Origin of the sequence: Paraburkholderia nodosa DSM 21604, assembly GCF_000519185.1 — a bacterium.
Taxonomy (GTDB): Bacteria; Pseudomonadota; Gammaproteobacteria; order Burkholderiales; family Burkholderiaceae; genus Paraburkholderia; species Paraburkholderia nodosa.
The window spans coordinates 1-56,748 of the sequence record NZ_JAFA01000041.1; the positions used below are offsets into that span (position 1 = coordinate 1).

At 64.3% G+C, this 56,748-nt stretch carries 54 protein-coding genes (1 of these 54 only partly in view); 30 read left to right on the top strand and 24 right to left on the bottom strand.

Annotated features, from left to right (window positions below):
- A partial coding sequence (locus tag A3CW_RS0136510; protein ID WP_028207954.1) for a transposase occupies window positions 1-228 on the bottom strand: 228 nt, incomplete at its 3' end.
- Between the two features lie 267 nt (window positions 229-495).
- Here A3CW_RS0136510 and A3CW_RS0136515 point away from each other — a divergent pair.
- The 6 genes from A3CW_RS0136515 to A3CW_RS0136540 all read left to right on the top strand — a co-directional run bounded on the left by A3CW_RS0136515 (window position 496) and on the right by A3CW_RS0136540 (window position 5,747).
- Complete coding sequence (locus A3CW_RS0136515; RefSeq protein ID WP_028207955.1) at window positions 496-1,770, top strand: tyrosine-type recombinase/integrase; 1,275 nt, start codon at window positions 496-498, stop codon at window positions 1,768-1,770.
- Between the two features lie 163 nt (window positions 1,771-1,933).
- Window positions 1,934-2,254: a hypothetical protein gene (locus A3CW_RS48765; RefSeq protein WP_035515026.1), complete on the top strand. Its 321-nt coding sequence runs from the start codon at window positions 1,934-1,936 to the stop codon at window positions 2,252-2,254.
- Window positions 2,255-2,382: 128 nt separating this feature from the next.
- Window positions 2,383-3,585 (top strand): AAA family ATPase, encoded by a 1,203-nt coding sequence (locus A3CW_RS0136525; protein ID WP_028207957.1) that lies wholly within the window; start codon window positions 2,383-2,385, stop codon window positions 3,583-3,585.
- Between the two features lie 186 nt (window positions 3,586-3,771).
- Window positions 3,772-4,152 (top strand): hypothetical protein, encoded by a 381-nt coding sequence (locus tag A3CW_RS0136530; RefSeq protein ID WP_028207958.1) that lies wholly within the window; start codon window positions 3,772-3,774, stop codon window positions 4,150-4,152.
- 64 nt (window positions 4,153-4,216) lie between these two features.
- Entirely contained in the window at window positions 4,217-4,519 is a 303-nt protein-coding gene (locus A3CW_RS0136535; RefSeq protein WP_028207959.1) for a hypothetical protein, read from the top strand.
- Between the two features lie 118 nt (window positions 4,520-4,637).
- Complete coding sequence (locus A3CW_RS0136540; protein ID WP_028207960.1) at window positions 4,638-5,747, top strand: phage major capsid protein; 1,110 nt, start codon at window positions 4,638-4,640, stop codon at window positions 5,745-5,747.
- Window positions 5,748-6,065: 318 nt separating this feature from the next.
- On the opposite strand, the gene mauJ is transcribed toward A3CW_RS0136540, so the two are convergent.
- From mauJ to A3CW_RS0136560, 4 genes are all read right to left on the bottom strand, one after another.
- Window positions 6,066-7,391, bottom strand: coding sequence for a methylamine utilization protein MauJ (gene mauJ, locus A3CW_RS0136545; protein WP_028207961.1), 1,326 nt, complete (start codon window positions 7,389-7,391; stop codon window positions 6,066-6,068).
- 250 nt (window positions 7,392-7,641) lie between these two features.
- Window positions 7,642-8,100 (bottom strand): hypothetical protein, encoded by a 459-nt coding sequence (locus A3CW_RS52730; protein WP_154678145.1) that lies wholly within the window; start codon window positions 8,098-8,100, stop codon window positions 7,642-7,644.
- Between the two features lie 1,340 nt (window positions 8,101-9,440).
- Complete coding sequence (gene dctA, locus A3CW_RS48770) at window positions 9,441-10,805, bottom strand: C4-dicarboxylate transporter DctA (protein WP_081771985.1); 1,365 nt, start codon at window positions 10,803-10,805, stop codon at window positions 9,441-9,443.
- A gap of 105 nt (window positions 10,806-10,910) precedes the next feature.
- Window positions 10,911-12,077, bottom strand: coding sequence for a mandelate racemase/muconate lactonizing enzyme family protein (locus tag A3CW_RS0136560; protein ID WP_028207962.1), 1,167 nt, complete (start codon window positions 12,075-12,077; stop codon window positions 10,911-10,913).
- 138 nt (window positions 12,078-12,215) lie between these two features.
- On the opposite strand from A3CW_RS0136560, the gene A3CW_RS48775 reads away from it, so the two are divergent.
- Entirely contained in the window at window positions 12,216-13,145 is a 930-nt protein-coding gene (locus A3CW_RS48775; protein WP_051481955.1) for a LysR substrate-binding domain-containing protein, read from the top strand.
- A 138-nt stretch (window positions 13,146-13,283) separates the two neighbouring features.
- Window positions 13,284-14,186, top strand: a complete 903-nt coding sequence (locus A3CW_RS0136570; protein ID WP_028207963.1) for an NAD-dependent epimerase/dehydratase family protein — start codon at window positions 13,284-13,286, stop codon at window positions 14,184-14,186.
- A 62-nt stretch (window positions 14,187-14,248) separates the two neighbouring features.
- Here A3CW_RS0136570 and A3CW_RS0136575 read toward each other — a convergent pair whose 3' ends face one another.
- The 4 genes from A3CW_RS0136575 to A3CW_RS0136590 all read right to left on the bottom strand — a co-directional run bounded on the left by A3CW_RS0136575 (window position 14,249) and on the right by A3CW_RS0136590 (window position 18,457).
- Complete coding sequence (locus A3CW_RS0136575; RefSeq protein ID WP_028207964.1) at window positions 14,249-15,490, bottom strand: cystathionine gamma-synthase family protein; 1,242 nt, start codon at window positions 15,488-15,490, stop codon at window positions 14,249-14,251.
- Between the two features lie 95 nt (window positions 15,491-15,585).
- Window positions 15,586-16,587, bottom strand: a complete 1,002-nt coding sequence (locus A3CW_RS0136580; RefSeq protein WP_081771986.1) for a GNAT family N-acetyltransferase — start codon at window positions 16,585-16,587, stop codon at window positions 15,586-15,588.
- Window positions 16,588-16,683: 96 nt separating this feature from the next.
- Window positions 16,684-17,955 carry a cardiolipin synthase gene (gene cls, locus A3CW_RS0136585; RefSeq protein WP_028207966.1) on the bottom strand — a complete coding sequence of 424 codons (1,272 nt, stop codon included), beginning with the start codon at window positions 17,953-17,955 and terminating at the stop codon, window positions 16,684-16,686.
- A gap of 73 nt (window positions 17,956-18,028) precedes the next feature.
- Entirely contained in the window at window positions 18,029-18,457 is a 429-nt protein-coding gene (locus tag A3CW_RS0136590; RefSeq protein ID WP_407669802.1) for a MarR family winged helix-turn-helix transcriptional regulator, read from the bottom strand.
- Window positions 18,458-18,600: 143 nt separating this feature from the next.
- Between A3CW_RS0136590 and A3CW_RS0136595 the strand changes: the two genes are divergently transcribed.
- Complete coding sequence (locus A3CW_RS0136595) at window positions 18,601-18,969, top strand: antibiotic biosynthesis monooxygenase family protein (RefSeq protein ID WP_028207968.1); 369 nt, start codon at window positions 18,601-18,603, stop codon at window positions 18,967-18,969.
- 105 nt (window positions 18,970-19,074) lie between these two features.
- Here A3CW_RS0136595 and A3CW_RS0136600 read toward each other — a convergent pair whose 3' ends face one another.
- The 4 genes from A3CW_RS0136600 to A3CW_RS0136615 all read right to left on the bottom strand — a co-directional run bounded on the left by A3CW_RS0136600 (window position 19,075) and on the right by A3CW_RS0136615 (window position 22,162).
- Complete coding sequence (locus A3CW_RS0136600) at window positions 19,075-19,416, bottom strand: RcnB family protein (protein WP_028207969.1); 342 nt, start codon at window positions 19,414-19,416, stop codon at window positions 19,075-19,077.
- A gap of 65 nt (window positions 19,417-19,481) precedes the next feature.
- Complete coding sequence (locus tag A3CW_RS52735; protein WP_154678146.1) at window positions 19,482-19,688, bottom strand: hypothetical protein; 207 nt, start codon at window positions 19,686-19,688, stop codon at window positions 19,482-19,484.
- 292 nt (window positions 19,689-19,980) lie between these two features.
- Window positions 19,981-20,475: a molybdopterin-dependent oxidoreductase gene (locus A3CW_RS0136610; protein ID WP_051481956.1), complete on the bottom strand. Its 495-nt coding sequence runs from the start codon at window positions 20,473-20,475 to the stop codon at window positions 19,981-19,983.
- Window positions 20,476-20,620: 145 nt separating this feature from the next.
- Window positions 20,621-22,162, bottom strand: a complete 1,542-nt coding sequence (locus A3CW_RS0136615) for a methyl-accepting chemotaxis protein (RefSeq protein WP_028207971.1) — start codon at window positions 22,160-22,162, stop codon at window positions 20,621-20,623.
- A 555-nt stretch (window positions 22,163-22,717) separates the two neighbouring features.
- On the opposite strand from A3CW_RS0136615, the gene A3CW_RS0136620 reads away from it, so the two are divergent.
- Entirely contained in the window at window positions 22,718-23,173 is a 456-nt protein-coding gene (locus tag A3CW_RS0136620; protein WP_028207972.1) for an MEKHLA domain-containing protein, read from the top strand.
- A 27-nt stretch (window positions 23,174-23,200) separates the two neighbouring features.
- On the opposite strand, the gene A3CW_RS0136625 is transcribed toward A3CW_RS0136620, so the two are convergent.
- Entirely contained in the window at window positions 23,201-23,965 is a 765-nt protein-coding gene (locus A3CW_RS0136625; protein ID WP_407669803.1) for a TetR/AcrR family transcriptional regulator, read from the bottom strand.
- Window positions 23,966-24,151: 186 nt separating this feature from the next.
- Between A3CW_RS0136625 and A3CW_RS0136630 the strand changes: the two genes are divergently transcribed.
- The 5 genes from A3CW_RS0136630 (at window position 24,152) to A3CW_RS48785 (ending at window position 32,683) form a co-directional block, all read left to right on the top strand.
- Window positions 24,152-25,360: an efflux RND transporter periplasmic adaptor subunit gene (locus A3CW_RS0136630; RefSeq protein ID WP_028207974.1), complete on the top strand. Its 1,209-nt coding sequence runs from the start codon at window positions 24,152-24,154 to the stop codon at window positions 25,358-25,360.
- 9 nt (window positions 25,361-25,369) lie between these two features.
- Complete coding sequence (locus tag A3CW_RS0136635; RefSeq protein WP_028207975.1) at window positions 25,370-28,603, top strand: efflux RND transporter permease subunit; 3,234 nt, start codon at window positions 25,370-25,372, stop codon at window positions 28,601-28,603.
- Complete coding sequence (locus A3CW_RS48780) at window positions 28,600-30,051, top strand: efflux transporter outer membrane subunit (RefSeq protein ID WP_035515029.1); 1,452 nt, start codon at window positions 28,600-28,602, stop codon at window positions 30,049-30,051. The genes A3CW_RS0136635 and A3CW_RS48780 overlap by 4 nt, the downstream gene beginning before the upstream one ends.
- A 127-nt stretch (window positions 30,052-30,178) precedes the next feature.
- A complete protein-coding gene (locus tag A3CW_RS0136645) occupies window positions 30,179-31,501 on the top strand; it encodes a leucine-rich repeat-containing protein kinase family protein (protein ID WP_035515031.1) in 1,323 nt (440 codons plus the stop codon).
- Window positions 31,502-31,693: 192 nt separating this feature from the next.
- Window positions 31,694-32,683 (top strand): serine hydrolase, encoded by a 990-nt coding sequence (locus A3CW_RS48785; RefSeq protein WP_081771988.1) that lies wholly within the window; start codon window positions 31,694-31,696, stop codon window positions 32,681-32,683.
- Here A3CW_RS48785 and A3CW_RS0136655 read toward each other — a convergent pair.
- Window positions 32,680-33,468, bottom strand: coding sequence for a helix-turn-helix transcriptional regulator (locus A3CW_RS0136655; RefSeq protein WP_028207977.1), 789 nt, complete (start codon window positions 33,466-33,468; stop codon window positions 32,680-32,682). The two genes, A3CW_RS48785 and A3CW_RS0136655, sit on opposite strands and share 4 nt — an antisense overlap.
- 108 nt (window positions 33,469-33,576) lie before the next feature.
- Here A3CW_RS0136655 and A3CW_RS0136660 point away from each other — a divergent pair, with 108 nt between their 5' ends.
- Window positions 33,577-34,656 (top strand): zinc-binding dehydrogenase, encoded by a 1,080-nt coding sequence (locus tag A3CW_RS0136660; RefSeq protein ID WP_028207978.1) that lies wholly within the window; start codon window positions 33,577-33,579, stop codon window positions 34,654-34,656.
- Window positions 34,657-34,663: 7 nt separating this feature from the next.
- On the opposite strand, the gene A3CW_RS48790 is transcribed toward A3CW_RS0136660, so the two are convergent.
- On the bottom strand, window positions 34,664-35,830 hold the full coding sequence (locus A3CW_RS48790) for a radical SAM protein (RefSeq protein ID WP_028207979.1): 1,167 nt from the start codon (window positions 35,828-35,830) through the stop codon (window positions 34,664-34,666).
- A 221-nt stretch (window positions 35,831-36,051) separates the two neighbouring features.
- Here A3CW_RS48790 and A3CW_RS0136670 point away from each other — a divergent pair, with 221 nt between their 5' ends.
- Window positions 36,052-36,510: a VOC family protein gene (locus A3CW_RS0136670; RefSeq protein WP_028207980.1), complete on the top strand. Its 459-nt coding sequence runs from the start codon at window positions 36,052-36,054 to the stop codon at window positions 36,508-36,510.
- Window positions 36,511-36,555: 45 nt separating this feature from the next.
- Here the strand turns inward: A3CW_RS0136670 and A3CW_RS48795 are convergent, their stop codons facing one another.
- Window positions 36,556-37,779, bottom strand: a complete 1,224-nt coding sequence (locus A3CW_RS48795) for a substrate-binding domain-containing protein (protein WP_245623841.1) — start codon at window positions 37,777-37,779, stop codon at window positions 36,556-36,558.
- Between A3CW_RS48795 and A3CW_RS0136680 the strand changes: the two genes are divergently transcribed.
- Together A3CW_RS0136680 and A3CW_RS53490 are read left to right on the top strand one after the other, a co-directional pair.
- The gene (locus A3CW_RS0136680) at window positions 37,761-38,036 is read left to right on the top strand and encodes a hypothetical protein (protein ID WP_028207981.1); all 276 of its coding nucleotides are present in this window, start codon (window positions 37,761-37,763) and stop codon (window positions 38,034-38,036) included. The genes A3CW_RS48795 and A3CW_RS0136680 overlap by 19 nt on opposite strands.
- A 264-nt stretch (window positions 38,037-38,300) precedes the next feature.
- The gene (locus A3CW_RS53490) at window positions 38,301-38,477 is read left to right on the top strand and encodes a hypothetical protein (RefSeq protein WP_169739133.1); all 177 of its coding nucleotides are present in this window, start codon (window positions 38,301-38,303) and stop codon (window positions 38,475-38,477) included.
- A 168-nt stretch (window positions 38,478-38,645) separates the two neighbouring features.
- Here A3CW_RS53490 and A3CW_RS0136690 read toward each other — a convergent pair whose 3' ends face one another.
- Together A3CW_RS0136690 and A3CW_RS0136695 are read right to left on the bottom strand one after the other, a co-directional pair.
- Entirely contained in the window at window positions 38,646-38,954 is a 309-nt protein-coding gene (locus tag A3CW_RS0136690; protein ID WP_028207982.1) for a hypothetical protein, read from the bottom strand.
- A gap of 87 nt (window positions 38,955-39,041) precedes the next feature.
- On the bottom strand, window positions 39,042-39,914 hold the full coding sequence (locus A3CW_RS0136695; RefSeq protein ID WP_028207983.1) for a GNAT family N-acetyltransferase: 873 nt from the start codon (window positions 39,912-39,914) through the stop codon (window positions 39,042-39,044).
- Between the two features lie 239 nt (window positions 39,915-40,153).
- On the opposite strand from A3CW_RS0136695, the gene A3CW_RS0136700 reads away from it, so the two are divergent.
- From A3CW_RS0136700 to A3CW_RS0136750, 11 genes are all read left to right on the top strand, one after another.
- Window positions 40,154-41,644: an aldehyde dehydrogenase family protein gene (locus A3CW_RS0136700; RefSeq protein ID WP_028207984.1), complete on the top strand. Its 1,491-nt coding sequence runs from the start codon at window positions 40,154-40,156 to the stop codon at window positions 41,642-41,644.
- Window positions 41,645-41,894: 250 nt separating this feature from the next.
- Window positions 41,895-42,563, top strand: a complete 669-nt coding sequence (locus A3CW_RS0136705; protein ID WP_028207985.1) for a haloacid dehalogenase type II — start codon at window positions 41,895-41,897, stop codon at window positions 42,561-42,563.
- Window positions 42,564-42,588: 25 nt separating this feature from the next.
- The gene (locus tag A3CW_RS0136710; RefSeq protein ID WP_028207986.1) at window positions 42,589-43,863 is read left to right on the top strand and encodes an NAD(P)/FAD-dependent oxidoreductase; all 1,275 of its coding nucleotides are present in this window, start codon (window positions 42,589-42,591) and stop codon (window positions 43,861-43,863) included.
- A 72-nt stretch (window positions 43,864-43,935) separates the two neighbouring features.
- The gene (locus A3CW_RS0136715; protein ID WP_028207987.1) at window positions 43,936-45,552 is read left to right on the top strand and encodes an ABC transporter substrate-binding protein; all 1,617 of its coding nucleotides are present in this window, start codon (window positions 43,936-43,938) and stop codon (window positions 45,550-45,552) included.
- Window positions 45,553-45,643: 91 nt separating this feature from the next.
- The gene (locus tag A3CW_RS0136720) at window positions 45,644-46,600 is read left to right on the top strand and encodes an ABC transporter permease (RefSeq protein ID WP_028207988.1); all 957 of its coding nucleotides are present in this window, start codon (window positions 45,644-45,646) and stop codon (window positions 46,598-46,600) included.
- Window positions 46,597-47,553, top strand: a complete 957-nt coding sequence (locus A3CW_RS0136725) for an ABC transporter permease (RefSeq protein WP_028207989.1) — start codon at window positions 46,597-46,599, stop codon at window positions 47,551-47,553. The genes A3CW_RS0136720 and A3CW_RS0136725 overlap by 4 nt, the downstream gene beginning before the upstream one ends.
- A complete protein-coding gene (locus A3CW_RS48800; RefSeq protein WP_081771990.1) occupies window positions 47,550-49,433 on the top strand; it encodes an ABC transporter ATP-binding protein in 1,884 nt (627 codons plus the stop codon). Before A3CW_RS0136725 ends, A3CW_RS48800 begins: the two co-directional genes overlap by 4 nt.
- Window positions 49,430-49,750: a (2Fe-2S)-binding protein gene (locus A3CW_RS0136735; protein WP_028207990.1), complete on the top strand. Its 321-nt coding sequence runs from the start codon at window positions 49,430-49,432 to the stop codon at window positions 49,748-49,750. Before A3CW_RS48800 ends, A3CW_RS0136735 begins: the two co-directional genes overlap by 4 nt.
- On the top strand, window positions 49,729-51,204 hold the full coding sequence (locus A3CW_RS48805; RefSeq protein WP_081771991.1) for an FAD/NAD(P)-dependent oxidoreductase: 1,476 nt from the start codon (window positions 49,729-49,731) through the stop codon (window positions 51,202-51,204). The genes A3CW_RS0136735 and A3CW_RS48805 overlap by 22 nt, the downstream gene beginning before the upstream one ends.
- Window positions 51,201-52,370 carry an NAD(P)/FAD-dependent oxidoreductase gene (locus A3CW_RS48810; protein WP_035515034.1) on the top strand — a complete coding sequence of 390 codons (1,170 nt, stop codon included), beginning with the start codon at window positions 51,201-51,203 and terminating at the stop codon, window positions 52,368-52,370. The genes A3CW_RS48805 and A3CW_RS48810 overlap by 4 nt, the downstream gene beginning before the upstream one ends.
- A gap of 2 nt (window positions 52,371-52,372) precedes the next feature.
- Complete coding sequence (locus A3CW_RS0136750; RefSeq protein ID WP_035515036.1) at window positions 52,373-52,735, top strand: helix-turn-helix domain-containing protein; 363 nt, start codon at window positions 52,373-52,375, stop codon at window positions 52,733-52,735.
- Between the two features lie 24 nt (window positions 52,736-52,759).
- Here A3CW_RS0136750 and A3CW_RS0136755 read toward each other — a convergent pair whose 3' ends face one another.
- The 5 genes from A3CW_RS0136755 to A3CW_RS0136775 form a co-directional block, all read right to left on the bottom strand.
- Window positions 52,760-53,104 carry a cupin domain-containing protein gene (locus A3CW_RS0136755; protein ID WP_028207992.1) on the bottom strand — a complete coding sequence of 115 codons (345 nt, stop codon included), beginning with the start codon at window positions 53,102-53,104 and terminating at the stop codon, window positions 52,760-52,762.
- Window positions 53,105-53,141: 37 nt separating this feature from the next.
- Window positions 53,142-54,107 carry a M14 family metallopeptidase gene (locus A3CW_RS0136760; RefSeq protein WP_028207993.1) on the bottom strand — a complete coding sequence of 322 codons (966 nt, stop codon included), beginning with the start codon at window positions 54,105-54,107 and terminating at the stop codon, window positions 53,142-53,144.
- A complete protein-coding gene (locus A3CW_RS0136765) occupies window positions 54,104-55,576 on the bottom strand; it encodes an NAD-dependent succinate-semialdehyde dehydrogenase (RefSeq protein ID WP_028207994.1) in 1,473 nt (490 codons plus the stop codon). The genes A3CW_RS0136760 and A3CW_RS0136765 overlap by 4 nt, the downstream gene beginning before the upstream one ends.
- A 166-nt stretch (window positions 55,577-55,742) precedes the next feature.
- Window positions 55,743-56,243 carry an Lrp/AsnC family transcriptional regulator gene (locus tag A3CW_RS0136770; RefSeq protein WP_028207995.1) on the bottom strand — a complete coding sequence of 167 codons (501 nt, stop codon included), beginning with the start codon at window positions 56,241-56,243 and terminating at the stop codon, window positions 55,743-55,745.
- Window positions 56,244-56,287: 44 nt separating this feature from the next.
- Window positions 56,288-56,748: the 3' portion of an aspartate aminotransferase family protein gene (locus tag A3CW_RS0136775; RefSeq protein WP_028207996.1), read on the bottom strand. Its footprint extends 958 nt past the window's final position; 461 of the gene's 1,419 nt are visible here — the last part of the coding sequence; its start codon lies off the right edge, out of view; it ends in the stop codon at window positions 56,288-56,290.

Consider the following 56,748-nt stretch of genomic DNA (forward strand, 5'->3'; position numbering starts at 1 on the left):
CTCCACGACACGGGCCTCCAGCTCACGGATGCGCCGCTGGTCGCTCTGGATTTGCGCCTCGCTGCGGGGCGGTTCAACCTGCTGGGCGCGCCATTGCGCCACCCAGCGTCGCAGCGCGGTATCGCCAACGCCTAGTGCCTCGCAGGCCTTGGCAAATGAATAGCCCTGCGCAACCACCAGTTGTACCGCCTCAGCCTTGAATTCGTCAGTCAGGTTCCGTCTGCTCATCTCTCACCTCAGTTGGGGCAATTATCCCCTTTAGAGGTGTCCACGACTATTGGACCACTACAACCTACTTTTCTTTGCCAGCGGAAAGCGAAACGCGGTATTTTCTGGTCTATGTTGAGTCGGCCTGAATCGCTAAAAAATATTGCGAATCAACGACTTGATATAATATTCGCGGTCCAAACCCCGTTTTCTCCAGACCAACGCCGCGCATCTTGCGGTGGGGGTACAGGTGGAGGTACGGGCGAACCCGAACCGGAGAATCCAAAGATGCCCAATCTCAATCGCCTGACGGTCGCCCGCGTCAAGGCGCTCATCGCTCATCCGCCCCTCAAGAAGGCCGTCTACCACCACGACGGCGGCGGGGTCTATCTGCAAATCACGCCGACCGGCGCTGCATCGTGGCTGTATCGCTATTCGTACCTTGTGCTGCCCACGCCGCCCGGCGCGAAGAAGAAAAAGAAGGAGCACTCTGTCGGCCTGGGCTCGGCGCGGGTCGTCACGCTCGCCGAGGCGCGCGCGAAGGCCGTCGAGCACCGCAAGCTCCGGGCGGGCGGCATTGATCCGAAGGCACAGAAGGTCGGCGCGCGTGCGCGTACCCAGCGCGAGGCCGAACATCGCATCACGTTCGCCGATGCCGCGGAGCGCTATATCGGGCTGCGTGAGTCCGAGTGGTCGAAGAGCAACCACGATGCGTGGGAGAGTTCGATCCGGCTGCACGCGAAGCCGCTGCACTCGATGATCGTGCGCGATGTCGAGACATCGGACGTGCTGAAGGTGATCGAGCCGCTGTGGCACGAGAAGCACGCAACGGGTGTAGCGCTGCGCCAGCGCATCGAGGCGATCCTCGACTGGGCGAGGATTCACGGCTTTCGATCGGGTGAGAATCCCGCGCGCTTCGAGGACCATCTCGAACAGGTGCTCACGAAGCAGAAGGAGCGCACGAGCCATCGCGCGTCAATCGACTGGCGCGAGATGCCGGAGTTCGCCGCGAAACTTCGGGCCGCAGAGGGCAGCGTGGCGCGCCTGGTCGAATGGTTGATGTTGACCGGCGCGCGATCCAACGAGGGCAGCGGCGCGACGTGGCAAGAGATCGACCTTCAGGCGAAGGTCTGGCGCGTTCCGGCCGAACGCATGAAAGCGAAAATCGAACACTGGGTGCCATTGTCCGACGCTGCGATCAGGCTGCTCGAAGCGCTTCCCGGCGAGCGCGACCCCGACGACCGGCTGTTCGATAGTGCCAAGGGCAAGGAAATCAGCAACACGGTCCAGCGCGACCTGTTGCGCGAGATCGGGTATCCGAAAGAGGCAGCATCGATCCACGGCCTGCGCTCCAGCCTGCGCACGTGGGCGAGCGAGTGCGCGAAGGCGACCGAGCGTGTGAGCGAAAGCCTGATTGCGCACGACTCGCGAAGCGACGTGCAGAAGGCCTACGAGCGTACGCGCTTCTTCGAGGAACGCGCGCCGCTGATGCAGAAATGGGCTGACCATCTCGCGAAGCCGTACGACGCGATGACGAAGGTCGTGCGGATGCGCGCAGCATAACATCTCGTTACAAAAAAATAAGGCGTATTAGGATGTATTAGGATGTCTTACGATGTCCTTTGATGTCCTTTGATGTCTTTGGGTGTCTTTTGGAACCACAGAGGACATTTGAATTTTGAGAAAGGATGGCTCATTCTGGTTTTTCTTCCAGGAGACGTGAGCCATGAACGAACAAGCCATCGAAACACCGGTCAGGCGCGGCCCGGGTCGTCCACGCAAGATCCGTACTGAACCGGTAGCACTAGAGTTGCAGCGGCAACCGCAGCCTTCGGGCGTGGTTCCGCTCGTCACGGATCGCAGGGGCGTGGCGCGCATGATCGGCAAGTCGATCAGTTCCATAAAACGTCTCGAACGCAACGATCCGGAATGGCCGAAGCCGTTCGCTATTGGCGGTCACGAGCACAACTACCTGATTGCCGATATCGAGATGTACCTGACGATCAAGGCCCGCGGCGCACAGGATTCGCGCACTTCCGCATCGTGAGGTGCCGTCATGTCCAGCCCAGAAGAAAAGGCCCGCGGCGCGAGCGCAGCGGGCGAAATGGACTATGACGAAAAACGCGCCAATGGTAGTCCGCGCTTCGCAATGTCGCAAGCCATGCGGAGGCCGTCGTGAGCGAGCCGACTGCAAGGGAAATCGAGGCTGCGCGCGCGCGGTTCTTCAAGCATGTCCAGCCCGACGACAGCCCACTGCCGACGAAGAACGGCAATCTGGACCCGCAGCCTGCGCCGCTGCGCGTGATCCACGCCGACGATCTGGATAAGGATGTGCAGGGTCCGCCGCAGGTGATCGAGGATCTGATCTGCATGGGCGAGGTGTGCGACTTCTATGGGCCGTCGCACTCGGGCAAGACCACGGTGGCCGTGCATATGGCGGTGTGCGCCGCACTCGGGCTGCCGTTCCTCGGCAGGCGTACGCGCCTCGGCGGCTCGGTCGTCTATATCGCTTCTGAAGCATGGGCCAACGTCGCGATGCACGTACAGGGCGCGAAGCTCGCGCTCGGAGTGGATCACGTGCCGCTCGCAATCGTGCGCGAGCCGGTCGACCTGTTCGACGGGCTGGCCGATGTGGCGCGCGTGGTCGATGCCGTCAAGACATTCGGCGCGCGCGCCGGGACAGTGAAGATGGTCATGGTTGATACGCTCGCGCGCTCGTGCGGCGACGGCGACGAGAATTCGACGCGCGACATGGGCATCGTGATGCGCAACCTCACGACCATTGCGGAGGCAACCAACGCGGCGGTGGTGGTCGTGCATCACACGGGCAAGGACAGCACGCGCGGCGCGCGCGGCTCGTCGGTCATCTACTCGAACGCTGACGCCGAGATCGTCTGCGAGCACGACGAACGGCTCGACATTCGCACGCTGACCGTGAACAAGCAGCGCAACCTCGGCACGAGCGGCATGAAGCTCGCCGCGCGCTTCCAGCGTGTCGAACTTGGTGTCGACGAGTGGGGCAAGCCGCAGACCGTGAGCGTGGCGGTCGATGCCGAGGTGCCGGAGGAACCCGAGCCAGAGCGTGGGCCGCGCCTGACATCGAGCGCGACCAATGCGCTCGCGGTGTTCGACGAGCTGCTCACGGAACGCGGCGAGCCGCTGGCCATCACGAGTATCACGCCACCCGGCCGGAAAGGTGTGCGGGTCGATGACTGGCGACAACGCTACTTCTACAAGTTCCGGCCCGAGCCGTCCGACGACGCCAGGCAGGTCGCGCGCAATCACGACGCCAAGCGCAAGGAGTTCAGCCGTGCGCGCGACCTGCTGGTGGCCGCAAGGCTCATCGGCACAAGCGGGGAATGGGCATGGCGTACATGACTGTTCTCTTCGAATGTCCACCCACCCCGGACGGACCGGACAGACAGGACACTCCTTAAGGAGTGTGTCCTGTCCTGTCCGGTGTCCGGTGTCTGGAATGGGTCGCGGACATATCGGACGGACACGGACATTTGTCCAGTTCTGTCCGGTTTGTCCAATTTCTTTTTAAACGAAAGGAGAGCCGTTATGACCGGCCATCTCGTCGACTTCACACAGGTGCAGCGTGACGCGCTAGACCTGCTCGCGCAGACGTTCCGGGAGCACTGGCGCACGCCGCTGGAGCAGGTGCATCTGGCGGACTGCGCACGAGTCTCGCTCGCCTTGTTTGACGCGACGTCCATGGTCATCCACGACGACGCGCTGCGTCTGGAACTCGCGCGACGCACCTATACGGTGCTGATGCACGACGGCGGCGGCATCAGGCCGGCCAGCGAGGAACCGGTCGCGCTGCGCGCGTATCACGATCCCGGCGCGCAGAAGCGCTGGTCGCACGAGGTCATCCTGTGGCTGGGCGACCTGATCGGTCACCTGCAGGACGAGGCGACGCGCTCCGGCGCCGTGCAGTGATTGACCTTGCCCCGCCCGTCGCGCGATAGTTGGCAGCACGAGGCAACCAGCGGAGCGGGCGGCGATGGACGAAGCGATACGGTTTTACGCGGGCGCAATGCGCACGAGTGCCGAGACGCTCCAGCTCGTGTGCCAGTCGCTCGATGACGAAACGACGGCTGCCATTAGCAATGCGCTTCGAAGCGGCTACAGGCTCGTGATGCTATCCGACCCGACCGGCATCGCGATCGTACTGTTCAACGCGCGCACCGGGCAGATTGGCCAGCTGGTAGCGAGCATCGATGGGCGCTCGGGCCGCGAACGGATCTATCCGTTGCGGCGCGCGCCCCAAGCCAACGGGAAAACTGCCGTGCCGGCGCGCGCGTGATGCGATGACGCCCGGTGTTGAAGTCAGGCGCTGGCCGCGCCTGCGCTGCGAGCGTGACGCCCGACCGAGCGAACGTCCGAAACGTGCCGCTGAAAGAGGAACACGAAAGGAGGCCACCATGGACATGGGGCCAGTCAAACAGGCATTCGACGAAACGGTCGCACCGCTGCGCGAGCGCATCAAGGCCGCAGAGACGAACATCATCGATTTAGGCCAGAAGGTCGCGGGCGGCCGCGAATGGCGCGGCAGCGGAAGTGGCGGCGAGAGCCTTGGCGCACTGGTTGTCAAATCCGACATGCTGGAGCGCTGGAAGTCGGGCGACAGCCGCGTCGTGCGCACCGAGGTGCCGCTCGATCTGAAGGCCGCGATCCTCTCGAACGTCGGCGATGCGGCCGGCGGCTTCCCGGTGATGCCCGACTTTCAGGTCGCACCGTCGCTCGCAGTGCCACGCTTCTGGCGCGCGCTTTGGAGTCGCCCGACCTCGAGCAATGCGATCGAGACGGTGACCGCGACGCCCGGTGGCGCGACGGGTGCGGATGCAGTCAGCGAAGGTGCTCTGAAGCCTGAGGCCGGTCTGAGCTATGGACCGTCGACCGTGCCCGTCAGCACGATCGCATACTGGGCGCTGTGCTCAAAGCAGCTGATGGACGATAGCGCCGCGTTCGCGATGTACCTGGACGGCGAGATGCGCAACGGGCTCGATGCGAAGATCGACGGCGAGGTAATCAACGGCTCGGGCGTCGCACCGCACATGGAGGGACTCGTCGGCGCGTCCACGCCGTGGGTGCCGGCGGCCGGTTCGATCGGCTTCGACCAGTTGATCAGCGCGGTGGTCATGCTGCGTGCGAACGGCGCGAGCAAGGTCGTGATCGGCACGAGCATCGCGGACTATCTGGCGACGATGCTGGTGAAGACCTCGACCGGCGAGTATGTGATCTCGCCGGGGGCGAACCTGCTGGCGATGATCGGCGCGGTGATCGTGCCGTGCTCGGCGGTGCCGGCGGGCAACTTTACGGCGGTCGGCACACCGGAAGGTTGCTACATCGCATTGCGTAACGACATCGTTGTTGAGGTCTCGCGCGAGGACAGCGACAACTTCCGCAAGAACCTCGTCACGACGCTCGTCGAGGCCCGCTTGGCGCTGGTCGTGCAACGTCCCTCGCTGTGCCTGTACGGCCCGCTCGTACCGGCAGTCGCGCCACCGCTCGCCGCTAAAGCGAAGGCTTGAGTAAAGTCTTGCGCGCGCCGTCTACTCCTGCAGCACGCACCCGCCGTTGCGCGGCCGGCACAGAAAGCCGCGTGTCATGTCCTTCGTCGCCCCGCCCTCGGCGGGGCTTTTTCATGTCCGCTCAATTTTGAGCCGACGTTCGACGGTGCGCCCGGATCGCTGGAACGCTTCGTTGCACGTACGTGGCTGCTCGACCCCCAGGGTCTGAAATGCGTTTCTGGAAAAAAAACAGGACGGGGGGTGCTGGCCAGAACCCATCCAAGGTTTCGATGCACCCTCGCCATCGGGCGATGGCGAAAGCCCGCCTCGGCACAAAATTCACGCGGCTCCCTGCTGTCGGAAGCGCTCAACCTGTTCCTCAATTGCCTGATTGGGATCTTGGGGGATTATGTTTACCGGTATGACGATCTCGCAGTCTACTGGCTCCAGACCGGCGATCACCAATTCCGCCCTGCCATTTCCGAGTACGTTATAAAAGTACGTCGCATACGCGCGGACGTCAGCTTCGTTGGGTTGGATTTGTGGCGATTGATATAGCCCACCTTCCTCCAGCTGCGTATGCACCCTGCCGTGACGAAAATCCAGTACGAACGGAAGCCCTATTGTCGCGCGCTCGTTGACAAGCACAACGCGGATAGCACCGGCGCCAACTGCGTCAACGCGCATCGTCATTGCTTCAAGACCCGGAATGGGTCCGTCGGGCCAAAGACCAATGGATACATGGTGGCCATCCAGCTGATCAACTGTTTGCGGCACTTCGCCGGCTTGCAGCTGGGCCAACGTTGCAGCGTCAATAAGCTCGCGCCACGGCGCCAGCCTATTTCGCTTGGCGTAAGTCTCACTGTCGTTCTCGATATGTAGCTCGTTACCGATGTAATAGCGCGCGAGCGCCTCCATGATGCAAAGGTCGCTTGACAGGCGGCGTCGATCGGCCGGTATATCGGGATCAACGATCTCCCCGTTGAGACTTGCATGTGCGACAGCACAACGTCCACTTTCAAAGAGATGATCACCGACATCCAGTCCGCTCGCGCGAAGCTCTGCAATTCGGGCCACGGCTCTCTCGTCGGTCAGGTTGTCCAGATTCGCGTTAATCCATTGGCCCTTGGCTCGACCATTAGCGAACTGCGACTCGATGACCTTGTGAAAGCTCAGAAAAGAGTAGTTGTCGTGGACGTGCCGAAGGCGGCTGCCTTCGCGATAGAACGCCAATGCTTTGCGAGCAAGTTCATCGTGAACAATCGGCATATGGTTGCAATTAAAGTTCTTTGCATTCATCGTGCCGATGCTTGAATAGACGTTACGCGGATCGCCATACAGGACCGGATGCGAGCCGTAGGTATATCCGCTTACGTCCACAAAGCCGCCTCTATACCACCCGAGAATAGAGGTGAACCGATACACCTTTGCGAGGGCATCGTCGACGTTGCCCCTGTCGCACGCGATTGTGATACCCGGAGGGGACGGCTGCTCATTCCGCTTCGAGCCCCGCAGAATATAGTCGTCACCATCATAGGTGACCCAAACGTCGCTTGGCGGCCACGGAATCGAAGTGGCGACACCGGCCGTCAGCCAGCCGAGGCGGCTCCGAAGCTTTTTATCGACCGCATCTCCGACATAGTGCGGAACGTAGGGACCTGCCATAGTCACCCCCTTCATTTGTCGAGGTACCGAAGAGTATAGGGGGATCGCCAGAGCGCAGGCGCCAAGATTTGAAAACCGCCAGCAGGCGCGCAAATCGGGCCGCGGCGACGATGGCGCACGCGTGACGTACGAACACGAAAGGGCACGCGCGCGAGACGCCAGACGAGCGTGCGATGGTCGACAGGCAACCGGACGCCGTCGCTCGCCATCGGCTCCCCAAAACTGGGGAGATGTCGGACCAGATCTGGACTCACGTTCTGGCGAGACGCGCGTCTGCTATCAGCGGGGTTCGCGGTAGTGCAGGTTGCACAACGATCTGTGTACAGGCTGACTCTGCCGTTTCGCCCCCCATATACAAGGCAATCTGGTGGGCAAAACTGCTATACGCAATTGCAACGATTCCAATGATGATGCCGTAGATAGCGAAATCGAGCCCGCCCGTTGCGGTCTCTCGCAGCGCAGAACGCAGCGTATGATCCTCTTCTGCGCGCTTCGTTCGCTCGGCTTCCAGTTCGGAAGCGTATTTCTGGAACCGTTCCTCGGCCTCGTCGTGATGACGGGTGAGAGTCGCGCTGAGCGCCTGATAGTTCTTTTCGAGCGCATCGAGGCGTGACATCACGTCGGGAGGCTCTGCGGGAACCACTGTACCAATCGCTGACATCTTTCCGAGACTTGCAGTGGCATGCGCTGTACCAAGGACGATGTTCACGTCACTACGCGGGACTTCACGCATCGCTCGGGCGATATGTCCGGATAGCGATGGAAGATTGAACTGCTTTCGGGTCGACCATACACCTCGCCCTACAAAGGCCAATCCCAGCCATTGCAACCATGCGCCTGCAGCACTTATCGAGGGCTCGGACCAGTGACGGTCGTATAGGAAAACCAGCGAAACCACTACCGGAGCAAATGAGCAAACGGGAAGTCTGAGCCAGTATCGCCATGTCCATGAGCCCCAGCGCCTAAGCCAGCCGTTCCACCGGTTGCTACGTCCCGCCTGCTGTACCGCCATTGGTCACCCCGCCGTTGTTGGTCGAGCGAGTATATCGGCAAAGCTGATCCGTTCCGGCGGGATGGTCGCCGACCGGTCGACCGGCGGCAGGCCAGAACCGCCAGCGGCGCGCCAGATCAAGCGCTGACGACCCTGGCGACGGTCTGCCTATGCGCGAGTAGCGGCGAGCGGCCGCGAAGCCGCCGGCGAGCCGTTTTTCAGAAGTTCAATCGTTGCGCGCGCATCGGCTGTTCGCAAACTCAGACGTTTCTTAAAAGTTTTGAGATCTGCCGGCGGATCGTTCGTGACGGCCGCTCGACGGTCGATCGCAAAAACACGCAGCGGGCGCGAAATCCGGTCCGTGGTGACGCTGGCGGCGACCGGTCTATACCGACGCAGCGATCGTGCGCGCGAACGTCTTCTGCGAAATTTAAAAAATTCGGCGCGAAGCCAAAATTGGAAAAATATTGGTGGGGGTGCTGGCGGGGGTACAGATGGCGAATTTCGCTGAAAACCAAGGTGGGCGTGGCTTTGCGGCCTTCGATGCGCTTTGCAGCGGCAAAGAAAAGTAGGCAAAAGAAAGCCGCTCAAACCGCTAGCGCCTGCCACAGTTCACCTCGCGCCATGAATGGTGAATGGCTCCGGAGCGTCTGTCACCTCGCACCACCAAAGCTAGTGACAAGGCGCTCATTCATCCCGCTGCTCGCTACGCGCGCTGCGGTTGGGCCTGCAAGGGAAACCAGGGGGCATTGTCAGCCTTGGCGAGAATGCACGCGCACCAATGGTTTTTGGTTATGCCCTTCGGCGCGCGAAGCGCCGCCGGAAGGATGAGCGCCTTGTCACTACCTTTGAAGGTGCGAGGTGACAGACGCTCCGGAGCCATTCACCATTTACGGCGAGATGTGAACTGTGGCAGGCGCTAGCGGTTTGAGCGGCTTTCTTTTGCCTACTTTTCTTTGCCGCTGGCAAAGAAAAGTAGGTGCCGCCCCGCACAGGGGCAACGCCTGCATACCGACGCGAACACAAGGCAACCCCAAAGCAACCCCAAAGCGCTCAACTCACAGACGGTTTTCTGCTAGCCCCTGCGTACCACCAACACCCTCGCCGCAAGGCAAAGACATATCGCCAGCGCCCGCCGCCTCCCCAAACTCAACCTCAACCTCACCATTCAAAACCGCCCGCGCCCGCTCGACATCCATCGCACCTTCCCACCTTGCGACCACAATCGTCGCAACGCCATTCCCAATCAGATTCGTCACAGCACGAGCTTCATTGAGAAAGCGATCGACCCCCAACAACAGCACGAGCCCGGAAACCGGAATTTTATGCATCGAAGCAAGCGTCGCCGCGAGTGCAACAAACCCCGCTCCCGCCACCCCGGCAGACCCCTTCGAAGTCAGCAGCAAAACGCTCAGCACGACAAGCTGATCGAGCAGCGAGAGATGAATGTTCATCGCCTGCGCCACGAAGAGGGCCGCCATCGTGAGATAAATCGCCGTGCCGTCCGCGTTGAACGTATAGCCGGTCGGCAACACCATGCCGACAACCGGACGGGAACAGCCGAGGTTCTCCATCTTGACGAGCATCTGCGGCAGCACGGCCTCGGTCGACGCCGTGCCGAACGTGATCAGGATTTCGTCCCGGATATAGCGAAGATACTTCCACAGCGAAAAGCCGCAAACGCGCATGACGAGCCCGAGCACCACCACGACAAAGAATATCGACGTCACGTACAGACAAAGCATCAACTCGCCAAACGACGCCAGCGTGCCGAGCCCGTACTTCGCGATGGTGAACGCCATGCCGCCAAACGCGCCCACGGGCGCGACATACATGACGATCCGCACAACGCCAAACATGCCCTGCAAGAACATGTCGAGCATATCGACGAGCGGTGCGGTGCGCGGGCCGAGCTTCGCCAGCGCAATGGCAAACAGCACCGAGAAAAAGATGATCGGCAGAATTTCGCCGTTCGCGAACGCGCCGACGATGCTGTTCGGCACGATGCTCATGAGGAACCCGAGCGCCGTGTGGTCATGCGCCGCGTGCGCGTAGCTGGCGATCGCCGAGCTATCGAGGTGCGCCGGATCGATGTTCATGCCGCTGCCCGGCTTGATCACGTTCACGACGACGAGGCCCACGAGAAGCGCGATGGTCGAAGCCACTTCGAAGTAGAGCAGCGCCTTCACGCCTACGCGGCCCGCCTCGTGCAGATCGTTCATCCGGGCAATGCCCACGACGACCGAAGCGAAGATGATCGGCGCGAGCGCCATGCGGATCAGCTTGATGAAGAGGTCGCCAAGCGGTTTCAGATCGGCTCCGATATCCGGATAGAAGTGGCCGACAAGAATGCCCGCCAGGATACCGATCAAGACCTGTATGTAGAGCTTCGAAAGATACTTTTTGAGTTTCGAGGGCCGCATGTCTGTCTCCTGAGCATGGCGCCATCCAGGTGATTTCGGGCGACCGCCAACCGCCATGCGTGCAGCGGTTGTGTTTCCGGTCGCGCTTTACTGTTCGCTTCGGCGTCAGGCCGCGAGCTTCTGCATTTGCGCAAACAGGTCGGCCTTGCCCTCAAAGCCGATGCCAGGCAGGTCGGGCATCGTGATGTAGCCGTTGTCGACCTTCACGCCATCGGGGAAGCCGCCATAAGGCTGGAACAGATCGGGGTACGACTCGTTGCCGCCAAGCCCGAGGCCCGCCGCGATGTTGAGCGACATCTGATGGCCGCCGTGCGGAATGCAGCGGCTCGCGGACCAGCCGTGCTGATGCAGCATCTCCAGCGTGCGCAAATATTCGACGAGGCCATAGCTCAGCGCGCAGTCGAACTGCAGCCAGTCGCGGTCGGGACGCATGCCGCCGTAGCGGATGAGGTTGCGCGCGTCCTGCATCGAGAACAGATCCTCGCCGGTTGCCATCGGCTTGTCGTAGTAGTTGCGCAGCGTCGCCTGCAATTCGAAGTCGAGCGGGTCGCCCGGCTCCTCGTACCAGAACAGGTCGTATTGCGAGAGCGCTTTCGCGTACTGGATCGCGGTGTCCAGATCGAAACGGCCGTTGGCGTCGACGGCAAGCTTCTGGCCGTCGCCCAGCACGCTCAGAATCGAATCGATGCGGCGCAGGTCCTCGTCGAGCGACGCGCCGCCAATCTTCTTCTTCACGACCGTGTAGCCGCGGTCGATATAGCTGCGCATTTCGTCCTTGAGCTTGTTGTGGTCCTGGCCCGGGTAGTAGTAGCCGCCCGCCGCATACACGAAGATCTTGCGGTCGGGCTGGCCGTTGCCGTAGCGCTCGGCGAGCAACTGGAACAGCGGCTTGCCTTCGATCTTCGCCACAACGTCCCACACCGCCATGTCGATCGTGCCGATCGCAACCGAGCGCTCGCCGTGCCCGCCTGGCTTCTCGTTGGTGAACATCGTCGCCCAGATCTTGTGCGGGTCGAGGTTGTCGCCGGCGTCGTTCACGAGCGAGGCGGGATCGGCTTCGAGAATGCGCGGGATGAAGCGCTCGCGCATCAGCGTGCCCTGGCCATAGCGGCCATTCGAGTTGAAGCCATAGCCGATGACGGGCTTGCCGTCGCGGATCACGTCGGTGACCACGGCGACGAGGCTGAGCGTCATCTTGCTGAAGTCGATATAGGCGTTGCGGATCGAGGAACTGATCGGCACGGTTTTTTCGCGGATTTCAACGATTCTCACGGGTGTCTCCTGGTGGCACGGCCAGCATGCGCGGTCGTTCTCGCGGTCGTTCGCGGTGAGCTGGCTGTGGGAGACGCTAGGTTATGCGCCCGGATCGGTACTATGATTCACTTGTTTTCACATCTTTATTAACTTGCGGTGAAGAATGACCTGACCTCCTACCTGGAATTTTTCGTCCTGCTCGGACGTTACGGAAACCTTTCAAGCGTTGCGCGGGACATGGACATCACGCCGCCGGCGGCGACCAAGCGGCTCGCGCAGCTCGAGGCGCGCCTGGGCGTGCGGCTCGTCAACCGGACCACCCGTAGCGTGAGCCTGACCGCCGAAGGCGAGACCTTTCTCCACTACGCGACGCGCATTCTTGCCGAAGTGAAGGAAATGGAAGATGTGGTGTCGTCGAGCCGCTCCGTCACGCGCGGCCTGTTGCGTGTGAACGCGACGCTCGGCTTCGGGCGCACGACGATCGCGCCGCTCGTTTCGGAGTTTGCGAGGCGGCATCCCCACGTCGAAGTGCAGCTCGATGTCACCGACCGGCCGATCGACCTCGTCGAAAGCGGCGTGGATCTGGCGATCCGTTTTGGCGAGCTGCCCGACAAGCGGCTCATTGCGCGGCGCATCATGACGAACCGCCGTTTGCTGTGCGCGTCGCCGCGTTATCTGGAGACACAGGGCACGCCCGCAACGCTCGGCGATCTCGCCAATCACCAGTGCATCGTGCATCGACAGAACGACAACGCCTACGGCATATGGCGCCTGGAGCGCAGTGGCGAGGCGCATTCGGTGAAGGTGCACGGCATGCTGTCGAGCAACGACGGCGATATCGTGCTTGGCTGGGCGCTCGACGGGCACGGCATTCTGCTGCGCTCGGAGTGGGACCTCGCGAAGTATCTGGAGAGCGGGCGGCTACGCGTCGTGCTGCCTGAGTTCGTGCAGCCGCTTGCCGATTTGTTCGTGTATTACCCGAACAGGCGCAATCAATCGGCGCGTGCGCGTGCGTTCATCGATTTTCTGGCGGAGCGGTTCAATCGGCAGACTGCGGTCGCCGCGCCCGCGCAATCGGGCGCGTGAAGCCCCTTTTTTGTCTCCCCCACCGTAGACAATCCATCCGGCTGGAAAGGAAGCGGTGGTCATTACAGCCAGCCAATGTTTGCGGTAACGTGCGCGTTTGCAGAGGCTGGAATGACGCCACGAACAGGAGAGAGACAGATGACAAAGCGAGTGATAGTGACCGGCGGCAGCGGCCTTGCCGGCAAATGGGTGGTCGAGAACCTGGTAGCGCACGGTTACGAAGTGTTGAATCTGGACCGTGTGCCCATGCCGAAGCGCACCGCGCGCACGCTGATCACGGACATCACCGACGCGGGCCAGGTTTTCAATGCGATCGCATCGACCACGGCGCCGGTGGAATTCGCCGACGACCTGGAGCCGAAACCGATCGACGCGATCGTTCATTTCGCGGCGATTCCCCGCATCATGTTGACGACCGATAACGAGGTCTACCGCATCAACGTGATGGGGACCTACAACATCCTCGACGCCGCTGCGAAGCTGGGGGTCCGCAAGGTGATCCTGGCCTCGAGCGAGACGACTTACGGCGTGGTGTTCGCGCACCGGCATCGCGATCCCGCGTACTTTCCGCTCGACGAGAACTATCCGGTGGACCCGATGGACAGCTACGCCACCTCGAAAGTGGTCAACGAAGTGACCGCGAAGGCGTTCCAGGCGCGCACCGGGTCGGACATCTACTGTTTTCGCATCGGCAACGTGCTCGATCCCGAGGACTACGCGAAATTCTCCACGTGGCTCAAGGACCCCGCGCTGCGCAAGCGCATTGCGTGGAGCTATATCGACGGGCGAGACCTCGCCAACGCGTGCCGCCTCGCCATCGAAACGGACGGCCTCGGCTTCGAGATCATGAATGTCGCGGCGGACGACGTGTCGTCCGACTTGCCGACCCAGACGCTGCTGGATCGCTACTATCCGGGCGTGCCGGTCAAGAAGGCCCTCGGCGAGTTCGAGACGCTGCTCAGCAACGAGAAGCTCAAACGGCTATTGGGCTGGCAACAGCAGCACTACTGGCGCGACGAGGCGAAACGCTTCAATCCGTAAGCGCTGCATACGCGCGGGGCCAGCGTGCGCTGGCCCCGTTCACGACATCGACGCTCCCGGCGTCAGGTCGCCAGCTTGAGCGCCTGCGAGAAGTCCGCGATCAGGTCGTCGATATCCTCGATGCCCGCCGAAAGCCGCAGCATGCCGTCGGAGATGCCCATCGCCTTGCGCGTTTGCGCCCCGGCTTCGAAAAAGATCGTCGGCGCGACGGGAATGATGAGCGTGCGCGTGTCGCCGAGGCCGGTCGCCTTGATCGGCAGTTCGAGCGCGTTGACGACGTCGATCATGCGCTCCACGTTGAGCAGTTCGAACGAGAGCAGCCACGACGCGCCCTTGAAGAGCGCCTGTGCGACCTCGTATTGCGGATGGCTCTTCAAGCCCGGATAGAACACCTTGCCAATGGCGGCATGGCCTTCGAGAAACTGCGCGAGTGCGAGCGCATTGTCGCTGCTTTGCTTCACGCGCAGGGCGAGCGTTTCCGCGCCCATCGCGATGGCGTGCGCCTGCTCGGACGACAACGATGCCCCCATGTCCCGCAGGCCCTTCTTGCGGATCTGCAGGAGCCCCTGATCTTTCGCCGCCGAACGCCGGTAGTCGTCGGCGATGTTCGGGTACGCGCTCCAGTCGAACAGGCCCGTATCGGTCACCGCGCCGCCGAGCGCGGCGCCATGGCCCGCGATGGTCTTCGTCAACGAGTTGATGACGAGGCTCGCGCCGACCGCCTTCGGCTGGAACAAGGCGGGCGAGGTAATCGTGTTGTCGACGACGTAGACAATGCCGCGCTCGCGGCACAGCTCGCCGATGCCTTGCAGGTCGGGAATCTGCGTGCCCGGATTCGCGATGGTTTCGACGAACACCATGCGCGTATTCGGCTGGATGGCGTTCTTCACGTTTTCGGCGTCGCAGGCGTCGACGGTCGTGACTTCCACGCCGAGCGTGCGCAATGTGCCGAACAGGCTGTTGGTATTGCCGAACACATAGCGGCTCGACACGAGATGATCGCCCGCGCGCAGCAGCGTGAGGAAGGTCGCCGTGATCGCGGCCATGCCGGTGCTGAAGCAGACCGTGCCGGTGCCGCCTTCCAGGCTCGTGATCTTGCGCTCGAGCGCGGCGGTCGTGGGGGTGCCTTGCCGCGCGTAGTTGAAACCGCCTTTCTTCGTACCCTGAAACACGCCGATCAGGTCCTCGACGCGCTCGAAACCATATTGCACGGACGTATGAATCGGCTGGCGCACGCCGCCGTGCTCGGTGCCCGCGATCCTGTCGCCGTGAACGATGCCAGTGGTGAAGCCTTGCTTGCTCATTCTTACTCCGTTTCTCAAGTCGATTGCGTTTGGCACATTATCGCCTGTAACGCGTGTCGCCGGCACCCACGCGCACCGGGCCCATCCGGCGCGCGCTAACGCAGTTCGGACTCCGACGGTTCCAGCACGCTGCGCAGCTTGCCGAGCAGCCAGTTGACGAACGCGTTGTTGTGCCGATAGTGATTCCAGGTGGGAATCTGGCGGGCGCCCAGAATGCGTTTGAACTCATAGGACGTCGCGCCCAGCTCGATTTCCTCGAAGCCTTCCCGAATGCCGAATTCGACCGTGCGAATGAACATGGCGAAATACAAGCCGTATTGCTGGCTCTTGTCGTAGTCGAGCCCGATATAGCGGTTGACGAGGTGCCGTCCCTTGCCGATCAACTGGGTGAAGCCAATCAGCTCGTCGTCGAGAAAGTACAGCAGATAATGGCTAAGGCTGCGGGTATTGGCGAAATACTCCGGCGTGAGCTTCTCGAACTTCAACTCGGCCTTTTGCCAGGTGTTCAGATAGAGCGCATACACGCTGGCGACGAGGTGATCGGGCAGCCCCGCGCATTCTTCATAGCGCAGCGCGGCGGCTTTCTTCAGTTTGCGCTTGAGCAGGTTCCTGCGGTCGCTCTTCATGGCCAGGTAGTAGTCCGGGCCGATCGACAGCACGGGCACCGGCAGGCCTTTTGCGGCCACGAAGCCGCGCAGCGGCAAGTCCTCGGCGAAACCCTTGTACGCGAGCAGGCTCCCTTTCTTCGCAAGCGCGGTGCTGATGGCCGCGAGCGTCTCCTGCGAGACTTCGCCCTGGATGCGGCCGGCATCGACAGTCGGATGCCCGATGCAGGCCAGCTTGAAGCGGATCCAGCTCAAGCTGCGCTTCAGCCAGCCGCTGGGAAGCAGGGTGTTGAGCCGGAAATCCATCACGAAGTAGGGCGCCACGGTAACGAGCGCGCTGTCCCGGTACACGGCGAAATAACCGAAGCTGAAATCATCCAGCCGGGCCGTCTGAAAGGCCTCGTAAAACTCCGCACCCTCCGGCTCGTCGCGCAGAAACCCCTCCGGCGGAGCGGCCAGATCCTCGATGTGCAGCATGGATTGCGGTCCCATTTTTCTGATTGCTTTGTCGACTGCCCGATGTCGGGCACCGATTGTCGGCGATCTGCGCTTCGTTGTCGATTGGCATCGCCGCGCTCGCGGGAGGCGTCACAGCTGCGAATCGAGCAGGGCAGCCGCGTGTTCGAGCAGCTTTTCCCTGAACGACCGGCGGCGCCAGTCCTCAAGCGTGATGCGTTTGGCGAGGGCGACATCGGCATCGAAAATGGCCGTCTGCTGGCGCGCGAAATCGCGGTCGTAGATGTTGAGATTGGCCTCGTCGTTGAGCTTGAACGAGCGGCTGTCGAAGTTGGTCGAGCCGACCGACACCAGGTATTCGTCGACGACGATCAGCTTGCAGTGGAACATGGTCGGCTGATACTCGTACATCTCCACGCCGGCCGCGAGCAGGTCGCCCCAGCACGCGCGCGACGCCTCGCGCACCGTGTGGGTGTCGATGCGCTTGCCGGGCGTGATGACGCGCACCTTCACGCCGCGCTTCACCGCCTCGACGATCGCGTTGATTGTCAGCTTGTCCGGCACGAAGTACGCCGTCGACAAATGGATGGAGCGCGCCGCGGCGGTGATCGCCATGAGGTACATCAGCTCCATGTCGTCGCTGCCGCCCGAGGGCGAGCTGCTGAACACGTGCGCGAGGCCGTTGCCCGCGGCGTCGATCGCGGGAAAGTACTGCGGGCCGTGCAGCACATTGCCCGTCGACTTGACCCAGTTGTCCATGAAGACCGCCTGCATTTGTCCGACCGCCGGGCCTTCGATGCGAAAGTGCGTGTCGCGCCAATGCTTTTCGTCCTGCGCGTGCCCGGTCCATTCGTCGGCGATACCCACGCCCCCCGTAAAACCGACGCGTCCATCGATCACGAGCAACTTGCGGTGCGTGCGGTCGTTCATGCGGCCGAGGCCGGTCCAGTGGGGCTTGTGATACAGCACGAGCTGGGCGCCCGCCTCGCGCAGCATCCGTTGATAACGCTTGTCCATCTTCGACGAGCCAACCCAGTCGAGCAGCACATGCACGGCGATACCCGCGCGCGCCTTGTCGGACAGCGCACGCGCGATTTCCTCGCCAATCGCGCCGGACCAGTAGATGAAGGTCTCGAAGGTGATGGTGTGCTGGGCCGAGCGGATGCCCGCCAGCATCGACGGAAAGATTTCGTCGCCGTTCACGAGCGCGTCGAAGCGGTTGCCTCCCACGACGGGCGGCCCGAGCAGCAGCCCCATCGAGCGGATGAACTGCGGACTCTCGCTCGCGTAAAGCCGGTTGATCTTGTGCTCGATCTTCTTTTCGCCGCTCGTGAGGTTCGCAATCACCAGGATGACGACGAGCGTCACCGCGACCGTCACGACAATGAGGGCAATGGTCGACATGCGTGGGCCTCGCCTCGCGGATGGGAACGATGCCCTGCTGTAGCACATTGCATGCGCAAGCAGCGCCGGGCGATCAATCGGGCTCGTCAGCCCCGGCCATGGGGTCCAGATTCGCCTGCAATTTCATGATGACGCGGTGCAAGGTCTTGATTTCGTTGACGGTCACGCCCTCGGAGAGGCGGCTGACCCAGGGGGCCTGAAGACGCATGGCCGCTTCGAAGGCTTGCCGGCCCTCGTCGGTCAAAACGACAAGCTGCGCGCGGCGGTGGTGGGGGTTGGCCTCGAAGCGGACCAGACCGTCGTTGGCGAGGTCGTTCACGATTCGTTGCACGTTTTGCCGGTTGGCTCCCAGATCCCGGGCGATCCAGGCCACTGGCTGCGGCCGCTCCGCGGCACTGATGGCGCCAAGCATTTGCCAGCGTGCGCTCGTGAGCCCGAGGCCCTCGACCAGGCGGTCGCCCGAGGTGAGCAGTCCGCTATTGAGCCGGAAGAGATCGAGCATGATGCTCGACAGGAGTTCGCCGGCCGGTGTTCTCGCAGGTTCGCGCATATGTCACCCTATTTCTAAATTGACATCATCATGTCAATTTACTATAAATTGGCCATGACCGGTTGACATCATGCTTTTAGAATCTGGAGTGCACCATGCTGCAATTGCGACCGCTTGATCCTTCCTTCCCGATCGAGCGTCAACTTGCCGTTGACGCCGAGCCCGTTGTGCTCGTGAACGTTTTCACACTGGATCTGGCCGATGAGGCGAAGTTTCTCGAGGCCTGGCAGAACGACGCCGCGTTCATGAAGCAGCAACCCGGTTTTATTTCAACGCAACTCCATCGCGCGCTTGGAGAGCAGCCGGCTTATATGAATTACGCTGTCTGGGAATCCACGGCGCATTTTCGGGCGGCGTTCTCTCAGCCGGCGTTCCGGTCGAGTCTGGCCGCTTATCCTTCCTCGGTGATCGCGTCGCCGCATATCTTCCAGAAAGTTGCCGTGCCGGGCATTTGCGGGAGCTAGGCTTTTTTGCCGTCGTTGCGGCTCGATTTCAGGTCGCTGCCGGTTGCCGGCCCTCGGCCGCGTGGCGGCGAAGAGCGGGCAAATCGTGGAAAAACAAGGCCATGATCAATAGGTACCGGCGGCCAGAACCGTTGAGATCACGCCGGTCGCGCTGGCAACGAGCACGTAGTCGCCGGCTACGCCGACCCAATGGTAGCCGCGCGGGGGCGCTTTCAGGCCATGCTGATTCCAGTTTTCGACCACGAAAATCCGGTCACGGTATTCAGGCGGCAGGCGGTCGCCGCGATGCCAGTCGCGATGCGGAATCGCACCGACCGGACGGTTGGCTCTTTCGATCGACGTGGGCGGCGGGTTGCCAGGGCGGTGTTCAGGCTGCGATGCGAACGCGGTGCCTGTCGTTGCGAGCAGGGCGGCAATAATGAAGAATGTCGTGACTTTCGCTTTCATGGTGAATGCTCCAAATAGCGTTCAGGAAAAGAGGAAGTGAGATTAAATTTCCTTAGGAATGTTGATCACTCACTAACGGATTCACTTCCACCGGATTCGCTGGCGCGACGCTCCTCATCGGCGACGCGGTTCGACGTACGCTTCTTGACGAGGGATTCGCCGTGCGGGACAGAGGTCGGCGCTGGCAAGCGGGCCATAGCCATGAACGGCGCCATCATGAGGAGGCCGGCAATCGCGAACGAGGCGTTGAGTCGGTTGATGTACGAGTTCATGGTTTTCTCCCTGGCAATGAAGTAAAGGATGACTAAATTATCGATGGATTGACTCGAGGCTCGAGGGAAGCCGCGGGAAGACTGCGTCCGAATCCAAAGCTTGCACCAAGTTTACATTCCGTAAGATTTGCTTTCAAGCAATGGGAGCGAAGTTTTTGTGCGGCGTATCGCCTCACAAAATTAGAGCGCGAACACGGCGGCGGTGGCTGCCATAGCCGCAAGGCGAGCCGCGGCCGGGCGTGTCAGTCAGTGACGGCCAGCCTGCGTTGCACAGACCAGCCGGGGAACAGGCTCAGAGCGCGAGGACGCGAGCCTCGATGCGCGCGAGACGCTTGACGTGGCGCGGCGCGGGTACGAGATCGGCGCCCGAAAACAGCACCGGGGCGCCGTGCTGCGCGTCGAGTGCTTTGTCCCCGCAATCGTACGCGACGATTACCTGCTCGCCAACGGGCGTGTTGAACAGTTCATGCCACGAGAACGTCACGAAGTAGCCGTCATGGCCGACGGCGAGGAAGATCATGCGCTTGAAGTCGCCGTCCACGTCGTTGCGCAGTTCCGCGTGCGCGAGCAGGTCCGTCAGGCGTACGCCGCGATAGGGCGCGACCGTCCGGATGAAGCGCTGCGTCGTGTAGCAGCGCAGGTCGAACGCCGGGCCCGTCACGGCCGGATATTGCCGGAGCGCCTCGAGCGAGAGGGACAGCGGACGCACGAGGCTGCCCGTGAGCTGGAGCGGGGCTCTTTGCCCGGCGGTGTGGTCGATCGGGGCAGGGGCGGTCGCGATTTCCATGCATGAGTCTCCGGGCCGGCAATGTAGCATTCGCTATAGTCCCGCGTATATTACGCTCGCGATCGGCCGGAGTCAGCCTCGCGAGCAAGATGCCGGACATGCCGCGGCGGTTATGTCCCCCAAGGCGCGCGGCGTGCGCGTGAAATCAGGCGATGGCGCCCTCCCTGAGCCTGAACGCGGCCACGGTCTCGCGAAGCGCGTGCGCCTGCTCGGCCAGCGCATACGTCGCCGCCGATGCCTCCTCCACGAGCGCCGCGTTCTGCTGCGTGACCTCGTCCATTTGCGTGACGGCGATGTTCACCTGCTCGATGCCCGTCGACTGTTCGCGCGACGCCGTCGAAATGTCTTGCACGGTGCCGGAAACCCGCTGCACGGCTTCGACGATCTCGTCGATGATGTGGCCGGCGTCGGCCACCTGGGACGATCCGCTTTCGACGTGTTGTTTCGACTGCTCGATGAGCGCCTTGATCTCGCGCGCCGCGCTCGCGCTGCGCTGCGCGAGCGTGCGGACTTCGCCCGCGACAACGGCGAAACCGCGGCCTTGCTCGCCCGCGCGCGCCGCTTCGACGGCGGCGTTGAGCGCGAGAATATTGGTCTGGAACGCGATGCCGTCGATCAATCCGATGATCTCGCCGACCTTGCTCGAACTGTCCGCAATGGACTGCATCGTGCCGACCACGCCGCGCATCACCGTGCCGCCGCGCGCCGCAGTCTGCGCCGCTGTACCCGCAAGCGAGCTGACGTGCTCCGCATTCTGCGCGTTCATGCGTACGATCGACGTCAGCTCTTCCATGCTCGCGGCCGTTTCTTCGAGCGACGCCGCCTGCTCTTCGGTGCGCGAGGACAGATTCTGGTTGCCCGAGGCGATCTGTGCGCTCGCCGTTGCCACGCCTTCGGCGTTGGCGCGGACCTCGCTCACCACGCGCGCAAGGCTCGTCTGCATTCTCGCGAGCGCCGTGAGCAGTTCCGCGGTTTCGTCGTCGCCATGCGCATGCAGATCGGTCGACAGGTCGCCGTCGGCGACCTCTCGCGCAAAGTCCACGGCGCGGCCCAGCGGGCTCGTTACCGTGCGGCTGAACAGCACGCCGCCCGCCAGCGCGAGCAGGAACGCGACCACCATCAGCACGGCGCTCACGAGGGTGGCGTGCGCGGCCTGCACCGCGGCCTGTGCGGCCACTTGCGCATTGGCGGCGGCAATGGTCTGCGCGGCGCGGTCGAGCAGTTGGGCCGGCGCGCGATCGACGCCGGCGACCACGGTATCGCCCGCAACGGGATCGGCGCCCGCCGCCTTGAATGCCTCGAAGCCCTTGCGATACCCCTGGCCCATCGCCTCGTGCGCCTCGGCGAACTGCGCGACGAGCGAGCGCGCTTCGCCTTCGGGCAGCTTCGTTTCGAGCGCGGCGGCGAGATCGTTCACGGTGCGCTCGCGCTTCTGAAACGCGCTCCAGTAGCGATCGAGTTTCTGCGGGTCCTTGCCGCGCAGGAGTGTGTCTTTCCACTCCTGCACCTGCAGCTTGAACTCGACGAGCGTGGCCGACACCATGCGCTCGTTCGCGGCGGCGTCCTGCACGGTGGTGCCGTAGGTATCGATGGCCTGATTGAGCGTGTGGATGCCGTAGAACGCACCCGCCGACATGAGGGTGAGGGAGGCGGCGAAAGCGAGCGGAATTTTGCGGCTGAGTTTCATGGGGGGGCAAATGGCTGTAAATGCAAGGCGCATGACGCGCCGACCTCCTTATTACGGCTCGAGCCTGCCCTTCTTGAGTGTTTGTGCATTTCGCCGCCTTTCGTCATACGTAAGCGGTTGCAAGCACCTTGCGCGCGGGCGGCGCCGCGAACTATTCCTTACAAAAGCAGATCGGATGAAATAATAAGGTTTGCGAAATAACTGGCTGTCCAACGTGGCGAGATACGATTGAGGCGAGGGACGGTGAAGCGACGGACGCAGCGACACCCAGCTCCTGGCGCTTTCCAGTGCCTCGATCTGACCGGTCTGTGAATTGTGCCGATACACGAGGCCGCTCCGGCCACTGAGGTCGATGGCTTTTACCACGTCGCCCGAACGCTAACAGAACACCCGGCGTTTCGGTCATATTCCAGCTTGCCTGGCGCGCACACGTATCCGTTTTTATCGCGTTTGTGTCGGCGGTATATGCCGCTGGGCTGGGCGCGCGCGTTCACGCGCGGTTGATAGAATTGCGCACCGCGCAAGCAACCCCTCGATTCGAAGGAGCCAGTCTGAATGTCGCCGAACACGGATGCCGAATTTTTTCGCCTTCTCGCAAACAGCTATCGCCGCCTGTTGGGCATTGCGCTCGTGCCCGAAGGCATGAGCGACACCGAGGGCGCGGCCTGGCTCTACGAGCACGCGCCGTTCGGCTTGCTTGCGCACGGCACGCAGGCGGACCCCGTGTTCTTGTATGGCAATCGTCGCGCACAAGCGATCTTCGGCTACGACTGGGACGAAATCACGGCGCTGCCTTCGCGTCTTTCCGCGCAGGCGCCCGAGCGTGGCGAGCGGCAGGCATTTCTCGATTCGGTGACGCGCGAAGGCTTCGTGAAAGACTATCGCGGCATCCGCATCACGAAGTCAGGGCAGCGCTTCTGGATCGAGCGCGCGACCGTATGGCAGCTGATCGACGAAGCCGGCGTGCTGCACGGGCAGGCGGCGATGATTCCGCATGTCGCGCCTTGCTGATGCGGCTTGGGCTCACGAAGCCCGTCATTATTTTGCCTTCGGCGGACCCTTGCGGTTCGCCTGCGGCGCTGCCACGGCATAGCCCGCGAGAAATACGTCGATTGCCCGGTTCACGACCTCCAGCAATTTCGCGCGCGAGGCTTTGACCTCATAGCCAAGCGTCGCGATTTCGACCAACTCGGCTTCGAGAAGCGCCAGCAGATGGTGCGCGGCGACGCCTGGGTCACACGGCCGAATCGTGCCCGCCTCGATCGCGCTGGCCAGAAAGTCGCGCACATGCATCAAGCCCCGTTTCGGACCCGATTCGTACAAGGCCCGGCCCACGTTCGACCGGTCGACCTCCTGATAGCACAGCCGGCGCGTCGCGAGAAAAGAGGGCTGCAGCATGGCCGTCAGGTAATGGACCCCAAACGCGACGAGCGACTCGCATAGCGGCATATCGAGCGTCAGCTGACTGAACGCATGGCGGATTTCCGTTCCGGCGCGGCTCGTCATTGTTTCAGCAAATAACGCCTCTTTCGATTCGAAATAGCTATACAGCGTCGCCTTCGACGCGCCCGAACGAGCCGCGATTTGCGTCATCGACGCCTGCTCGAAGCCGACGTCCCGGAACACGGCCAGCGCGGCTTCGATGATGGATTGACGCTTTTCTTCGGTCTTCTTTCTCATGGGGTCTCCCTTCCTCACTCGCTCTCGGGCTGGGACGCGAGCGTCCACGCCAATACGCTGGCCCGTCATGGATTGAAACATTCGTTGCCAGGTAAGGCGATTGACAGCCATCGATCGTTCCATTATAAACCATACCGTTCAGTTTAGTTATGTGACCGGGAACAACCCATTCAGGGTTGGAAGCTGAAGCGCAACGAGGCATCAACCTTTCCGGGCTGCAAGACTTCAACCGCTTAGTACTGCGAGTCAATGGCTTCGCGCCTGCTCATGTTCCGGCAAGGCGAGTCAACACACGATTCGATGGGATATATGCCACAACAGATTCATGCAAGAGAGGGGTGGAGCAGGAAAAGCCAACGCCTGGGCACGGCGCTTTTCTGCTCGACCGTCATATTGATCGCCGGCTGTCAACGTCACGACGCCGGGATGCCCGCGAACCCCGCCAGCCAGAGCGTCGAAGTCGGCGTGAAGACGCTCGCACCGCAACGCATCGTGATGACGGCCGAGCTTTCGGGCCGGCTTTCGTCGCTCAAGGTTTCGGATGTGCGGCCGCAGATTGGCGGCATCGTGCAGAAGCGGTTCTTCGTCGAGGGTTCGGACGTGAAGGCGGGGCAGGTGCTCTACCAGATCGATCCGGCCACCTACCAGGCGACGTACGATCAGGCGCGCGGCACACTCGCCAAGGCGGAGGCAACGCTCGCTTCTGCAAAGACGAAAGCCGACCGCTACGCGCAGCTCGTGAAGATCAACGCGGTCAGCGCGCAGGACAACGACGACGCGATCGCGGCCGTTCGCGAGGACGAGGCCGACGTGATCGCCGATCGCGCGTCGCTCGAGTCGGCGCGCATCAATCTCGGCTACACGCGGATCACGGCGCCCATTTCAGGCCGCATCGGCGCTTCGTCGGTGACCGAAGGCGCGCTCGTGACCTCGGAGCAGACCACCGCACTCGCCACCATTCAGGCATACGACGAGATGTACCTCGACGTCACGCGCTCGAGCGCCGACTGGCTGCGCTTGCGCAAGGCGTTTGCCTCGGGCCGGCTCAAGCGCTCGGGCACGGGCGCGGCGGTGCAGCTCGTGATGGAAGACGGCACGCCGTACGGCCACGCGGGCGTGCTGCAGTTTTCGGGCATCACCGTCGACGCCACAACGGGTTCGGTCACGCTGCGCATGGTCTTCCCGAACCCGGAGGGTGAACTGCTGCCCGGCATGTTCGTGCGCGCGCAACTCGACGAGGGCGAGAGCACGAGCGCGCTGCTCGTTCCGCAGCTCGCGGTCACGCGCGCTTCGGACGGCGGCGCGGGCGTATGGGTCGTCGATGCGACCGGACACGCGAAGCAGGTTGCGGTGCACGCGGACAGTGCCTATGCAGACCAGTGGATCGTCACGAGCGGACTGAAAGCCGGCGATCGCGTGATCGTGAGCGGGCTGCAGAAGGTGCAGGCCGGCGTGGCGGTTCACGTGGCGGCGGATTCGGCCACCGCGGTTGCCGCCTCGTCTGCTGCGGCATCGTAAGGAGGGCGCATGGCAGGTTTCTTCATCCAGCGCCCGATCCTCGCGTGGGTCGTTGCGATCGTCATCATGTTGATCGGCGGCGCGGCGACCACTACGCTGCCGATCGAGCAATATCCGACCATCGCGCCGCCTTCGGTGCAGGTCACGGCGACCTATCCGGGCGCCTCTGCCGACACGGTCGCGAAGACCGTCACCCAGGTGATCGAGCAGAAGCTTTCCGGCATCGATAACCTGCTGTACATGTCGTCGACCAGTAGCGGCGCGGGGCAGGCGACCATCAACCTGACGTTCAAGCCCGGCACCAATCCGGACATCGCGCAGGTGCAGGTCCAGAACAAGGTGACCCAGGCCACCGCCTCGCTGCCGGAGACGGTGCAGGAACAGGGCGTGCAGGTTGCGAAGGCGTCGAGCGACTTTCTGATGATCGTCGCGCTGTCGTCGCCGGGCGGCACGCTCAATTCGATCGACCTCGGCAACGTCATCGCGACGCAGATCGAGGACCCGCTTACGCAGATCAACGGCGTGGGCGACGTCACGCTGTTTGGCGCGCAGCATGCCATGCGGATCTGGCTCGATCCCGTGAAGCTGCGCAGCTTCGGCGTCACCGCGTCCGACGTGACGACCGCGGTCACCAACCAGAACGTGCAGCTTTCCGTCGGCGAACTCGGCGGCGCGCCTGCTACGGGTTCCCAGGCGATCAACGCGACGATCTCGGCGTCGAGCCTGATGACGACGGCCGACCAGTTCGGCGACATTCTCCTGCGCGTGAATAGCGACGGCTCGAAGGTTCGGCTCAAAGACGTCGCGCGCGTCGAGGTGGGCGGCGATTCATACGATACGTCCTCGCGGCTCGACGGCAAGCCGGCGGCCGCGCTGGCCGTCAAGCTCTCGACTGGTGCGAACGCCATGGCGGTTGCGAAGGCCGTGCGCGCGAAGCTCGTAGAGCTGCAGCCGCAATTGCCCAAGGACGTGGCGATTGCCTATCCGTACGACTCCACGCCGTTCGTGAAGATCTCGATCGAGGAGGTCATGAAGACGCTCTTCGAAGCGGTGATCCTCGTGTTCCTCGTGATGTATCTGTTCCTGCAGAACCTGCGTGCGACGCTGATTCCGACGATCGTCGTGCCGGTTGCGCTGCTGGGCACGCTAGGCGTGATGTCGGCGATCGGCTTCTCGATCAACGTGCTTTCGATGTTCGCCATGGTGCTCGCGATCGGCCTGCTGGTGGACGACGCGATCGTCGTCGTCGAGAACGTTGAGCGCATCATGGCCGAGGAAAAGCTCGACGCGAAGGCGGCGACGAAGAAGGCGATGGGCCAGATCACCGGCGCGCTCGTGGGCGTGACGACCGTGCTGACCGCCGTCTTCATCCCCATGGCCTTCTTTTCCGGCTCGACCGGCGCGATCTATCGCCAGTTCTCGGTCACCATTGTTTCGGCGATGGTGCTCTCGGTGCTGCTCGCCATGACGCTCACGCCCGCGCTCTGTGCGAGCCTGCTGAACCCGTCGGCCGTCGAACACGCGCAGAGCCGCGGCTTGCTTGGCGCGTTCAATCGCTTCTTCACGAAGAGCAACGCGCGCTACAGCACCACGCTTGCTCGCGTGGTGGCAAAGCCCGCGCGCTGGATGCTCGGCTATGCACTCATCGCGGGCGTGGTCGGTATTCTGTACGTGATGCTGCCATCATCGTATCTGCCGGAGGAGGATCAGGGCTCGATCATGGTGTCGATTTCGGCGCCGGTCGGCACGCCTTCTTCGAAGACGCTGAAGACCGTCGCAGCCGTCGAGCAGTATTTCCTGAAGCAGCCCGCGGTGACGCACGTGATGGCCGTGAACGGATTCAGCTTCAACGGGCAAGGGCAGAACAACGCGCTCGCGTTCGTCCAGCTGAAGGACTGGAGCCAGCGCGGATCGAACGATAGCGCGCAGGCGGTGATCAATCGCGCGAACGCGGCCTTTGCGGGCAATCGCGATGCACAGATCTTCGTGATGAACGAGCCGGCGATTCATGGTCTCGGCACGCAAAGCGGTCTCGACTTCGAGATCGAGGACCGTGCGGGCCAGGGTCATGACAAGCTGCTGAAAGCGCGTAACCAGTTCGTCGCGCTGGCCGCGAAGGATCCGTCGCTCGCAATGATGCGTCCCGCGGGCCTCGAAGACACGCCGCAGCTCTACGTCGATATCGACCGGGAGAAGGCGAGTGCGCTCGGGCTGTCGATCGCCGATGTCGACACGACGATCTCCACCGCGTTCGGCTCTGCGTACGTGAACAACTACATCGATACCGGGCGCATCCAGAAAGTCTACGTGCAGGCGGACGCACCGTACCGGATGATGCCGGACGACATCGGGCAATGGTACGTGCGCGCGGATTCGACGTCGTCGAGTACTTCGTCATCCTCGAGTTCGTCCTCGAGTTCGTCGTCGAGTTCGACTTCGGGTTCGACGTCTACCTCGTCCACGACGACATCGGGCTACGACGGCCAGATGGTGCCGTTCTCCGCGTTCGCCACCACGCGCTGGACGTTCGGGCCGCCGCAGATCGAACGCTACAACCGCGAACTGGCGATGCAGATGAGCGCACAGCCAGCGCCCGGTGTGAGCACCGGTCAGGCGATGGCCGCCGTCGAAAACCTCGCGAAGCAGTTGCCAGCCGGATTCGGCATCGAGTGGACGGGGCAGTCGTACCAGGAAGTGCTTGCCGGTTCGCAGGCCACCTATCTGTATGCGATTTCGCTGATCGTGGTGTTCCTGTGCCTCGCGGGGCTGTACGAAAGCTGGTCGGTGCCGCTCGCGGTCATTCTCGTGGTGCCGATCGGCGTGCTCGGCGCGTTGCTGGGCGCGCATTTGCGCGGCCTGTCGAACGACGTCTATTTCAAGGTCGGCCTGCTGACGACAATCGGCCTCGCAACCAAGAACGCGATTCTGATCGTCGAATTCGCGAAAGACCTCCAGGAACAGGGCCGCGGGCTCGTCGAGGCCACGCTCGAAGCGGCGCACCAGCGTTTGCGGCCGATCCTGATGACCTCACTGGCGTTCGTGTTCGGCGTGCTGCCGCTCGTGATCAGCACCGGCGCGGGCTCGGCCGCGCGCCATGCGATCGGAACCGGCGTTGCCGGCGGGATGATCGCGGCGACGGCGCTCGCCATCTTCTTCGTGCCCGTGTTCTTCATCGTCGTGCGCCGGCTGTTCAAGGAGCATGGCGACGGCGAAGCCGTGCAGCCCGCAAAGGACCAGGAATGAAATTGAAGCTTCTATCCGTGCTCTGTGCGGCAGCATTGAGTGCGTGTTCTCTCGACCCGGTTTATCAGCGGCCCGCAGCGCCGGTCGCCACCGCGTGGCCAACGGGCGCCGCGTACGACGCCGGTGCATCGGCGGCTACGCCTGCCACGTCACCTGCAGCACCGAACGCGGCCGACATCGGCTGGCGCGATTACTTCAAGGACCCGCGACTGCAGGAGCTGATCGCGCTCGCACTCGACCACAACCGGGACCTGCGTGTCGCGGCGCTGCAGGTGGCCGAGTACGAGGCGCAGTACCGCATCACGCGCGCGGAGCTGGCGCCGACGATCGACGCCGGCGGCTCGCTCACGAACACGCGCACCGATGGCGCGGTCAGCCACTCGAATACCGTTTCGGTCGGCACGACGTCGTGGGAAATCGACTTCTTTGGGCGCATCCGGAGCCTGAAGCGCCAGGCGCTCGAAAACTATCTGTCGACGCAGGCCTCGCGCACCAGCACGCAGCTTTCGCTCGTGGCCGACGTGGCGACCGACTATCTGCAATTGCTCTCGGACGAGACCTTGCTGAAGGTCTCGTCCGACACCGCCGCGGCCGACCAGAGCACGTACGACCTCACGGTGAGCATGATGAAGATCGGCAGCGCGTCGCTTCAGGACGTGCGCGAGGCGCAGACCTCGCTGGCGAGCGCACGCGCGAGCGTGGCGTCATACACGCGCGCGGTGGCGCAGGACCGTAACAATCTGATCGCCGAAATTNGCTGCCCGTTGCCCGATGACTTTGCCACCGGGTCCACGCTGCTCGAGAGCGACGCCATGTTCGCCGACGTCGATGCGGGCATCCCGTCCGATCTGCTCGCGCAGCGGCCCGATATCATCGAGGCCGAGCATACGCTCAAGGCGGCGAACGCAAATATCGGCGCCGCACGCGCCGCGTTCTTTCCCAAGATCGAGCTGACGGCGAGCGCCGGCACGGCCAGCACGAGCCTCTCGCAACTCTTCAAGGCGAGCACGGGCGCGTGGACGTTCGCGCCGACGATCACGATGCCGATCTTCGATTACGGCAGCAACAAGGCGTCGCTCGACGTTGCGAAGATCGAGAAGGATATCGACGTGGCCGACTACGAAAAGGCGATCCAGACGGCATTCAAGGAAGTGTCGAACGCACTGGCGGGGCGCGCGACCTATGTCGATCAGGTCGCAGCGGACCGCGACTACGTGACATCGGCGCAGGATTACTACGATCTCGCGCAGGCGCGCTACAAGACCGGCACCGACAGCTTCCTGACCGTGCTGACCGCGCAGCGCACGCTCTATACCGCACAGGAGCAACTCGTCACCGACGAGCTGGCGAAGCTCTCGAACCAGGTCACGCTGTACAAGGTGCTGGGCGGCGGCTGGTCCGCGGCGAGCGTGCATGAGGCTGCCGCAAGCGAGCAGGCGCGTTCCTGACGCATGCAGTCCAAAATGCAGTCCCGGATGCGACCCAGGCGAGCGACCCGCTAGAATTGCAATGGCCGGCGCTGCGTTGTGCGGCGGCGCTTGCGACTTCCTTGCCATTACTCGAATCAATTCACGCGTGAAGACCGCTACCCTCGAACAACTGCGTGACGGGCAACTCGCCGGCGCACGACAGCTCAAGCTCGCCTGCGGGTTGAGCGAATTTCCGCGCGAGATCTTCGACCTCGCCGACACCCTGGAGGTGCTCGACCTCTCGGGCAATGCGCTCACGTCGCTGCCGGACGACCTGCCGAAGCTGCGCCGTCTGCGCATTCTGTTCGCCTCGAACAACCCGTTCACCGAGTTGCCGCCCGTCCTCGGCGACTGCGAATCGCTGAGCATGGTCGGCTTCAAGGCGAACCGCATCCGCCGCGTTTCGGGGCGCGCGCTGCCGCCGCAATTGCGCTGGCTGATCCTGACCGATAACGACGTCGACGCGTTGCCGGCCGAAATCGGCGAGCGTCCGAATTTGCAGAAGCTGATGCTCGCCGGCAACCGGCTGCGCTCGTTGCCCGAGACGATGGCCGCTTGCAGCCGGCTCGAACTGCTGCGGATTTCGGCGAACCGGCTCGACGCCTTGCCCGACTGGCTGTTGCGCCTGCCGCGGCTCGCGTGGCTCGCCTACGCGGGCAATCCGCTGAACGTCGTGCGCGAGCAGGTTGCACTGGCCGATGCGCCGGTGCCCGATATCGACTGGCATACGCTCGCGCTCGGACAAACGCTTGGCGAGGGCGCATCGGGCGTGACGCATCGCGCGACGCGTCTCCTGCGCGACGGGCATCCGGTGGAGGCGGTCGCCGTCAAGCTGTTCAAGGGCGCGGTGACGAGCGACGGTTTGCCGGAGCTCGAAATGGCCGCGTGCCTGCAGGCCGGGCCGCACCCGAACCTCATCCCGGTGCTCGGCAAGATCACGGGGCATCCGCTGGGCGAGCACGGCCTCGTGATGGAACTGATCCCTCCGTCGTTCGCCAATCTCGCCGGGCCGCCGAGCCTCGACTCGTGTACGCGGGACGTCTATGCAGCCGAAGTTCTGTTCGACAGGCCGGTTGCACTGCAGATCGCGCGCGGGATCGCGTCGGCGGCGCGCCACCTGCATGGGCGCGGGATCATGCACGGCGATCTCTATGCGCACAACATCCTGCACGACGGCTCAGGGCACGTCTTGCTCGGCGACTTCGGCGCGGCGTCCTTTCACGATATCGACGATCGCGCGCAGACGCAGGCGCTCGAGCGCATCGAGGTGCGCGCGTTCGGCTGCCTGCTGGAAGAACTCGCGCAACGTCTGGCCGGAGAGGCCCATGATCGCGACGCCGGGTTCGACGCGCTGATTGCAGACTGTTTCGCCGAGCAAGTCGACAGGCGGCCTTCGTTCGATGAGATTGTCGAGCGGCTGTCTGCTTGACGCCATGAAACGGGCGGATTCGCTGACGCCCGGTGAATTTTCGCAAGCCGCTGAATACTCGGCGTGAAGGACAAGAATTCTGTCCTCTTTCCCACACTCATTCGTGCAACGAGCAACTACAGTTGAATCGTTGGGGATCAGTTGCACGTTGGACCCGCCATCGCCTGATTGCCGTCCCAGGGTGTGAACGCCATGAATAAATTCCTCAGCGCGCTATTGCTCGCTTCGGCGCCGTTCGTCGCGTGGGGCGAGACGCCATTCCTCCATTCACACAGCGCGATCGTGTACGACGTCGCGCGCCACGAAGTCCTGCTCGAAAAGAACGCCGACGAGGCCCAGCCGATCGCGTCGCTCACCAAGCTGATGACGGCGATGGTCGTGCTGGACAGCGCCCAGCCCTTGGGAGGCACGGTGACCGTCGACAACGACGACATCGATCGGCTCAAGCATACGGGGTCCCGCATCCCTATCGGTGCGTCGCTCGATCGAGGAGAGATGCTGCGTCTTGCGCTCATGGCGTCGGAGAACCGCGCTGCATCCGCGCTTTCGCATGCGTTCCCGGGCGGCCAGCCAGCGTTCATCCGGCAGATGAATGAAAAGGCGCGCGCGCTGAATATGGCCAATACGCACTTCGACGATCCAACCGGGCTCTCGCCCGAGAATCTCTCGACGGCGCGCGATGTCGTGAAGATGGCGGACGCCGCGGCGCGCTATCCGTTGATCAGCGAATACACGACGCTTCCCCGTTACGAAGAGGCGATCGGCACGAGGACGCGGTTCTATCACAACACCGACCCGATAGTGAGCTCAGCCGACTGGGACGTGCTGGTCGCAAAGACAGGCTATATCCGCGAGGCGGGGCGCTGCATCGTGGTCGATGCGAACATGCCGAACGGGCAGGTGATGATTGCGCTGCTCGGCTCGCGAACCTCGTGGGGACGCTCTGCCGATCTCGTCACGATACGGCGTTGGCTGAACGGCGACGACACGCCGGTCGTCGAACCGCGCTATTACGCAAGCGCCCGTGCGCATCATCACGATTCGATGCTCGCGCGTTCGCACGGCGTCAGGGTGCGGCTCGCATCGTACCGGAGCGCCCCGACGTCCGGTGCGCACCGGCAGAGCGTCAAACACCACGCCGGCAAGCGGGCGCACCATACGCTGGTTGCCGCGCTAGGCTAAACGGCATCCGTGCCGACCGGCGTGTAGATCGCGAGTTTCAGCGCCGGATCGTCGTTCGCCTGAAACGTTGCGTACTCGTAGCGCTGCGTACCGTGCTTCGCGTGCGCCAGGACCTTCTGGCCCGACGCGCCGCCGCGCACGTCGTGCGCACTCCACCACCTCGCGAACTCCTCGCTGCCTGAACGCAGGCGCTCTACCAGCTCGACGAACGCAGGGTCGCCCGCATAGAGATCGTGGCTCGTGCGAAACAGCGCGATCATGCGGCGGGCTTCATCGGACCAGCTCGCGCCAAAGAGCCGCCGTGCCTCGGGTTCGATGAACATGTAGACCATGATGTTGCGATCTTCGGCAGCGAGGCGATCGAAGCCAAGCAGATCCGCGGCGGCCTCGTTGCACACGAGGATGTCCCAGCGCCGGCCCGTGACGTACGCGGGCAGACCGAGACTGGCGACGATCCGCGAAAGGGTCGGCGGCACGCTCTCGCGGGCGAAGACGCGCGGCTCGCCACGCTGTGCGAGCGCGCGCAAATGGGCGGCTTCCGCCTTATCGAGCCGCAATGCCTGAGAAAGCGCATCGAGCGTCGCATCCGAAGGACTGACCGCGCGCCCCTGCTCGAGCCGCACATACCAGTCGACACCGATGCCCGCGAGTTCCGCGACTTCTTCACGCCGCAGGCCGGGCGTACGGCGGCGCTGGCCGCCGCCCAGGCCGACGTCGCCGGGTCTGAGCTTCTTGCGCCGGGAGCGCAGAAAATCGCCGAATTGGGTTTGTGTCGTGGCTGTCATCGCGTTCGCTTCGTGCAGGGTGGGACTGCGCAATCCTGGGATCGCAGCGGGCCTTGTTGCCCATTCTAAGCCTGCCAGAATCGGTTCGTTCCCCCTTCTGGAAGCGCCATGAAAGCTGCCATTCTGAAAACCCTCAACGCGCCGCTCGCGATCGAACAGATACCGGATCCCTCCGCGGGCACTGGCGAGGTCATCGTGGACGTCGTTGCGGCGCCGGTGTTGTCCTATGCGCAGGAAGTGTTCAGCGGAGAACGCCGTTATCCCATCGAGCTGCCGATCGTGCCTGGCTGCGGCGCGATCGGCCGGGTTCGAACCTTCGGCCCGGATGCGACGAAACTGCAACCGGGCGACTGGGTGTTCTGCGACCCGACCGTGCGCTCTCGCGACGACGCGCTCATGCCCGACATCGTGCTGCAGGGCTGGAGCGCGCGAGGCGAGGGCGGCCAGAAATTGCAGCGCTATTTCCATGACGGCCCGTTCGCGCAACAGCTACGGGTGCCGACCGAGAACGCGGTGCGTATCGGCGACATCGATCCGGCCGATGCCGCGCGATGGTGTGCGCTCAATACGCTGCTCGTGCCTTATGGCGGACTGCTCGCGTCCGATCTGCGGGCGGGCGAAATCCTGCTCGTGAGCGGCGCGACCGGCAACTTCGGCAGCGCGTGCGTCGCGGTGGCTCTCGCCATGGGGGCGCGGTGCGTCGTTGCACCTGGGCGCAACGTGCAGGCGCTCGAGAAGCTGGCGCGCAAATTTGGCGAGCGCGTGCGAACCGTGGCGCTTTCCGGCGACGAGGCAACGGATCGCGAACGCATGCAACGGGCGGCGCCTGGGCCGATAGACTGCGTGATGGACCTGATGCCGCCATCGGTGCCGGCGACGACGGTGCGCGCCGCGGTGATGGCGGTCCGCCCATACGGGCGCGTGGTCCTGATGGGCGGTGTCGGCATGCTGGGTGGAGCCGGGCTCGAACTGCCTTATCCGTGGATCATGCGCAATGACGTCACGGTGCGGGGCAAATGGATGTACCCCACGCACGCCGTGACGCTCATGACAGGTTTGATTCACGGGGCACTGCTCGATCTGCGCCATTTCGACGTCACGGCCTTCGCGCTCGACGATGCGAACGAGGCCGTCGCGCATGCTGCGGCGAACGGCGGCCCGTTCAATATGACGGTGATTTGCCCGTAGCGTCGATTCATGCGCCTTGCGGCGATGAACGGCGGGCGCCGGTCCGTCCTGCGAGTGCGCCAAGCGCCGTTCGAGGTAATTCTTCGGTGGCGAGGGCCCACAGCGAATACGCCACGCCGCGCTGGAACAACAAGCTGACAGCACTGCGAAGCTCGCCCCTGCCCAGCGCATAGACCGAGTCAGTGACGGCCTTGGCGCCGTGCATCAGCACGCTGGCGTGGCGGTAGCACCCCATCATGCAGGCATTGCACGGTTCGCGTTGATCGGGCAGGCGGTCGAGGTCGAACACGGAGCCCATGGGCTCGTGCCATGGTTCGCAACGCCAGACATCGAGGTTCCAGTCGATATAAAAATACTTGCTGCCGGCGATACACGGAATGAGTTGCTGTTCGCCGCGCACGAACCGCGCGACCTCGTCCAGTGCAGCGCCAGGGTCCATCACGCGAAAGCGCTTTTTGAGGGCCTCGATGGCACTCAATGCTTCGAGCAGCTCGTCACGGCTGAGGTCGACGAGCTTCGAATTTTCGTCATACACGAGCGATGTGGAACCGAATGCCTCGCGCCTTGGATAGGAAAACACCACGGAATCGAAGCCAAGCTGGTTGAGCGTCTCGGGAAGCGCTGCGTAACGGACCAGATGGCTCACCGTAACCGTTGCACAAACCGGGATGCCGAAGGCGTGCGCCTGAGCGATGCCCTCGCGGATGCGTGCCTCGAGGCCGGGCAGGCCGCGATTGCTCTCGTGCTCGCTCATGTCCGCACTATCGATAGAGATCAGGAGACGCTTGAGGCCGGCGGCAGCGAGCTGCTTGATGTGGCGGGGAAGGAACCAGCCGTTCGTGATCACGCCGCACTGGATGCCGGCATTCGTGGCCGAGCCTACAAGCGATTCGATTTGCGGGTGCACCAGAGGCTCGCCCCCCTGCAGCGTCATGTAGCGAATCTTGCGTCTGCGCAGCATCGGCATTGCGCGCGCAAACGCTTCAGGATCGAGATAGCGGCGCGGGCCCGCCATTTTCTTCTCACGCGAAAAGCCGCAGAAGTCGCATGCAGCGTTGCAAACGTTCGTCACCGAAACGTCACAGACCGCAGGCAGTGGATTGTGGGGCTCGCTCGCGCCGTTGCTTACATTTGGCAGACTGCGCCACTTGATGGTCCGCTCTGTCCTGTCCATGGTGCCCTCGAGGTTTGCCAACTCGTTCCGCACGAACCATCATAGGTGACGCACGCTACATGCGCCGGATCGGGAACGATATTTGTTCAATCACGGCTCCAACATATCCTGTTTGACCGGCTAGTGTCGGACGCCTTCAATCCCGATACTTGAAGGTGTCCCACTGGCCAGTTCCGGGCGGGTTCATGAACGCTATGCACGGATTGCAGAAGGAGAGGAAAATGGTTGACACCGCAACTACCAAGCCGCGCGCCATCGGCTTCAATCACGTCGCACTGGAAGTCGGCGATATCGAGGAAGCGCTGGCTTTCTACGGCCGCATCTTCGACTTTCAGTTGCGCGGCAAGAGCAGGACGATGGCCTTCATCGATCTTGGCGATCAATTCATCGCGTTGCAGGCGGGACGCAAACAGGCCGCCGACGACGGCCGGCATATCGGCCTCGTTGTCGATGACAAGGAGGCGGCGCGCGCCGCGCTAGAGGCGGCAGGCGTGAAGCCGCTCGACGGTCCGTTTCTGGATTTTCGCGACCCCTGGGGCAATCGCATCGAGATCGTAGGCTATGACAATATCCAGTACACGAAGGCGCCGAACGTTCTGCGCGGCATGGGCCTGATGCATCTGACCAAGAACGAAAGCGCGAAGAAGGAGCTGGCCGAAAAAGGGATGGCGGCGGGTTGATGTCCAGCTCCTGGTGACGGCCGATCGGCAGCATCGCTGCTTCGCTCAATTCGGTTGAGGTTGCAGTTGCGGCTCTTGTGGCGCCAGCTGCGGTTGCGGCGGCGGTTGTGGCGCCAGTTGCGGTTGCAGCGGCGCTTGCGGTGCCAGTTGCGGCTGTGATTGTGGCTGCTGCGGCGGTAGCGGCAGCGCAGGAGGTTGCGGCGCCGTGATCGGTTCGAGCCCGCTGTGCGTGATCGCGGCTGCCGCCTCCGGCGAGGACAGAAAGCGGATCAGCGCTTCTGCGCCGAGCGGATTTTTCGCTGTAGTCGCAATGCCCCCGGAGTACACCGTGTACCGTTGTACTTCCGCGGGCAGACTGCCGACCACCGATATCCCCTTCACCGGCAACAGTTCCACGACCTGCTGCAAGCCAATCTCGGCGTCGCCGTTCGCGACGACAGTGGCGACCCGCTCGGCGGAAACCATGCGGCTCTTGCTTTTCACACGCCCGTCAATGCCGAGACGCGAAAACAGTTCGTTGGCGATATAGACGCCACTGGGGCTTTCCGGATAGACAATCGACTTCGCTGCAAGCAGCGTGCGGCGCAAGGCGTCGACGGTGCTGATGTCAGGTTTCGGCGCCCCCTCGCGTACCACCATACCGATTGGCGAGCGTGCGAAGTCCACCTTGCTGCCAGGCACGACGTTGCCGGCGCGAATCTGGTCGTCGAGCGCATAGCTGACCACGATCAGCACGTCGGCCCACTCGCCACGCGCAAACCGCACGGGAATCGCAGTCAGGGCGGTGCCCGTCGCCGCCCCCCAGACGGTGGCCAGTGTATAGCCGCTCTCGTCCTCGAATTGCGGGCCCAGGTCACGATACGCTGGCGCAAACCAGCCCGACATCATGACTTTCACCTGGTCTGCCAGACACACGCCTGGGCCCAGTAACGCGAACGCTATGCCGAATGCGAGTGTGCGAACCCTCAGCTTGTGGATAGTCACGGTTGCGCCCCATCTCGATCGGCTGATCCGGCACCACGGACATGTATCGCTCCCTATTTGCAACGAAAGCGCGCAACGAAAGCATGCGATAAAAACGCGCGATGAAAGCGCGTCGTGGGTACGACCTTTTGCATCGTTTATACAACACGTTCGTTTGTGCACACACTGGTTTTCTTCGCCTCTGATAGTCTTTTCCCAGCGACAGTTCGGGCGGTTATCAAACTTGACGCGTGCGATCGTGAAATCGAAGACAGGGGGGCTTATCCATGTTGCATTGGCTTTCAAACTTGATTGCCCACAATGCCGCAACGCCGGAGAAGCAGGCTCAACGCGCGCTGGGTGAATTGCGCATGGCACTCTTCCAGGCCGAACAGCGGGTTCTGGATGCGCAATTGCAGGCCGAGTATTACCGCACGCGAATCGGGTTTTGCGAAGAAGTGCTGAAGGCTGGCATCGAACAGGTGTCGGACCTGCGCAAGGGGCAACGTGAAGCGGTTACGCACGACTTGCGCCCGAACCTGAAGCTCACGACTTCGCAATAGTCACGCACGGCAGACGGATTTCCTCCGGCGGCGATAGAGAGAGTAAAAGCATCACATTGTGATGTAATATCTATCGGAGGCGTTCGACAGTCGATGCAAGGCCGAATCCGTGCGGCGATTTGGGGACAAGGCGTGCGGCCGCATGGATCCGTGCGATGGCGAGGCATGGGCCGCTGCAGTTGCGGCTACGGCACCAAACTTGCTGAGTCGGTGTGTAGGGAACCCTACTGGTCGAACAACTAGACCCTACATCAGGAGACGATCATGGACAAACGTGAGAACAGCCACTCCCAGGAGATCGAACAGGACGACGTCGATCCGGCGAACGAACCGTATCTGCATCCGTATCGCTCGTTATTGCATGAGCCCACCGTCGTACTGGTTGGCAACCCAAGCGACCGCGCAGACGTCGCTACGTCGGCGATACTGGGCTACAACTGACTGCAACGTTCGCTCGCCGATTGCCGGGTCAAATACTCGGTATTCCGAATTATTGAATTCGGCGAGTCAGCGTTGGCGACAAGCGGACGATGTGCGCCCATCCGCGCGCATCGCGCTTTTCTTTCCCGCTTTTTCTTTCCGGTAGTCGGCAGAACGATCGACGCGCCGCTAGACGCGCGGTAGATCGTCGATGGATTTTTCGACGTTACCGTCCGGCACTTCCAGATCGATTCCATCGATTCCGTTGGGATGCGGCACCGGCTTGATCTTCGGGCCAAGGAATCTCATGCCGCCCAGCGTAAATACCGAATAAACCACGGCGCCCGAGCGGATGTCGCTGGTAACGGCCGCCACCTCGGAGATGGTGGGTGTCGAGAGCCAGTCGTGCGTCTGGGGGTCGATCAGCGCCCAGCGCACGTGTGTTACGCGGTCCGTTGAGGAACTGATGCGGACACCGTCGATACCATAGGTAGCCATAACCGTCACCCTCGAGGCGAGAATCCTAATGGTAATCCGTTCGCTGCCCGGGTGGTAGCGCGCCGGAGGCCTTCCACTCGACCGCGCTCACCACACCGCCTGGCTCGTGATTGCAAACTGCTTGAACTGGGTATCGACGCGCAACGGCGCGCCGCGCTCCGTCTTCTCGATGTGATCGACGAGCGGCAACCCCACGCCTTCGAGCCAGTCGGAGAGGCCCAGATCGACGGGCGTATCGATGCGCACGAATATGCCCGCGTTGGAGGCGAGCCAATGGCTGATCAGCGCCTTGGCGCGGCAGGCATCCGGCGAATCGGGGGCGATCACGGGGCCGATCACGTGCCCGTCGCCAAAGCGGCGAAAGAGGGCGAAGCCGATCAGGTCGCCATCGCGGTCGAGCGCGATGCCGCTCGCCTGATCGAGCAGCTTCGGCAGCATGTCGGAGCGGTCGAGGCCGCTTGCGCGCGTCGCCAGCTCGATGAGGCGGGGCCGGTCGCTGGCGCCGATCGGGCGCAGCCGCTCGCCCGCGGGCAGCGAGACGAGCGGCGGCTGAAACGCCGCGCCCTGGTGCTGGTGAATGCGGCCGATGCGCGTAAAGCCGAGCCGCTCGACGAGCGGCCAGCCCGTGTCGCTTGCGTGCAGCAGCAGCGTGCGCGAGGCGAGCGCCTGCATCCAGTGCTCGATCATGGCCCGGCCAATGCCGCGGCGCTGATGACTGGGCTTGACGATCAGCATGCCGAGCGTCGCCGCGTTGGGACCGAACAACCACGAGAAGGCCGTGCCGACGAGCGAGCCGCTTTCGTCCACGGCCACGATGCCTTCGCCGATGCGGGCCGCGAAACGCCAGTCTTCGGGGCGGTGCCGCCAGCGCACCGCCGTCGACAACGCATGCGCGGCGGCCAGATCGTCGGCAGTAAATGCGCGGTAGGTAATGACGCTGTTCAGGTTTGGGTCGGACACGCCGGCCTCCAGATTCTGTATACGCGTCCCGTGACTATCGCATCGCCCGCCGTGGCTGACTAGGACGATCTTCCTGTTTGGGCGCGCGCCCGGCCTGCGCCCGTGATGCAATGCAAAACGCGGGGTTGGACGGTCAATAACGCGTCGATTCTGCTGATTGCGCTTTTTTGTCGGCGAAATATGCGGTGGCAGTGGATCTACGATATTTCCCATCGAGACCAAGTCGAGGGAACCCAGTCATGGACCAGTTCGATCCTGCCGCAGTGGCTGCGCCCGTGGCTGAGAAAGCCGGCCATTTCATCGGCGGCGAGTGGGTCGCCGAGGGCGCGGCGCGCATCGGGGTCGCGCGGCCATCGGACGGCGTCGTCTATGCCTCGGCGCCGCTTGGCGATGCGCAACTGGTGGACCGCGCCGTCGACAACGCGAAGCGCGCGTTTCGCACGAGCGGCTGGCCACGCATGGCGCCGCGCGAGCGCGCCCGCATCCTGCGCCGCTTCGCCGACCTGATCGCCGCCGACACCGCCACGCTCGCGCCGCTCGAAGCGCTCGGCTCGACGCGCCCCGTGCGCGACGTGTGCGCGTGGGACGTGCCGTTCACGGCGGAAGGCATCCGCTTCTATGCCGAGTTCGCCGACAAGATCGGTGGCGAAGTCGTGGCCACCGATCACGACCATCTGGGCATGACGATCGCCGAGCCTCATGGCGTGGTCGGCGCGATCGCGCCGTGGAATTTTCCGCTCGTGATGGCATCGTGGAAGATCGGTCCGGCGCTCGCGGCGGGCAATGCCGTGGTGCTCAAGCCTTCGGAAATGACGCCGTTCTCCGTGCTGCGTCTGGCCGAACTCGCGATCGAGGCGGGCATTCCGGCGGGCATCTTCAACGTGGTGCAAGGCGACGGCGCGACGACCGGCGACGCACTCGTGCGCCACCCGGACGTCGCGAAAGTCACGTTCACGGGATCGACGCGCGCGGGCGCCGCGATCATGGCGGCGTGTGCGCAAAGCGGCACCAAGCCGGTCACGCTGGAGCTGGGCGGCAAGAGCCCGCAACTCGTGTTCGCGGATGCGCCGAAACTCGACGAGGTCGCGCGCCGCATCGCCGGCGCGATTGCCGTCAACGCGGGGCAGGTGTGCGTGGCCGGTTCGCGCCTGCTGGTCGAGCGCGCCGTTGCGGACGAACTCGTGTCTCGCATCGAGCAGGCGTTCGCTGAGCTGCGCGCCGGCGCGACGTGGGCTTCGGGCACGACGCTGCCGCCGATCATTTCGGAAACCCAGGCCGCGCGCATCGAAGGCATCGTCGAGCGCAGCGTGGCCGAAGGCGCCACGCTGTACTGCGGCGGCCGCCGCGCGGATGCGCCCGTGCCCGGCGCGTTCTACCTGCCCACCATCCTCACCGGCGTGACGCCGCAAACCGAGGCGGTGCGCGCCGAGATCTTCGGCCCGGTGCTCACGGTGCAGACCTTCGACACCGAGGAAGAAGCGCTCGCGCTCGCCTCGCATCCCGAATACGGCCTCGCCGCCGGCGTGCACACCGCGGATATCGGCCGCGCGCTGCGGCTCGTGCGCGCGCTGGAGGCGGGCACCGTGTGGGTCAACCGCTACGGACGCAGCAACGACTTCATGATCCCGACGGGCGGTTACAAACGTTCGGGCATGGGCAAGGATCTCGGGCGCCAGGGCTACGAAGCGCACCTGCGTTTCAAGAGCGTGCTGATCGATACGGGAACCTGACGCCATGCTAACGGTAATGCTGACGAATGACGCAGGAAAACGCACGGTCATGCGGCAATCACACGCTCGATGGCGCCACCGCAGAATCTGCTGTGGCGGCCCCCGCAAACGCGTGGTTTATACCGTGAAGTGCCCACGATTCGACGCCAACCCCAAATATTGCACTGTTTAAATTTTCCACAGGGACGCACTTCCACCTGTTCTCGCCACTGAGCCCGGAGCGGGTTCATCACACGAAAGGACTGCCATCATGATCGATTTCGAGCCGAAGTACATCACGTTCGACTGCTACGGCACGCTGACGAAGTTCCGCATGGCCGACATGGCGCGCGAGCTGTACGGCGACCGCCTCAAGGGCGCCGATCTCGAGAAGTTCGTCACGTTCTTCGCGGGCTATCGCCTCGATGAGGTGCTCGGCGCATGGAAGCCATACCGCGACGTGGTCGTCAATGCGGTGCGCCGCGCCTGCAAGCGCATGAACGTCGAGTTCGTCGAGTCCGAAGCCGAAAAATTCTATACCGCCGTGCCGACGTGGGGCCCGCACCCGGACGTACCGGAGGGTCTCTCGCGCCTGGCGAAGAAGTACAAGCTCGTGATTCTCTCGAACGCTTCGGACGACCAGATCCAGAGCAACGTCGACAAACTCGGCGCGCCGTTCCACCGCGTGTTCACGGCGCAGCAGGCGCAGTCGTACAAGCCGCGCATGCAGGGCTTCGAGTACATGTTCGATCAGCTCAACTGCAACCCCGGCGACGTGCTGCATGTTTCGTCGAGCCTGCGCTACGACATCATGACGGCGCACGACATGGGCATCAAGCACAAGGCCTTCGTCAAGCGCGGCCACGAGCCGGGCACGCCGTATTACGAGTACTACGAAGTCGAGACGATCGGCGAACTCGCCTCGCAACTGGGTCTGTGAGAATAGCGATAGCCGAGGCCGCCCGATGAAGCTCGATTCCTACTGGCTCGATACCGCCCCTGGCGGTCTGCTCGCGAGCGAGGGACCGGTGGAGGGCCGCGTGGACGTCGCCGTGGTGGGCGGCGGCTTCACGGGGCTTTCCGCGGCGCTCGCGTTTGGCCGCCGCGGCGCGAGCGTCGCGGTGCTGGACGCGGGCCGTATGGGTGGCGGCGCATCGGGGCGCAACGGCGGCCAGTGCAATACCGGCGTGGCGCAGGACTATGCGGCGCTGCGCGGGCAACTGGGCGTCGAGCGCGCGCAGGGTTGCTACCGCGCTTACGCGGCGGCCGTCGAGACCGTCGAGCGATTGATTCGCGAAGAAGGCATCGACTGCGACTACCTCGCTTCGGGCAAGCTCAAGCTCGCTGCGAAGCCGCATCACTTCGAACACCTCGAACGCACGGCTGAGCTGATTCGCCGCGAAGTCGATCCGGACGTCGAAATCATCGGCCGCGAACAGATTCGCAGTGAGGTGGAGTCGGACAGCTTCTATGGCGGTCTGCTTCAGAAGCACGGCGGCCAGATGCACATGGGCCGCTTTGCAGTGGGGCTCGCGAATGCAGCCGTACGTCGCGGCGCACGGCTCTACGAGCACGCCGCCGTGACGTCCATCGCGAAAGAGAGCGGCGGCTATCGCGTGGAGTCGGCACGCGGGACGTTGCGCGCGCAACAGGTATTGATCGCCACGGGTCCTTCGCGCCATGGGCCGTTCGCGTGGTACCGGCGGCGGCTTGCGCCGGTCGGCTCGTTCATCGTCGTGACGGAACCGCTGCCGCCCGCGCAGCTCATGCGGCTCTTGCCCAACCGCCGCTCGTACACGACGAGCCGCCTCATGCACAACTATTTCCGCGTGACGCCGGATTCGCGCCTGCTGTTCGGCGGCCGGGCGCGCTTCACGGCGTCGGAGCAGCCGTCCGATGCCAGGAGCGGCCGCATCCTGCAGCGCAATCTTGCGCAGTTCTTTCCGGCGCTCGCGAGCGTGCAGATCGATTACTGCTGGGGCGGGCTCGTCGATATCACCGCGGACCGCTTGCCGCGCGCGGGCCAACACGAAGGCGTGTGGTTCTCGATGGGCTACAGCGGTCACGGCACGCAGATGTCGACGCACATGGGTCAGGTGATGGCCGAGGTGATGAGCGGCAACCCGTCCGCGAATCCGTGGCGCGATTTCGCATGGCCCGCCATTCCGGGGCACACGGGCAAACCGTGGTTTTTGCCGCTCGTCGGCGCGTACTACCAGATCAAAGACGCCTTTTACTGACCCTGCTTTTCCACAACACACAGCCTCGATACGTCGAGCTGCGGCCCCCCACATCAGACGCGGAGAAGTTTCATGAGCATCGACAAATCGCTTGAAGACATCGCTCACCCGGGCGTGCGGCTCGAGGCATTGACGAAGCGCGGCGCCTCGCGCCGCGACCTCCTTCGCGCGATGGTCGCGGGGGGCATGATGTCGATGACGGGCGCGGGCCTGCTCGCCGCGAGCGGCGCGGCCTTTGCGCAGGAAAAGCCGAAGCAGGGCGGCAAGATCCGCGTGGCGACGCAGTCGTCGTCGGCTTCCGACACGCTCGATCCCGCGAAGGAGTCGGTGTCCACCGACTACGTGCGCGCGTACATGCTGTACAACGGGCTGACCGAGTACGACTCGCACCTCGGCGCGCAGATGGCGCTCGCGCAGTCGCTCGATACGAAGGACGCGACGGTGTGGGTCGTGAAGCTGCGCAGCGGCGTGCAGTTTCACGACGGCAAGACGCTCGCGCCCGCCGACGTGGTGTACTCGCTCATGCGCCACAAGGACGCCGCCGTGGGCTCGAAGGTCAAGACGCTCGCCGATCAGTTCCAGGACGTGAAGGCCACGGGCCCGAACGAAGTGACGATCACGCTTACGGGGGCAAACGCCGACCTGCCGGTGATTCTCGCCGACTCGCACTTCATGATCATCAAGGACGGCACGAACGACTTCAAGACGGCCGTGGGCACCGGCCCGTTCAAGCTCAAGGACTTCTCGCCGGGCGTGCGCACGGTCGTCGTGCGCAACGAACGCTACTGGAAGCCGGGCCTGCCGCATCTGGACGAGATCGAACTGGTCGGCATCGGCGACGAATCGGCGCGCGTGAACGCGCTGCTCTCGGGCGACGTGCAGCTCATCAACCAGGTGAGCCCGCGCTCGACCTCGCGCATCAAGGGCACGCCGGGCTTCGCGGTGAAGGAGACGAAGACGGGCCAGTACACCGACCTCATCATGCGCGACGAAGGCGGCGTCACGGGCAACGCGGACTTCCGCCGCGGCATGATGCACCTGTTCGACCGCGAGCAGATCCGCAACGCCGTGTTCCTCGGCTATGGCGCGATCGGCAACGATCAGCCGATCGATCCGACCAACAAGTATTACTTTGCCGGCCTGCCGGAACGCACGTTCGACCCGCAGAAGGCCAAGTTCTACTTCCAGAAGGCCAAGCTCGGCAGTACGCCGCTGCAGATCTATGCCTCCCCGGCGGCGGACGGCTCCGTCGAAATGGCGATGCTGCTGCAGCAGGTCGCGCCGCAGGCGGGCCTGAACCTTCAGGTGGTGCGCACGCCCGGCGACGGCTACTGGTCGAACCACTGGATGAAGCACCCGCTGACCTTCGGCAACATCAACGCGCGCCCGAGCGCCGATGTGATCTTCACGCAGTTCTTCAAGTCGGATGCGCCGTGGAACGAGGCGAACTGGAAGGACCCGAAGTTCGACCAGATGCTGCTGGCCGCGCGCGGCGAGCCGGACGACGCGAAGCGCAAGAAGATCTACGGCGACATGCAGGTACTCGTGCACAGCGACGGCGGCATCGGCATTCCGCTGTTTCTCAGTTCGCTCGACGCGCACACGACGAAGCTCAAGGGCCTCGGTTCGATTCCGATTGCCGGACTCATGGGCTTCAAGTTCGCCGAGAACGTCTGGCTCGAGGCGTAGTTCGAGGTGTGATGTGTGCGGCCGGTGTGCGCCTGGATGTGCGCCCGGCCACCGATTCCCCGCTTCATGATGCTCAGGGAGGCGACATCCGATGAAAGCTCACGCGCAACGTCTCATTGCCGCGCGTCTCGGTCTCGCGCTGCTCACGCTGCTGATCGTCTCGGCAATCGTGTTCGGTCTCACGGGCCTCTTGCCCGGCGACGCCGCGCAGCAGGCCCTCGGCCAGGCGGCCACGCCTGAGCAGGTGGCCGCGCTTCGGCACCAGTTCGGCCTCGACCAGCCCGCGCTCACGCGATATGTTCACTGGCTCCTGCAGGCCGTGACCGGCAACTTCGGCACGTCGGTGTCGAACAACCAGCCGGTCAGCGAACTGATCGCCACGCGTCTGCCGAACTCGCTCGTGCTCGCGGGGCTCACCACGGTCGTTTCGGTGCCGCTGGCGCTGGCTATCGGCATCTTTTCCGCCGTGTTCCGCGGCTCGCTGCTCGACCGCGTGCTCAACGTGCTCACGCTCTCCGCCGTGGCCGTGCCCGAATTTCTGGTCGCCACCATCGCCGTGCTGATCTTCGCGGTGAAGCTGCGCTGGCTGCCCGCGCTCTCGTACCTCTCGGAGGTGGACTCGTTCGGCACGCTCCTGCGCATCTACGCGATGCCGGTCATGACGCTGTGCTGCGTGATCGTCGCGCAGATGGCACGCATGACGCGCGCCGCCGTGCTCGACCAGCTGAGCGCGCCCTATGTGGAAATGGCGCGCCTGAAGGGGGCGTCGCCCGCTCGCATCGTGTTGCGCCACGTGCTGCCGAACACGATCGGCCCGATCGCCAATGCCGTCGCGCTGAGCCTCTCGTATCTTTTTGGCGGCGTGGTGATCGTGGAGTCGATCTTCAACTATCCGGGCCTCGCGAGCCTGATGGTCGACGCCGTGACGAACCGCGACCTGCCGCTCGTGCAGGGCTGCGTGATGGTGTTCTGCGCCGCGTATCTGGTGCTCGTGCTGATCGCGGACCTGTGTCAAATCGTATCCAACCCGAGGCTGCGTCAACGATGAACCGACCCGCCACATCTCATGCCGCGACCGTGCTCTACGCGACTAGCGAGAGCGAGGAGCGGTCCGCCGCCGACGTCGTCAAGGACGTACCGGGCGACGTTCCCACGCCGCCGCGCTCGCCGCTGCGCCGCATCGTCGGGCGCCTGTCGGTGCTCGGCCTGATCGGGCTTGCGATCGTCGTGTTCTGGCTCGGCGTGGCCTTCATCGGGCCGCTCGTCGCGCCGTACAAGGGCGGCGCGATCACCTCCACGGAGATCTTCGGCTCGTATAGCGCGGCGCATCTGCTCGGCACCGATTTCCTCGGCCGCGACATGCTGAGCCGCGTGCTCTACGGCACGCAGTACACCGTGGGCCTCGCGCTCGCAGCAACGCTGCTCGCAAGCGGTATCGGCACATTCTTCGGACTGCTTGCGGCGGTCGCGCCGCGCTGGATCGACGAGGTGCTGAGCCGCATTTTCGACGCGCTGATCTCCATTCCTAGCAAGGTGCTCGCGCTCGTCGTGATCGCGGCGTTCGGCTCGTCGGTGCCGATGCTCATCACCGTCGCGGCGCTCGCCTATATTCCGGGCGCGTTCCGTATCTCGCGCTCGCTGGCCGTGAACCTGATGACGCTCGAATACGTGCAGGTCGCCAGGGCGCGCGGTGAAGGGCTGTTCTATATCGCCCGTGTGGAAGTGCTGCCGAACATGATCCACCCCATGCTCGCCGACTTCGGCCTGCGCTTCGTGTTCATCGTGCTGCTGCTCTCCGGCCTCTCGTTCCTCGGCCTCGGCGTGCAGCCGCCGGACGCGGACTGGGGCTCGCTGGTGCGCGAGAACATTGGCGGCCTCGCGGAAGGCGCGCCCGCCGTGCTGATGCCGGCCGTCGCCATCGCGACGTTGACCGTGGGCGTGAACCTGCTGATCGACAGCCTGCGCCGTCACGGCGGCCGCGCGCATGGAGGCGGAAAATGAACATGATCGAAGTGACGGGCCTGCGTGTGGTCGCGGGCGCGGCGCCCGATGCGGTCGTCGAGATCGTCAAGGGTGTCGACTTCACGGTGAAGAAGGGCGAAGTGCTTGCGCTGATCGGCGAGTCGGGGTCGGGCAAGACCACCATCGCGCTCTCGCTGCTCGGCCATGCGCGCGACGGCTGCGCCATTGCGGGCGGCAGCGTAAAGATCGGCGATAAGGATGTGCTCGCGCTCGACGAACGCGGGCGCCGTGCGCTGCGTGCGCGCGTCGTGGCTTATGTCGCACAGAGCGCCTCGGCGGGCTTCAATCCGGCGCGCACGATCATGGACCAGGTGACCGAGCCCGCGCTGCTGCACAAGCTGATGTCGCCGGCAGCGGCGCGCGAGAAGGCGGTGAGCCTGTTTCGCGCGCTCGCGCTGCCTTCGCCCGAGACGATCGGCGCGCGCTATCCGCACCAGGTATCCGGCGGCCAGCTGCAGCGGCTGATGGCGGCGATGGCGCTGATCACCGATCCCGCCGTGGTCGTGTTCGACGAGCCCACCACGGCGCTCGACGTGACCACGCAGATCGAAGTGCTCGCGGCCTTTCGCAAGGTCGTGAGGGAGCTGGGCACGACGGCCGTGTACGTGTCGCACGATCTCGCGGTCGTTGCGCAGATGGCCGATCGTATCGTCGTCCTGAACAATGGCGCGGTGCGCGAAAACGGTACGATGCTCCAGGTGCTCGACGCCCCCGCCGACGATTACACGCGCGCGCTGCTGGCCGCGCGCCGCCACCCCGACCCCGGTCCGCCCGCCGTGCCGCCCGCCGCCGAGGTGCCGCTGCTCGAAGTGCGCAACCTGATCGCGGGCTATGGCCGGGTCGACGCGAACGGGGTGCCCGCCGTGCGCGTGCTGGAGGATGTGAGCTTGCGCATCCCGCGCGGCAGTGCGCTGGGCGTGATCGGCGAATCGGGCTCGGGCAAGACGACGCTCGCGCGCGTGGTGGCCGGGCTGGTCGAGCGCGCGAGCGGCGAGGTGCTGCTCGACGGCGTGCCGCTGCCCGCGACGCTTTCGGCGCGCACGCCCGACCAGTACCGGCGCATCCAGATCGTGTTCCAGAACGCCGACACGGCGCTCAACCCGAGCCGCACGATTGCCGATATCCTCGCGCGGCCCATGTGCTTCTATCACGGCCTGCGCGGTGCGCGGGCGCAAAAGCGCATGCTCGAACTGCTGGATCTCGTGAAGCTGCCCGCATCGATTGCGAAGCGTCAGCCGGGCGGTCTCTCGGGCGGCCAGAAGCAGCGCGTGAACCTGGCCCGCGCCCTTGCGGCCGAGCCAGCGCTCATTCTGTGCGACGAGGTGACGTCCGCGCTCGATACCGTCGTTGGCGCGGCGATTCTCGACCTGCTCGCCGAACTGCGGCGCGAACTGGGCGTCTCGTACATGTTCATCAGCCACGATATTTCAACGGTGCGCGCGATCTGCGACGACGTCGTCGTGCTGTATGGCGGCCAGTGCGTCGAAGCGGGCCAGCGCGACGTGCTGGAGGCGCCGCCTTATCACCCCTACACGGGTTTGCTCGTCGATTCGGTGCCGGCCCTGCAGCCGGGCTGGCTCGACGCGCGGCGCGCCGTGGCGGGCACGGCACTTCCGCCGCTCGGGGCGTCGGCCGAGGTGCGCGACCTGTGTGCGTTCCGAGCGCGTTGCCCGGTGCGTATCGATGGCGCGTGCAATGTGTCGGCACCCGCGATGAAGCGCTTGCCGAGCGGCGCGCAGATCCTTTGCCATCACACGACAGCGGAGCTGGAGCGCCTGCAGACCGCACAGGCTGCGCAAGTCGCGCAGGCAACGCAATCCACCCAATCCACCCAATCCACCAAGAGGGCGGCCGCATGAGTGCACGCTTCGTGAGAGTGGCGGAAGCGGGCCGCCCGACCTTCGAGATCGAGATCGACGGCCGCGTGTCGCAGGCCGCCGAGGGCGACACGCTGATGGTCGCGCTGCTCGCCACGCAGGACGCGCTGCGCGACTGCGAGTTCGACGAGGGGCGGCGCGCCGGCTTCTGCCTGATGGGCGCGTGCCAGGACTGCTGGGTGTGGACCGCGCAGGGCGAGCGGCTGCGCGCCTGCACGACGCCGGCTGCGCCGGGCATGTCGATCGTCACGCGCAACGCGCTTACCGGGGAGGGCGTATGGCCGCGCACGCAGAACTGAAGGTAGTCGTGATCGGCGCGGGACCGGCCGGCGTGCGCGCGGCGCAGACGCTGGTCGCGGCGGGCCTGCGTCCCGTCGTCGTGGATGAAGGGCGGCGCGACGGCGGGCAGATTTATCGGCGTCAGCCCGAAGGCTTCAAGCGCAGCTACGCAACGCTCTATGGCACCGAGGCCGAACGCGCGGCGTCGCTGCATCGCGACTTCGACGCGCTGCGCTCGCAGATCGACTACCTGCCCGACACGCTCGTCTGGAACGTCGGGCCGAAGTCCGTGCATTTGGCGAGCGGCGCGCGCTACCACGAACTGGCGTTCGACGCGCTGATCGTCTGCAGCGGCGCGACCGACCGGCTCATGCCGGTGCCGGGCTGGCATCTGGCGGGCGCCTATAGCCTGGGCGGCGCGCAGGTCGCGCTGAAGTCGCAGGGTTGCGCCATCGGCGCGCGCACCGTCATGATGGGCACCGGCCCGCTGCTTTACCTCGTTGCCGCGCAGTACGTGAAAGCGGGCGCAACGGTGAGCGCGGTGCTCGATACATCCACCCTCGGCCAGCGCATGCGCGCGTTGCCCGATTTGCTGCAAGTGCCCGCCACGCTGCGCAAGGGCATGGCGCTCCTGCGCACGCTGCGCCGCGCGGGTGTGCCGATGCATCGGGGCGTGATGCCGCTTGCGATCGAAGGCTCGCCCGAGCACGGCGTGACGGCGGTGCGCGTGAAACTCGCGAACAGCCGCGAAGCGCGCGTGGCGTGCGACGCCGTCGCGCTGGGCTATCACTTGCGCTCCGAAACGCAAATCGCGGATCTCGCGGGTTGCGCGTTCCATTTCGATCAAGCCGCGCGGCAATGGCTGCCCGAAATCGATCAGGACGGCCGCAGCAGCGTGGCGGGCGTTTATCTGGCCGGCGACGGCGCACGCGTGCGCGGCGCCGACGCGGCCGAGCGCGCGGGGCGGCTCGCCGCCTTGGCGGCATTGCAGGATGCGGGCGCGGGCTCATCGAACGGAACACTCGCCGAAGCGGCAAGACTGCGGGTTGAACTCGCACGTTTCACACGCTTCGCACAAGGCTTGCGCAATGCCTTTCCGTGGCCCGCGCATTTCGCGGCGACGCTGCCGGACGACACCGTCGTGTGCCGCTGCGAGGCCATCACGGCGGGCGAATTGCGCCGTGTGGTGCGCGAGACGGGCGCCACGGAAGCGAATCGCGCGAAGGCGTTTTCACGCGTAGGGATGGGGCGCTGCCAGGGCCGCTTCTGCGCGCACGCAGGGGCCGAAGTCATCGCAGCCGAGGCGCATGTGCCGCTGGAAGCCGTGGGCCGGCTGCGCGGGCAGGCGCCGGTCAAGCCGCTGACGATGGCGCTGAGCGCTGGCGGGAATGGCATCGACGAAGCGCAGGACGGCGCGGCGCTTGCCGCGCAAACGCAGCCCGGCGCATGCCGCACAAAGGAGTTCAGCGAATGACGGATCGCGCCGATGTGATCGTGATTGGAGGCGGCATCATCGGGACGTCCACGGCGTTCTTCCTGAGCCGTCGCAAGCGCTCAGTGATCCTGATCGAACGTGGGCTCACGGGCCAGCAGGCGAGCGGCGTGAACTTCGGCGGCGTGCGCCGCCAGGGACGCGCACTCTCGCAGCTTGCCATGTCCAATCGCGCGCTCGATATCTGGTATCGCGCGCAGTCGCTGCTTGGCGAGGACGTCGAATTTCTGCCTTCCGGCCACACGCGCGTGTGCTACCACGCACACGACGCCGAATACTTTCATCGCTACGCCGAGCAGGCGCGCGCCTACGGGCTCGATCTCGAAGTGCTCGAAGGTGCCGCGTTGTTCAAGCGCTTTCCGTTCCTGGGCCGCGAGGTGCTGGCCGCCTCTATCTCGCCGCGCGACGGCCACGCCAATCCGCGTCTGGCCGCACCGGCCTTCGGCCGCGCCGCCGCGAGGCTCGGCGCGACCCTCGTGGAGAACGCTGAAATCGTGCGCGTGGAAAAGGAAGCGGGCGGCTTTCGCGTGGAGAGCGCCACGGGCGCCGTGTGGCGCGCCGAGCAACTGCTTATCTGTGCGGGTGCGTGGGCGGGCGCCTTGTCCGCGCAATTCGGCGAGCCGGTGCCGCTCGTCGCGCGCGGCCCGCAAATGGCCGTGACCGAGCCCGTGCCCTACCGCTTCATGCATTCGATGGGCGTCTACACGTCGATCAAGGAAGAGAGCGTGTACTTCCGGCAGATTCCGCGCGGCAACCTCGTGCTGGGCGGCGGCGCTCCGGGGCCTGCCGACGCCGGCACGCGCCGCGCCGGCGTGCTGCCCGGCAACACTGTGCAGCAGATCGCGCAGTTCCGCCGGATGGTTCCTGCGCTCGCGCCGCTGCATGTGATCCGCGTGTGGAGCGGCGTGGAAAGCTACCTGCCGGATTCGGAGCCGGTGATCGGCCCGAGTTCGACGACGGAGGGGCTTTTCTATGCGTTCGGCTTTAGCGGCTCGGGCTTCCAGATCGGGCCGGGCGTGGGCGAGACGCTCGCGGAACTGCTCGATGCCGGCGCGACCGACATACCGCTCGAACCGTTTGCGATTGCGCGCTTCGGGCGCGCGGCGCCGGCTGTCGGCGTGAGCGCATCGACGGCCAGCGAGGCTTGATCATGCATGACGCGAATGCATTCGTTGCCGCGCCAGTCACTCCGCTTCGCGATGCGCTGGCGTATATCGACGCGAATTTCGACAAGTCCGTGAGCCTCGCCGAACTGGCCGAGGTATCGGCGCTCAGCGTCTCGCGATTCGCTACCGTGTTTCGTCAGCAGGTCGGCCTCTCGCCCTACAAGTACCTGTGCGAGGTGCGCGTGCGCCGCGCGCAGCTATTGCTGCTGGCAGGCGTGCCGGGCGCCGTGGTCGCGACGCAGGTCGGTTTCTTCGACCAGAGCCATCTGGCGCGCCATTTCAAGCGTTTTTGCGGTGTCACGCCGAGCGCCTTCCTGCAGCAGGCGAAGGCGCTCGAAGCGGCTTGAGCGTCTTCTGTCCTGCGTCGCGCGTCACAGAATGACGTAGACCTTGCGCATCGTTTCGTCGACTTCCCACGTGCCTTCCGTGTTGGCGGCGAAGAAGAGCGTATCGCCGCCGCGAAAATGCACTGTCGCCTCGCCGTCGGGCGTGAAGCGTCCGCTGCCGCTCAGGATATGCATGACCTCCGCTTCTTTCACCGAGCGTCGGTAGGTGCCGCTCGTGCATTCGAAAAGACCGGTGTCGATGGCCTCCGTGCCCGGAATCACCTTCTGCACGCCCGAAACGCGAATCGCCTGCGAGCCGGGTGTGCCCGCCGTGCCCCAGTCTTCGAGCGCCTGCATGTCGACGCTTTGCGTGATCTGCTGAACTTTCATCATTAGTTCGTTAGACTAAATAAAGGGAAGAGGCGCTTCAGCGCTTCTGAACGATGCGTTGCTCGATCTTGCCGAGCCGCACCACGGTCACGCCGGGGCGCAACTGGCGCAGCGAAGGCATCACGAGAATGCAGTCGTCGTAGGGCGTCACTACCGGCACGCCGTCGGACCAGCCGATCACGGCGCCGGCCTTAGGGAACACTTCGAGGCCCGTGTAATCGCCCGCGAAACGGAAGTCCATACTCTTCGCCACCACGGGCTCAGTCACGCGCACCACGCGCATTTCCGGCGGCAGCGGTTGCAGCCAGTCGGCAGGCAGATCCGCTTCTTCCACCACGCCAGCGAGAAGCAGAAAGCGCGCCGTGACATCGCGCGCCACGGTCACGGCGCTCGTTTCCCAGTGCTGTCCGCACTCGATCAAGAGCGCGTTCTTCGCGCTCGCCGCGTCGCCGAAGCCTTCGTAATCGCGCATGCGGCGGCCTTCCGGGTGGCCCTCGTCGCATATGACGGTGGCCGGCGCGCCAAGCCGCGCCGAGAGTTCGACGCCCTTGGCGAGCGGCCCCGCGACGATGAGCGGCATGCACTTCTCGTGCATCGAATGGAGGTCGAGCAGCAGATCGACGTCGTCGATCACGGGCCGCATCGCGCGGGCGCGGCGCAGTTCGCTCGAATCGCGCGCGAGGTCGTCCAGTCCGGTCCACACGCGATTGAAGTCCTGATCGACGAAACGCGCGGCGTCGGGGTGCGCGGGGTCGAAGCGGCGGTAGGCCTCCACGTTCGCGAACGCGAGCGTGAGCTTGCCGCGTCGCGGCCGCAGCCGCGCGCGCAGCAGCGCATCGACGACGATTGCGCCGCACACCTCGTTGCCGTGCGTGAGCGCATTGATCATCACATGCGGGCCGGGCGCGCCCGAGTCGAACGTATGCACATAAGGGATGCCCGTTTCGCTGCGCTCGTGCGCGGCGATGTCGGGGAACGCGACTTCGATCGGATAGCTGCTCATGCAAGCCCTCCCTGGCAGAGGTATTTGATGGAGAGGTAATCGTCGAGCCCGTACTTCGAGCCTTCCCGGCCATAGCCCGATTCTTTCACGCCGCCGAACGGCGCGGCTTCGCTAGCGAGCGCGCCTTCGTTGATGCCGACGATACCCGCTTCGAGCTGGCGCGCGACGCGATCGATGCGGCGCACTTCCTGGCTGTAAAAGTAGGCGGCGAGGCCATACGGTGTGTCGTTGGCTGCGTGGATCGCCTCGGCTTCGTCGTCGAAGCGGAACAGCGGCACAACGGGGCCGAAGGTTTCTTCGCAGCTTAGCTGCATGTCGGGCGTGGCGTTCGCGAGCACGGTGGGCGCGTACCAGTTCGCGCCCAGCTCGCTCAGGCGCTTGCCGCCCGTGAGCACGCGTGCGCCGCGGCTCACCGCGTCGTCCACGTGGCGGGCGATCTTTTCTACCGCACGCGCGTTGATCATCGGGCCGATCTGCGCGGCGGGGTCGGTCGCGGGCGCGACTTTCAAAGCCGCGACGCGCGTGGCGAGTTTGTCGGCGAAGCGCTCGAACACGCCCGCTTGCACGTACACGCGATTGGGGCACACGCAGGTCTGGCCGCCGTTGCGGAACTTCGCGGCCATGAGGCCTTCAACGGCGGCGTCGAGATGCGCGTCGTCGAACACGATGAACGGCGCGTTGCCGCCCAGTTCGAGCGAGAGCTTCTTCAACGTGCCCGCCGATTCCTTCGCGAGATGCTTGCCCACGGGCGTCGAGCCAGTGAAGGTGATCTTGCGCACCCGGGCGTCCGCGAGCCAGTCGGCGACGGCGCTCACGCCGCGCTCGCGCGATGCGCAGATGAGATTGAGCACGCCGGGCGGCACACCCGCCTCGTGCGCGAGCATGACGAGTGCGAGCGCGGTGAGCGGCGTGTCCTCGGCGGGCTTGCCGACCACCGTGCAGCCGGCGGCGAGGGCGGGGGCGATCTTGCGTGCGATCATCGCGAGCGGGAAGTTCCAGGGCGTGATCGCCGCGACCACGCCAACGGGCTCCTTCACCGCGCTCATGCGCTTGCCGCGCTGCTGCTGCGGGATGAGATCGCCGTAGATACGCGTGGCCTCCTCGGCGAACCAGGCGACATAAGACGCGCCATACATCGCTTCGCCGCGACCCTCGTGCAGGGGTTTGCCTTGTTCGAGCGAGATCAGCTGACCCAGTTCGTCGGCGTTCGCGACGATCAGCGCATGCCAGCGGCGCAGCACGGCGGCGCGTTCTGCGGGCAGCGTGTCGCGCCAGGCGGGGAATGCGCGGGCGGCGGCGTCGGTGGCGGCGCGTGCGTCGTTCGCATCGCTATCGGCGACCTCGGCGATCGTTTTGCCGGTCGCGGGATCGGTCACGGCGAAGCGCGTGCCGGAGGCCGCGCTCACCCATTGCCCGTCGATGAAATTGTCGCTGCGAATCAGCGCGCTCAAGGGATAACGCGTAGTCATATGCCGATTCCTTTCCGCACATGCGGAGGAAGATGGTTCGATGCCGGGAAGCGCGCGCGCACGAAGAGCGCGCCGAAGCCGCGAGGTTTCGGCGCGCAGCGCGCGCGAGAATACGGAGGCGGGACGCAGGAGCGCGAGGCGCGTGCCTCACGTGCGTCGCCCATGCTCAGGAATGCAGGTTCTGCGAGAACAGCGTTTCGAGCGGGTAATGCGTCTTGATGAACGCCGTCTTGATGATCACGTAGCTGAAGTACTTCTCGATGCCGATATCGCGCTCCAGCAGCCCCTCGACAATGCTCTGATAATGGCTCACGCTGCGCGCGACGAACTTCAGCAGATAGTCGTAGCCGCCGCTCGCGAGATGGCACTCGACCACCTCGTCCACCTCGCGTATTGCCTTCTCGAACTTGATGAAGTCCTCGCGGCGATGGTCGGCGAGCGTGACCTCGGTGAACACCATCTGCACGTCGCCCAGCTTTTCCAGCTGGATCTGCGCGCCGTAGCCGACGATGAACCCCGCCTTCTCCAGACGTTTTACGCGGATCAGGCAGGGGCTTGGCGATAGCCCGACTGCGTCGGCCAATTCGACATTCGTGATGCGCCCCCGCTTCTGCAGTTGCGAGAGGATGCGCAGATCGATTCGGTCCAGCTTGCAGTCGTTGCTCATCGCGATGGGGGCGGCCCTGCATGTCGAAGTGTCGAGTGATGGTATCACGCGGCGACACGGGCGCTGACCCCATTCTTCGTCCCGTTTCCGGCCTTCAATGCCGCGCGCACTTCGGGCTGCGCGAGCACGTCGTCGAGCGTTTTTTCGAGGCGCTCGAACAGCAGGTCGAACTCGCTTTCGGTGTACGAAAGCGCGGGCGCGAAGCCGAGAATGCCGTCGCCGAACGCGCGGAACACGAGGCCGTTGCCATACGCGGCGGCGGCGATGCGATCGGGCAGGCCGAGCGCTGCGTCGAAGCGCTGCTTGCTCTCCTTGTCGGCGACGAGTTCGAGCGCGCCGAGCAGACCGCGGTGGCGCGAGTCGCCCACGAGCGGGTGGGCGAGCAGCGCGTCGAGCCCCTGAGCGAAGCGCGGCGCGCGCGCAACGCCGTTCGCGAGCAGGCCGCCTTCGTGATAGAGACGCATGACTTCGAGGCCGATGGCCGCGCTCACCGGGTGTGCCGAAT

Coding starts and splice junctions, on each gene's coding strand:
- A3CW_RS0136515 (WP_028207955.1), top strand. CDS start 496: ATGCCCAATCTCAATCGCCTGACGGTCGCCCGCGTCAAGGCGCTCATC.
- A3CW_RS48765 (WP_035515026.1), top strand. CDS start 1,934: ATGAACGAACAAGCCATCGAAACACCGGTCAGGCGCGGCCCGGGTCGT.
- A3CW_RS0136530 (WP_028207958.1), top strand. CDS start 3,772: ATGACCGGCCATCTCGTCGACTTCACACAGGTGCAGCGTGACGCGCTA.
- A3CW_RS0136535 (WP_028207959.1), top strand. CDS start 4,217: ATGGACGAAGCGATACGGTTTTACGCGGGCGCAATGCGCACGAGTGCC.
- A3CW_RS0136540 (WP_028207960.1), top strand. CDS start 4,638: ATGGACATGGGGCCAGTCAAACAGGCATTCGACGAAACGGTCGCACCG.
- mauJ (WP_028207961.1), bottom strand. CDS start 7,391: ATGGCAGGTCCCTACGTTCCGCACTATGTCGGAGATGCGGTCGATAAA.
- dctA (WP_081771985.1), bottom strand. CDS start 10,805: ATGCGGCCCTCGAAACTCAAAAAGTATCTTTCGAAGCTCTACATACAG.
- A3CW_RS0136570 (WP_028207963.1), top strand. CDS start 13,284: ATGACAAAGCGAGTGATAGTGACCGGCGGCAGCGGCCTTGCCGGCAAA.
- A3CW_RS0136575 (WP_028207964.1), bottom strand. CDS start 15,490: ATGAGCAAGCAAGGCTTCACCACTGGCATCGTTCACGGCGACAGGATC.
- A3CW_RS0136580 (WP_081771986.1), bottom strand. CDS start 16,587: ATGGGACCGCAATCCATGCTGCACATCGAGGATCTGGCCGCTCCGCCG.
- cls (WP_028207966.1), bottom strand. CDS start 17,955: ATGTCGACCATTGCCCTCATTGTCGTGACGGTCGCGGTGACGCTCGTC.
- A3CW_RS0136590 (WP_407669802.1), bottom strand. CDS start 18,457: ATGCTCGATCTCTTCCGGCTCAATAGCGGACTGCTCACCTCGGGCGAC.
- A3CW_RS0136595 (WP_028207968.1), top strand. CDS start 18,601: ATGCTGCAATTGCGACCGCTTGATCCTTCCTTCCCGATCGAGCGTCAA.
- A3CW_RS0136600 (WP_028207969.1), bottom strand. CDS start 19,416: ATGAAAGCGAAAGTCACGACATTCTTCATTATTGCCGCCCTGCTCGCA.
- A3CW_RS52735 (WP_154678146.1), bottom strand. CDS start 19,688: ATGAACTCGTACATCAACCGACTCAACGCCTCGTTCGCGATTGCCGGC.
- A3CW_RS0136610 (WP_051481956.1), bottom strand. CDS start 20,475: ATGGAAATCGCGACCGCCCCTGCCCCGATCGACCACACCGCCGGGCAA.
- A3CW_RS0136615 (WP_028207971.1), bottom strand. CDS start 22,162: ATGAAACTCAGCCGCAAAATTCCGCTCGCTTTCGCCGCCTCCCTCACC.
- A3CW_RS0136620 (WP_028207972.1), top strand. CDS start 22,718: ATGTCGCCGAACACGGATGCCGAATTTTTTCGCCTTCTCGCAAACAGC.
- A3CW_RS0136625 (WP_407669803.1), bottom strand. CDS start 23,965: ATGGAACGATCGATGGCTGTCAATCGCCTTACCTGGCAACGAATGTTT.
- A3CW_RS0136630 (WP_028207974.1), top strand. CDS start 24,152: ATGCCACAACAGATTCATGCAAGAGAGGGGTGGAGCAGGAAAAGCCAA.
- A3CW_RS0136635 (WP_028207975.1), top strand. CDS start 25,370: ATGGCAGGTTTCTTCATCCAGCGCCCGATCCTCGCGTGGGTCGTTGCG.
- A3CW_RS48785 (WP_081771988.1), top strand. CDS start 31,694: ATGAATAAATTCCTCAGCGCGCTATTGCTCGCTTCGGCGCCGTTCGTC.
- A3CW_RS0136655 (WP_028207977.1), bottom strand. CDS start 33,468: ATGACAGCCACGACACAAACCCAATTCGGCGATTTTCTGCGCTCCCGG.
- A3CW_RS0136660 (WP_028207978.1), top strand. CDS start 33,577: ATGAAAGCTGCCATTCTGAAAACCCTCAACGCGCCGCTCGCGATCGAA.
- A3CW_RS48790 (WP_028207979.1), bottom strand. CDS start 35,830: ATGGACAGGACAGAGCGGACCATCAAGTGGCGCAGTCTGCCAAATGTA.
- A3CW_RS0136670 (WP_028207980.1), top strand. CDS start 36,052: ATGGTTGACACCGCAACTACCAAGCCGCGCGCCATCGGCTTCAATCAC.
- A3CW_RS0136680 (WP_028207981.1), top strand. CDS start 37,761: ATGTTGCATTGGCTTTCAAACTTGATTGCCCACAATGCCGCAACGCCG.
- A3CW_RS53490 (WP_169739133.1), top strand. CDS start 38,301: ATGGACAAACGTGAGAACAGCCACTCCCAGGAGATCGAACAGGACGAC.
- A3CW_RS0136690 (WP_028207982.1), bottom strand. CDS start 38,954: ATGGCTACCTATGGTATCGACGGTGTCCGCATCAGTTCCTCAACGGAC.
- A3CW_RS0136700 (WP_028207984.1), top strand. CDS start 40,154: ATGGACCAGTTCGATCCTGCCGCAGTGGCTGCGCCCGTGGCTGAGAAA.
- A3CW_RS0136705 (WP_028207985.1), top strand. CDS start 41,895: ATGATCGATTTCGAGCCGAAGTACATCACGTTCGACTGCTACGGCACG.
- A3CW_RS0136710 (WP_028207986.1), top strand. CDS start 42,589: ATGAAGCTCGATTCCTACTGGCTCGATACCGCCCCTGGCGGTCTGCTC.
- A3CW_RS0136715 (WP_028207987.1), top strand. CDS start 43,936: ATGAGCATCGACAAATCGCTTGAAGACATCGCTCACCCGGGCGTGCGG.
- A3CW_RS0136720 (WP_028207988.1), top strand. CDS start 45,644: ATGAAAGCTCACGCGCAACGTCTCATTGCCGCGCGTCTCGGTCTCGCG.
- A3CW_RS0136725 (WP_028207989.1), top strand. CDS start 46,597: ATGAACCGACCCGCCACATCTCATGCCGCGACCGTGCTCTACGCGACT.
- A3CW_RS48800 (WP_081771990.1), top strand. CDS start 47,550: ATGAACATGATCGAAGTGACGGGCCTGCGTGTGGTCGCGGGCGCGGCG.
- A3CW_RS0136735 (WP_028207990.1), top strand. CDS start 49,430: ATGAGTGCACGCTTCGTGAGAGTGGCGGAAGCGGGCCGCCCGACCTTC.
- A3CW_RS48805 (WP_081771991.1), top strand. CDS start 49,729: ATGGCCGCGCACGCAGAACTGAAGGTAGTCGTGATCGGCGCGGGACCG.
- A3CW_RS48810 (WP_035515034.1), top strand. CDS start 51,201: ATGACGGATCGCGCCGATGTGATCGTGATTGGAGGCGGCATCATCGGG.
- A3CW_RS0136750 (WP_035515036.1), top strand. CDS start 52,373: ATGCATGACGCGAATGCATTCGTTGCCGCGCCAGTCACTCCGCTTCGC.
- A3CW_RS0136755 (WP_028207992.1), bottom strand. CDS start 53,104: ATGAAAGTTCAGCAGATCACGCAAAGCGTCGACATGCAGGCGCTCGAA.
- A3CW_RS0136760 (WP_028207993.1), bottom strand. CDS start 54,107: ATGAGCAGCTATCCGATCGAAGTCGCGTTCCCCGACATCGCCGCGCAC.
- A3CW_RS0136765 (WP_028207994.1), bottom strand. CDS start 55,576: ATGACTACGCGTTATCCCTTGAGCGCGCTGATTCGCAGCGACAATTTC.
- A3CW_RS0136770 (WP_028207995.1), bottom strand. CDS start 56,243: ATGAGCAACGACTGCAAGCTGGACCGAATCGATCTGCGCATCCTCTCG.